The organism is Paraburkholderia caffeinilytica (genome assembly GCF_046030355.1).
Taxonomy (GTDB): Bacteria; Pseudomonadota; Gammaproteobacteria; order Burkholderiales; family Burkholderiaceae; genus Paraburkholderia; species Paraburkholderia caffeinilytica_B.
On record NZ_JAQQCQ010000005.1, the window covers coordinates 1 to 56,981 of the forward strand.

The following is a 56,981-nucleotide window of genomic DNA, read 5'->3' on the forward strand; positions in this document are numbered from 1 at the left end:
CCTGCTCGCGACCCAGTTCATCTACTCGTTCTAACACTTTGCGTCGAAGTGAGGTGCCTCTCGACAGCGTCGTCGGGTGCCTGACGCAATGCTCTGCGCTCAGCGCTTTGCGTGCTGCTTTTTTATCTGCGCTTCACAGAACGCCGTGAAATGCCGGACAACCTGTCTCGGCTTCATGTTACGCGACTGTGCAATGCCCAACGTGGCGGCTGTCACATCGTCCTTGAACCGTTTGACGACGAAATCCTCGCCGTCCACGGTATGGGTCGATTTGAGCGGAAAGTTCAGGATGCTGTATCCGAGACCATTCGCCACCATGCCGCGTACCACTTCGGGTTGTGCGGACTTGAACGCCGGGACCGGACGCTCGCCCACCGCGTCGAATAGCGCCGCAAAGTATTCCCGGCTATGGGGCAGGTCCAGCATCACGTAGGGCTCTCCCACCAGATTCGCAAGCGCGATCGAACGATGCTGCGCGAGGTGGTGGGTCTTCGGCAAGATGACGTACGGAGGCAGCGTCAGCATCGGCAGGAATTCGATGTCGTCGGTCAGATCGATGCTGTAGGTCAGTGCGAGGTCGAGCGATCCATCATGCAGGCCCGTGAACAGATCTTCCTGATGCGCTTCCAGCGTCTGGAATACGACACCGGCATGCTGGGAGATAAATTGGCTGATCAGGCCCGGCAGCAACGGCGGGGCAAGCGAAACCAGACAACCGAGCGCGATACCGCCTGATATGCCGGTGTCCATCCCGCGCGCAGCGACTTGCAACTCCTCCGCATTCTTCAGAAGGTCACGCGTCTTGCCGAGCATCTCGCGCCCCGCCTGGGTCAGGGAAAGCCCGGAGGCGTGGTGACGGATGAACAGTTGCACGCCAAAAGACTCCTCCAGCTCGGCAATCGCCGTAGAAATGGAGGGCTGCGAAATGTGCAGGACCTTTGATGCACCGGTAAAAGACAGCGCTTCTGCCGTCACGACAAAGTATCGCAGTTGGCGCAGCGAATACCGAAGCAGTGGGCTTTCCATTGACCTGTTCCCTTGAGAAAAATCATCCCGGAGGCGCCGGGCACGGCGCTCGGCTTCGTGCTGATTATCGCGCGCTTTGCATAGCTAAAACAGATGATTTGCATTTTTTAAATGTGTTTTTCAGATGACATGTTTCCACGTAGATTTCTTTCATCGGTAGATCCTGGAAGGAGATAGGCATGACAGTTGAAAGGACGTTAATAGACACGCTGGTCGTCGGCGCAGGCCAGGCCGGCGTGGCCATGAGTGAACACCTGAGCAAACTCGGGGTGCCCCACCTCGTTCTCGAGCGCGATCGTATCGCTGAACGCTGGCGCACGGGACGGTGGGATTCGCTGGTTGCCAATGGCCCGGCCTGGCACGATCGTTTTCCAGGAATGGAGTTCGACGATCTCGACCCCGACGCCTTCGCTCCGAAAGAGCGGGTTGCGGACTATTTTGAAGCCTACGCCAGGAAGTTCAACGCCCCCATTCGCACGGGCGTGGAAGCGACGAAAGTTGTACGCAATACGGGCCGGCCGGGGTTCACAATCGAAACGACCAAGGGCGTGATCGAGGCCAACCGCGTGGTTGTCACAACCGGACCTTTTCAGCGCCCGGTTATCCCGCCGATCGCGCCTGAAACCGGCAAGCTCACCCAGATCCATTCAGCCGACTACCGCAACCCTGGGCAACTTCCTGCGGGGGCGGTTCTGGTAGTGGGTGCCGGGTCGTCGGGCGTGCAGATCGCGGATGAACTGCAGCGCGCGGGCAAGAAAGTTTACCTCTCGGTTGGACCGCACGATCGTCCTCCACGCGCTTATCGCGGCCGCGACTTTTGCTGGTGGTTGGGCGTTCTCGGCGAATGGGACGCGGAGGTCATGAGACCGGGCAAGGAACATGTGACCATTGCCGTAAGCGGTGCGCGTGGCGGCCACACGGTCGACTTCCGGCGTCTTGCGAATCAGGGCATCACGCTCGTGGGTTTGACGAAATCGTTCGACGACGGCGTAGTGACCTTCGAATCGGATCTTGCCGACAATCTTGCTCGCGGTGACGAGAACTATCTGTCGCTGCTGAATGCCGCTGATGCCTATATTGCCCGCAATGGTCTTGACCTTCCGGAAGAACCTGAAGCCCGCAACATGCTCCCGGATCCGGAATGCGTGACGCATCCCCTTCCTGAACTCGACCTGGCCGCGGCCGGCGTTACCTCGATCGTTTGGGCAACGGGCTACGCAGTCGATTACAGCTGGCTGTATGTCAACGCTTTCGACGCAAACGGTAAGCCGCGGCATCAGCGCGGGGTGTCGACCGAGCCTGGCGTTTATTTCCTGGGGCTGCCGTGGCTGTCGCGTCGTGGCTCCGCTTTCATCTGGGGCGTCTGGCACGACGCCAGGCATATTGCCGACCATATCGTCACGCAGCGCAAATATCTCTCCTACCGTGATGCCTCGGAACGCCAGGCAGAAGACGGTTGCGAGATCTGCAAGGCGGATTTTCTTTCTGAGTATTGAGGTGAACTGATGAGCAAACCGACCCACACCCGTATCCGCATGTTCAACACCAAGGATACCTACCCGAACCAGACGCTGGATAACGATCTCTGTCAGGCCGTGCGCGCCGGCAATACCGTCTATGTGCGCGGCCAGGTGGGCACCGATTTCGACGGCCGTCTGGTCGGGCTCGGCGACCCGGGCGCGCAGGCCGCGCAGGCAATGAAGAACGTCAAGCAACTGCTGGAAGAGGCGGGCAGCGATCTATCCCATATCGTCAAGACTACAACCTACCTGATCGACCCGCGATATCGCGAGCCGGTGTACCAGGAGGTCGGCAAGTGGCTTAAGGGCGTGTTCCCCATTTCCACCGGGCTGGTTGTGACCGCGTTGGGTCAGCCGCAGTGGCTGATGGAGATCGACGTGATCGCGGTGATTCCGGATGACTGGAAGCCGAACCAGGCCTAAGGATCAGGACATGACCTTCTCTATCATCGGACGTTGCCCGGAAACCGGGCAGCTTGGAATCGCCATCAGCTCCTCCAGTATCGCGGTGGGCGCTCGATGCCCCTGGGTACGCGCAGGGGTGGGTGCGGTGGCGACCCAGAACGTCACCCTGCCTGCACTCGGTCCACAGATCCTCGACTTCCTCGAAAGTCAGCGGATCGAGCCTGCGGCGGCGCTGGACCGCGCGCTTGGCGCCAACGCGTGGAGCCAGTATCGACAGGTGACGGTGATCGATGGCCAGGGCCGGACCGCGTTCTTCAGCGGTCAGGAAGCACTGGGTTTGCATAACGCTGTGGCGGGTGAACAGTGCGTCGCCGCTGGCAACCTATTGGCGAGTGTTCAGGTCATCGAGGCGATGGTTCAGGCGTTCGAGAATGCGCCAGGGATGCTTGCCGATCGGCTGCTGGCGGCGATGCATGCCGCGATGACGGCAGGGGGTGAGGCCGGGCCCGTGCACTCGGCGGCGCTCAAGGTAGCCGGCGAAGTGACATGGCCGATCATCGATCTGCGGGTCGACTGGGCGGACGAAGATCCAATCGGTCAACTGGATGGTCTCTGGCAAGCCTACCGGCCGCAGATGCAAGACTACCTGGCGCGGGCCTTGAATCCGACCGCTGCGCCGAGCTACGGGGTGCCGGGCAATGAGTGAAATGTCCAGCCGTGCGCTGCTCGAACGGCTGATCGGGTTCGCTACGGTCAGTCGGGACTCCAACCTGGAACTGATCGCTTTCATCCAGCATTACCTGGCGGAGCTTGGTGTGGAGAGCGAGCTTTTCTACAACCCGGAGCGCACCAAGGCCAACCTGTTTGCCACCATCGGTCCTCGTGACCAAGGTGGCATTGTGCTTTCCGGCCATACCGATGTGGTGCCGGTGGATGGCCAGGCCTGGACGGTGGAGCCGTTCCGTCTCACCGAGAGAGACGGGCGGTTGTATGGTCGCGGCGCGGCTGATATGAAGGGCTTCATCGCCTCGGTGCTAGCGGCGGTGCCGGTTTTTCTCAAGCGGCCGCTGAAGCTGCCGGTACACCTTGCCTTCTCCTATGACGAGGAAGTGGGATGCCTCGGTGTGCGGCCGATGCTGGCGGAATTGGAAAAGCGTCCGCACAAGCCGCGCCTGTGCCTGATCGGCGAACCTACCGAGTTGAAACCGGTGCTGGGTCACAAGGGCAAGCTGGCAATGCGCTGTCAGGTGAAAGGGGCTGCCTGTCACTCGGCCTACGCACCCTATGGCGTCAACGCAATCGAATACGCGGCGCGGCTGATCGGCCGGCTGGTAGAGATCGGTGCGCAACTGGCAAGGCCCGAACATCACGATCAGCGTTTTGATCCGCCGTTCTCAACGGTGCAGACCGGCGTAATCAAAGGGGGACGTGCGCTGAATATCGTCCCGGCTGAATGCGAATTCGATTTCGAGGTACGCGCCCTGCCAGGTTTCAGTGCCCATGAGGTGGCCGATGAGCTGCAGACCTTTGCCGAGGCCGAGCTGCTGCCGAAGATGCGTTCAGTGCAGCCCGATACCGACATTCGCTTGCAGCCGCTGAGTGCCTACCCGGCATTGGCCACCTCGCCGGACAGCGAAGCGGCACGCCTGCTGGCAGTGCTGAGCGGCTCCACCGAGTTCGGTACGGTGGCCTTCGGCACGGAGGGGGGACTGTTCGACCAGGTGGGCATTCCCACCGTGGTCTGCGGACCGGGAAGCATGGATCAAGGACACAAGCCGGACGAATTTATTACCCTCGATCAGCTGACCCGCTGCGATGCAATGTTGGCACGCCTCGCCGAATACCTTTGGCGCCCCGTCTGATATTCAGACGAGGTTCGCCATGAACCGGATGCGCATTCACCGTCGCATAGGATGGGTGCGGCGCCTCGTCGGAGTTCTGACGCTTCTCATGTTCGCCATGCATCATGAACGCGCTATTGAAACGGATTCTGCACGACGCCCGGTTTCGCATCCGGCTCATCCTTCACCTTTGCCGGCAAACTGGTCTGCGCCTGCAACGCAGCCACCACCGCGTCGATTGCGTCCTTCAGCGCCAACGCAGCCTTTAATCCGCGTTGGTCCTGAGTCAACGCCAGCGTTCCGTTCAGGACCACGCGCGTGGTGCTGTTGCTGACGGTGAACGCATCGCCCTGGATGTTGAGCACGTCGTCATCGTTTGAATAGGGTTTAAACACCTTTCAGTCCTCCCGGTCGCTGATCTTTGAGATTCTCCGGAATGCCCGGAAAACGGATGCCCGATGCCGTCTCGAGTTCGTGAATCGTCCTGATGTCGTAGTGGTTGGTCGAGACATTGTCGACTACCACCGCGAATGCCATCTGCCGGGACGGCACGTAGACCACCTTGAACAATTGTGTCGGCACGAAGACGCGCGTCGGTCCGATGGTCTGCAATTGCTGGCCGTTGAAAATCGGCCCGGTGACGACATAAGTATCGTCGTATGACATGGCGATTTTACGCACCGACGTTTCGATACGGGCCCACAAACGCTGATTGTTCTCGCGATTTTGCGGGACGACGTTCGCCAGCGAGAACGATTGTGCCATCGCCTCCTGATTCCAGCGATTGCCTGCCGGGCTCATATGACCGCGATCGAAGCCGCTGCGTTTATAGTCCGCGAGCGTTGCGCCTTCACCGTCGGGCAAACGCGCGTCTTCGAAGAATTTGTTGGTACGCACCATGTCTCTGGCGGCTTCGATATGGTCGCGCGTCAGATGCTCGGCGGACCACAACGGACCGTGCGTGATACCTGAATGCAGCACCGCGAAATCGTTATAGCAGAGCATGCGCGTTCTCGGCGCCATCTTCTGATTGATCAGAACCGGCCATTGCGCATTCGGGGTGAACTGGGTACAGGAAGGTGCTGCGCTCGCGTGAGCGGCAACAGCGAACAACAGGCAGGCAAACCACTTCTTCATGTGTCGGTCAGTTGAAGGATCGGGGGCGCAAGTATAGCGTCGCGAGCCTGTATCGAGCGACGTGGAACGCGGAAGAATGCGGGGAAGGAGGTGGCTTTTACACGACGCCGGCGCAGATGAAAATGCTGCGAGTGATAGAAGCGCGCGGCGCACGGTAAAAACCGTTGCACCAAAAAAAACGGGCCGCTTTGCAGCGACCCTAATGCGTGGAATTCAAACTCTACGCACGCAAACTTAAGACCGACTTAAACCCGCGGCAAGCAGAAAGCAGAAAGCAGAAAGCAGAACGGGAAACGTATGCCAACAGTCGAACGCGCAAACAATCCCACCCACGCACGCGCATAGGCGGCACAGTTGGGACAGGCGGAAATTTCGACCGACGAAAAAAAGCGCCGAAACCTAATTGCCGAATACGCTGTGCTCGGCGTGCACATTCTGCCGATCGACAGCTTGCAAGCGCCAGAAGCCGCTGGTTGGCGCGCGTGCCGGTAAGGCTGTCCACGCTGCGGCACCTTGCGCCGCGCTGACGCCTTGTTTGCGATCGACATGCAAGCCGCGCAACGTGCATAGCGGCGCGTCCGTGCTCGGCGCACAGAGCGTGGTTACGCCGTTGTCGTCATGTAACTCGCCCCATGGGGGCAAATCGATCCCTTGATGCGCTTCCCTCGACCACCGATGTTCGTCGGTGTCGAGCCACAACACAGCGTAGTCGTGATTGACGGTGGGATCGGAACCGTTGATGAGGATGGTCAGGCGCATGGCAGTTCCGTACAAAGTGCGAAGTAATGCTTAACCAGTCTATGTCGCGACGCGTGTTATGCAAGGCAAAATGGCACGACGATCGGGCACGAAAAACATTCGCACCGATGTCGTGCGGTAGCCTCTGGACGGCGCGATCTGCTACCGCGCTCTCTATCAGGCCAGATCCAGCGTAGCCGTCAAATCGCCAAGTGGCGCCAGGCCATTCTGCGCAAACGCCCGATCGCGTGCGATAACGCCATCGAGCGGCGCCAGCCCGTGCACCCGGCTAATCAGGCGAAGAATCGAATTAGTGTCGTACACCGTATGATCGACGTACCCCTTCTTTGCCAACGGCGAAATCACCAATGCGGGAATCCGCGACCCCGGCCCCCAGCGGTCGCCCTTCGGCGGTGAGACCGGATCCCACCAGCCGCCGTTTTCATCCACCGTGACGATCACGACCGTATGGGCCCACTGCGGGCCGCGCTGAAGATGCTCGATCACATTCGCGATGTGACGATCCCCCGACGCGACGTCCGCGTAGCCCGCGTGCATGTTCAAGTCGCCCTGCGGTTTGTAGAACGTGACCGCCGGCAAGCGTCCCGCATCGATATCGGCAATCAGCCGATTGGTGGCGGCGTCGTCGCCGAGACCCGCGTCGCGCAGATACTTGCGTCGCGCGGCCGTGCCCGGCGCGTAATTGGTGAAGTAATTGAACGGCTGATGGTGATACTGGAAGTCAGGCACGGCGCCCGTGTCCTGATGCTCCAGTGCGTATTGCCACGCACCGCTGTACCAGGCCCAGTCGACGCCCTTGTCCGTCAGACGGTCGCCAATCGTCGCGAAGTTTTGCGGCGGCAGCACGCGCGGATTCGACAGGTCGGCGAAGGCGGGATTGCCGCCTTCAGCAGGACGCACATTGCTCGGCTGGTAGGGCGGCGCCATCGTGTTGACGGCGTAGCCGTCGGCGGTAAACGCGCCGTCGTTGATGAATTTCGGCGGACCGTCGAGCGCGGACGCGGGCGAGTCGGCCGCCAGTTTTAGCCGCGTGCCGGTCGGATCGTCGCCTTCGACGACCGAGACCATCTTCTTCGCCGGACTGTTCTGGATGTCCGGATAAAAGGGGGCCTGCGCCGAGATCAGAAAGATGTGGTTCAGCCACGAACCGCCGAAGGCCGCCATGAAGAAGTTGTCGCACAGCGTGTATTGCTGCGCGAGATTCCACAGACGCAGCGTGTCGGCGGAGCTGCGGTAGTGCCCCATCACCAGGCCGCCGGAGTCGCCCCATGCGGCGAACTGGTTGTTGCGCCCGGCGTTGATCTGCATCTGGTTCTGATAGAAGCGATGCACCAGATCGCGCGTGATCACGCCGTTCGGCAGCGGCGCGCCCTGCGCGTCGGTGATATGGAATGGGCCGTTGCGCAGATTGCCGATATCTTTCTGACCGATCATGTAGCGCTTACCGTCTACCTCCTGCGCTTGCGGCACGAGGCCGCCCCAGATTGCCGGCAGGCGCGGCAGCGGTGTCTTGCCGTCGCGGTCGAGTTGCAGATAACGCTCGGCGCTCACTGTGTCGAGTGGATGCTGGACGCCGGGAAAGTTGCCGTAAAGATTCGCGAAGCTGCGGTTTTCGGCGTAGATCACCACGATCTGCTTGACCTGGTCGCGTAGTGCCGCGTCGAGCCGCAAGTCCGCGGCACTGCGCGGCGCCGTGTCGCCCGCGGTACTTTGCTCGGTCTTGCAACCGGTCAGCGCGAGTCCGATGCCGACCGCCGCGAGCCCGGTCAGGACACGGCGGCGCTCGGGATCGTCGGGGGCATCGTTGGGGTTCGGCGGCAGGGTCGAGTCGTTGTCTGTCATCGGTATCTCGCGAAGTTTGCGTGACGGGCGCTTTACAGCCAGATAGCTGCCCCTCGGGGCGGCGTGCGCGCGGCACCGGGTTCAAATACGGAGTGGCCGGAAGGGTCCGGCACTGCTAAGGCAATCGCCGCTTCACACGCCAACTGCTATGCGTCGAGTCGACGGCGAGCAGAAGCCAATGTCTGGCGTCCACGGGATGACGCTTCTGCGTAGCGTAACCGTCAACGGTCAATTCGAGTTCGTCGAAAGTCCGCCGATGGCAGGTGGCATGCGCACCGGAGCCGTCCGCGAATTCGACTATCGCCGCGGCCGCGCGGGCCGGCTCGGGCAGGTGGGCGATATGCACTGCGCAGCCCGGATAAAGATGTGAATCGGCAACCTGGATCTGAACGGAATCGGACATGAGCGTAGTCTCCGGACGCCTGGCGGCAGCCAAAGCGCGCCAGTGAAACCTCGCGCGATGGACCGCTTCAAAAGGATAGCACCGCGCGAAACGAAAATGCCCGCCGTTTGCTTCGCGCTATCATGTTGATCTGTATCCGATGAACAGCAGAGACAACGGCAAAAGACGGCAGCCAAGATGGCAAAAGAAGAGCAGACAGGAGCGGGACGCAAGCACGCGAAGCCACGCGGCGCGACAGGGGCGACTCCGCAAAACGAGGCGGCCCGGTCCCAGGCGGACGGCGCCGATTTCCCCGATTCCACCGATGAAGAGAGCACCGGCGGATCGACTTATCTCGTGCCAGGGTTAGAGCGCGGCCTGCGCATCCTGGCCGAATTCAGTGCGCGCGAGCCGATTCTGGGCGCGCCCGAATTGTCGAAGCGCATCGGCATTCCGCGCACCACGACATTTCGTTTACTGCAAACGCTCGAAGCTTTAGGTTTTCTCGAGCGCGTCAATGGCGACCGCTATTTCCGCTTGAGTGTCGCCGTGCTGCGACTCGGTTTCGAATACTTGAGTTCGCTCGAGCTGACCGACGTCGGTACGCCGATTCTCGAACGTTTGCGCGACGCGACCGGCCTCAGTACGCATCTGCTGATCCGCGATCAGCGTGACGTGGTGTTCGTCGCCAAGGCCCAAACCCATGAGCCGATGTTCAGTTCGGTGAAGGTCCATGTCGGGACGCGTCTGCCCGCGCATGCCACGGTGCATGGCCAGGTGCTGATGGGCGATTTGAGTTTCGAAGAATTGCGGCAGTTGTACCCCGAGCCGCAACTCGAACGTTTCACGGAACGCACGCCCGCGACTGTCGAAGAACTGTATGGAAGAGTGCGCGAAAGTGCGGCGCTCGGCTATGCGCTGAGTGAAGCGTCTTTTGAAAGAGGGATTTCGGTCGTGAGCGCGCCGGTACGCGATCAAAGCGGCAAGATCACGGCGGCGTTGACGGTCACCATTCCGCGTTCCGATATCGGCGAAGCGGAAGAACGCGAACCGCTCGTCATCGCGGTTTGCCAGGCGGCGCTCGAATTGTCCGAGCGTCTCAGCTATCGTCCGCGACCGGATGATCCGACCGCGGCGCAGGCGCGTCGCAGACCGGTTGCGGCGAACTGATCCGGTTTTTCCTGCTGCTTCTGCTTATGCTCATGGCAAACGGCCCGGATGCGAAAGCATCCGGGCCGTTTGCATTACATCATTCGCATCGCAGGCATCACTTACATCAGAACGAATGGTGGATGCCCGTCAGGAAAATCGTCTGATTCCGACCGCTCGACACGCCCGCCGTAAAGAACGCGGCGTCCGTATTCGAACCCGCGCGCTCATACAGCGCATTCACGTACAACTGCGTCGACTTCGACAGCGCGTAGATATCGCCGATCTCGAACTGCGTCCAGCGATGGCCCGCCATCGTCGTGGTTGCGGCACCGCCGGCGACGCTGTTGAACGGCGTGAACTGATAATTCGCGCCCGCGTCGTAGCTCTGATACGTGTCCGAATGGCCGGCCGATTCCAGCTTCACACGCGTGTACAAAGCGTGCACCAGCAGCTTGCCGAACTGGTATGACGCGCCCGCGCCCATGTTCTCGACCTTGTCCGCCGTGTAGTTCGCCGCGGCGACGCCCTGGAAGGTGTTGATGCCTGTCGTCACGATCGACGGCGTACGATCGTGCTCATTCGCGTAAGTCGCGCCGGCCTTGAACGGACCGTTCGCATAGGTCAGCGCAAAGCTCAGCGTCTTGCCGGTCGAGAAGTTGGTCGTGTTGCCGAGACCCATCATCGCGCCAACCGAAAAGCCGGCGAAACTTGCCGAGCGAAACTTCACTGAGTTGTCGAACGGCACTACGCCCGTGTCGGCGAGTTCGTCGATGTTGCCGGGGTGAAACGCGTACCAGCTCGCAGCCAGAAAAGCCGTGCTAAAGGGATCCAGCACGTCGAAGCTGAACGGCGTCTGATGGCCGAGCGTCACCGTGCCGAACTGGTCCGAACTCAGTCCAACAAAAGCCTGACGGTTGAACAGCGTGCCGGCCTTGGCGAATGCCCCCGTGTTCGTATAGAAGCCGTTTTCCAACTGGAAAACCGTCTTCAGACCACCGCCCAGATCCTCGACGCCCTTCAGGCCCCAGCGATCAGGCTGCATGTTGCCCTGTTCCTCGATCCACTTCGAATGGCCACCCGCATTGCTGATGTACGCAATACCGGCATCCAGGCTGCCGTATAGCGTCACGCTGCTTTGCGCCCAGGCGCCGGTCGTTGCGCAGATTGCCGTCAAGCCGGCCGCCGCAATGATGTGCTTCACCGTTGGTTCTCCTGATCACACGACGAACAGCTCACGCCGATTTCGTCATCCCTGATCCTTGCTTTGGGTTGAATGCAGCTTCGGGTTTATGCGCCAAAACTGCTCCGCTATTTGTTCCACCTATGGGCGTTTGTGTCGCCTATGGAAAAGTATAGTGAGTCTGGCGGTGGTCAAAATAAATTTTCGGACCCCGTACAAACCCGCATGAGGGCTTCTGCATTTGTCTGAAAATTATCAGGAAAACCAAGCCCATAAAGGCTCTTGAGCCGTCAAGGCCATTTATTCCCGTTCACGCAAAGCTGTGTTGTGAACGCCACAGTCGGTGTTTTCCCCTACCAACCCAGATTTTTATTTTCTCAAGCCAAAGCCGCTCCTATAATTATCCATACACGAACTGATGTTCCTTGTATGGAACATAAGGCTTCAGGAGAAGGCGAGAAATGACTGAACAATGGCGCTGCGCCGGCCATGCCGGCGACCTGTCCGAAGACGCGCCGCTCGAGTTCAAACTCGACGGCACGGAAATCGGCATCTACAAGGTGGGCGATGCGCTGTACGCGCTGGAAAACGTCTGCCCCCATGCGTACGCGTTGCTGACGCAGGGCTTTGTCGACGGCGATACCGTCGAATGCCCGTTGCACGAAGCCGTGTTCCATATCCCGACCGGCAAATGCTTGAAAGAGCCCGGTGGCCGCGACCTGAAGATGTACTCGGTGCGCCTCGCCGGCGAAGAAATCCAGATCAAGGTGGAATGACATGCGAGAGCAAATCGTGAACTTCAATCCCTTCCTGAAGCCGTGGCTCGCGCCGCAGCCGAACAACGTCGCCGGCAAGGGCGTGATCGAAAAGCCGGGCGAGACCGAAAACTTCATCTGGCAAACGCGTAAGGCGGAGCCGACCCAATACGAAAACGACTTCGGCGATGCGCTCGAACAGGTTTTCGAAGCCGGCGCGACTGAGTTGCAGGAAGTCGTCGACGGTTTGAACCGCGTGGGCTTCCGCACGCCGGAAGGCAATGCGTGGGACGCCGACCGCCTTGCCGCCGAATTCCGCCTGCTCGCCGAATAAGCGCGCTTTTCCGCATACGTCTTATCGCTTTCGTCTCCGGAGTCTCTTCATGACGTCCCCCAATACAACGACTCAAGGCGCGGCCGACCCGATCCAGTCCTATCTGAACCGTGGCCTGCGCAATTACTGGTATCCCGTTGCACCGAGCTGGCAAGTCGGCGACGCGCCGGTCGGCATCACGCGCCTCGGCGACCAGATCGTGCTGTGGCGCGACAAGGAAGGCCAGGTCCGCGCGCTCGAAGACCGCTGCCCGCACCGCGGCGCGCGTCTGTCGCTCGGCTGGAACCTCGGCGGCAGCGTCGCGTGCTGGTATCACGGCATTGAAGTGGACGGCGGCGGCACGGTCGTCAAGGTGCCGGCGGTGTCGGCCTGTCCGCTGGAAGGCCAGAAGTGCGTGAAGTCGTATCCGGTCGAAGAGCATGCCGGCGCGATCTTCCTGTGGTTCGGCGACGACGCTCACAAAGAACCCACGCCGCTCGTGCTGCCGGAAGAACTGGTCGGTGAGGAATACGCGAACTTCCTGTGCATGTCGCACTGGAAGTGCAATTACCAGTACGCGATCGACAACGTGATGGACCCGATGCACGGCGCGTATCTGCACGCAACGTCGCACTCGATGGCCGAAGGCGACAAGCAGGCCGACATGCGCGTGCGCAAGACCGAAACCGGTCTGATGTTCGAGAAGGTCGGCCAGCGCGACGTGAATTTCGACTGGGTCGAGCTGGGCGAAACCGGCACGCTGTGGATGCGTCTCGCGATTCCGTACAAGAAGAAGTTCGGCCCGGGCGGCAGCTTCGGGATCATCGGCTTTGCCACGCCGGTCGACGAAAACAACTGCCAGGTTTACTTCTGGCGCACGCGCAAGGTGTCGGGCTGGCAGCGCGACGCATGGCGCTTCATGTATCGCAACCGTCTGGAAGGTTTGCACTGGGCCGTGCTGGAACAGGATCGCTATGTTCTCGAAAGCATGGCGCCGAATGCACGCGAGCACGAATTCCTCTATCAGCACGACGTCGGCATGACGCGGGTGCGCCGCATGTTCCGTCAGCGCGCTCAACAGCATTTCGCCGACCTGGACGCGTATCGCGCCCAAGCCGCGCAAGTTGCTCAAGCCGGTACCGCTGAAACCGAAGCAGGCCACAGCCATGCATAACGAAGCGCCCTCCGCATCGGCTGTGCTCAAAGGCCGGCGCGTTCTCGTGACGGGCGGCGCGCGCGGTCTCGGCGCGGCGTTCGTTCGCTCGCTGACGCAAGCCGGTGCGCAAGTCGTGTTCGGCGACGTGCTGCATGACGAAGGCCGTGCGCTCGCGGGGTCGCTGGTCGAGCAGGGCCATGCGGTGACGTATCTGCCGCTCGATCTTGCCGATCCCGCCAGCATCAAGCAGTTCGCGGACCAGGCTGCGGCTCAGCTCGGCGGCCTCGACGCACTGATCAATAACGCGGCAATCACTAACTCGGGTGGCAAGTTTGCCGACGAGTTGTCGGTCGACACGTGGGACGCCGTGATGAACGTCAACGTGCGCGGCACGTGGCTGATGAGTACCGCCGCGCTGCCGCATTTGCGCGATTCGGGGCGCGGCAGCATTGTCAACATCGCGTCGGATACCGCGATGTGGGGCGCGCCGAAACTGCTGGCGTACGTAGCGAGCAAGGGCGCCGTGATCTCGATGACCCGCTCGCTGGCGCGCGAATTCGGCGCGCATCAAGTGACGGTCAACGCGATCGCGCCCGGCCTCACCGAAGTCGAGGCCACCGCCTACGTGCCCGCCGAGCGTCACCAGTATTACCTGCAAGGCCGCGCGCTCACGCGCGCACAAGTGCCCGACGACGTCACCGGGCCGGTGCTGTTTCTGTTGTCCGATGCCGCGCGCTTCGTGACTGGCCAGTTGTTGCCGGTCAACGGCGGCTTCGTGATGAATTGATCTTGTCGAATCGAAAGGAGAAAGAGATGGCGGACGCCGAACTCGAACGCAAATCGTGGGAACAACCCGCGGACGCGAGCTTTGCACAATGGTTGGACTCCCGCGTGGCCCGTCTGGAAACGCGTCGTTATGACTGGGACGCGCTGAAGTTCCAGGCCGACTACGACCCGAAATATCGCCGTGCGCAAATGCGCTATGTCGGCACGGGCGGCACGGGTGTCGCGAAGGACATGAACACGGTGCCCGCAGGCGGCTTCACGTTTTCGACGATGGTGATCCCGGCCGGCAACATTGGCCCGAGCCATATTCATATGGATGTCGAAGAAATTTTCTTCGTGCTGCGCGGCAAGATGAAAGTGATCTGCGAGAAAGACGGCGAAACGTGGGAAGCCGTGCTCGGCGAACGCGATCTGATTTCGGTGCCGCCGGGCGTGTATCGCACGGAAGTGAACATCGGTGAAGAAGACGCGTTGATGTGCGTGATGCTCGGTTCACCCAAGCCGATCACACCGACGTATCCGCCGGATTCGCCTCTGGCCAAGCTGAAGCGCTAAGCCTTCCGTTATCCGCGCAGTTTTGAAAACACCCACGAAGGAAATCATGTCCGCCGTCCCGTCCGCTACCGTCGATCAGAACGCCACGCTCGAAGCGCGTCTTGCGCGCTTCCCGGCGCAGCAGATCTGGCTGGCATCGCAACGCGCGGTGAGCTATCGCGACGTGGATAGCGCCGAGGGCAATGTGCTGCCTCTGGTGCTGCTTCACGGTATCGGGTCGGGCGCGGCTTCGTGGGTGCAGCAGTTTGAAGTATTGGGTCAGACGCGCCGTGTGCTGGCTTGGGATGCGCCGGGGTATGGCGCGTCGACACCCGTAGACGCGGATTCGCCCGTTGCAAGCGACTACGCAACGGTATTGAAGGAATGGCTCGACGCGCTCGGCATCGAACGTTGCGTGCTGCTGGGTCATTCGCTTGGCGCGATCGTTGCCGGCGCGTTTGCCGTGACGAATCCGCAGCGCGTGGCCGGCTTGCTGTTGTTGTCGCCGGCTGGCGGCTATGGCGCTTCCGCAGCGGAAGTGCGCGAGACGAAACGTGATCAGCGCCTCGCCATGATTAACGAACTCGGCCCGCAAGGTCTCGCCGAGAAGCGCAGCACCAATATGGTGTCCATTCACGCGAGCGACGAAGCGCGCGCATGGGTGCGCTGGAACATGTCGCGCGTGATCTCGCATGGCTACGCGCAGGCGACGCATCTGCTCGCCAATGCCGATCTCGCCAGTGATCTCTCGCGCTGCAAAGGCCGCATCAACGTCGCGGTCGGCGCTGAAGACGCCATTACAACGCCTGAGGCCTGCGAGCGACTCGCTTTGGCCGCCGGCACCCAATTGCAGGTCGTGCCACGCGCGGGGCACGCCGGCTATATCGAAGCACCCGCCGCGTACACCGCGATCATCGACACGTTCTGCCGCGTGAGCGACGGACAACGGAGCCAATGAATGACGCCCGACACGATTAACGCCGAGCGCGACGCGGACAACGCCCGCAACGACGCAGACGCAAACAGCGAGATCAACTATCGCGTGCCAGGTCTGGAACGCGGTCTGAAGATTCTGACGGAGTTCTCGCCACGCGAGCCGGTCCTCGGCGCACCGGAATTATCCCGGCGCCTGAAGATTCCCCGCACGACGGTGTTCCGTCTGCTGCAAACACTCGAATCGCTCGGTTTTCTCGAGCGCGCCGATAAGGACCGCAACTATCGCCTCGGCGTCGCGGTGCTGCGGCTCGGTTTTGAATACCTGAGCTCGCTCGAATTGACCGACCTCGGTTTGCCGATCATCGAAGCGCTGCGCGACGACACCGGCTTGACGAGCCACATCGTGATTCGCGACGGCCGTGACGTCGTGTTCGTCGCCAAAGCGCAAAGCCACGCGCCGATTTTCAGCTCGGTGAAGGTGAATGTCGGCACGCGTCTGCCGGCTTACGCGACGACGCATGGCCAGGTATTGATGGGCGACATGACGCTCGACGACTTGAAGAAGCTCTATCCCGAGCCGGAACTCGAGCGCTTCACGAAGCAAACGCCCGCCACCATCGACGATCTGTACGAACGCATTCGCGACGACGCCAAGCGCGGTTTCGCGATCAGCGAGTCGTCGTTCGAGCGCGGCATTTCGGTGGTCAGCGCGCCGGTGCGCAACGACACGGGCCGCATCGTCGCCGTAATCACGACGACAATTCCGCGCCACGAGATCGATGCGTCGCTGCTCGATAGCGGCCTGATCGACAAGGTTCGCCGCGCGGCCGACGAACTCTCGCAGCGGCTCAACTATCGGCCGGCGCGTAGTCCGAACGCGGGCGCGAAATACTTTAAGGCACTGGGGCTCAAATGATTCAAATCGACTTGACCGGACAGGTAGCGGTGGTGACGGGCGGTTCGTCCGGCATCGGCCTTGCGACTGCCGAACTGTTTCTGCGAGCAGGCACTTCGGTCGCGATCTGCGGACGCGACAGCGAACGTCTCGCGCAAGCGGAAGCCGCGCTGAAGGCGCAGTTTCCCGATGCGCAACTGCTGGCGCAAACCTGCGACGTGCTCGACGCAGGCGAAGTGAGCGCCTTCGCGCAAGCGGTGCAAACACGCTTCGGCCGTACCGACATGCTGGTGAACAACGCCGGCCAGGGCCGCGTGTCGACGTTCGCCGACACCACCGACGACGCCTGGCGCGAAGAACTCGACCTGAAGTACTTCAGCGTGATCCGTCCGACCCGCGCGTTTCTGCCCATGCTGCGCGACGCAACGAACCCCGCAGTGGTCTGCGTGAACTCGTTGCTCGCACTGCAACCCGAGCCGCACATGGTCGCGACTTCGTCGGCCCGTGCCGGCGTGCTGAGCCTGATCAAGTCGCTCGCGGTCGAACTCGCACCGCAGCGCATTCGCGTGAATTCGATTCTGATCGGCATCGTCGAATCGGGTCAATGGCGTCGCCGTTACGCGAAAGAAGCCCAGCCGGGCCAGAGCTGGGAAGACTGGACCGCCGAACTGGCACGCAAGAAAAACATTCCGCTGGGCCGCTTCGGTCAACCCGAAGAAGCCGCCCAAGCGCTCTTTTATCTGGCTACTACGCTGTCGTCCTATACGACGGGCAGTCACATCGATGTTTCTGGAGGCGTTGCACGACATGTCTAACACAACCACCGTTGGCGAACTGATCGCCGCCTTTCTCGAGCAATGCGGCGTTCAAACCGCATTTGGCGTGATCTCGATCCACAACATGCCGATCCTCGACGCGATCCACAACCGCGGCAAGATTCGCTACGTCGGCGCACGTGGCGAAGCGGGCGCGGTGAACATGGCCGATGGCCTGGCGCGCGTCTCCGGCGGCCTGGGTGTTGCCTTCACCAGCACGGGCACGGCGGCGGGTAATGCTGCCGGCGCGATGGTCGAAGCACTGACCGCGGGCACCGCGTTGCTGCACGTGACCGGCCAGATCGAAACCGAATATCTCGATCAGGACCTCGCGTATATCCACGAAGCACCGGATCAATTGTCGATGCTGTCGTCGATCTCGAAGGCCGCGTTCCGCGTGCGCTCGGTCGAAACCGCATTGCCGACGATCCGCGAAGCCGTCCGTGTGGCGCAAACCGCGCCGAGCGGTCCGGTCAGCGTTGAAATTCCGATCGACATTCAAGCTGCCGAAATCGAATGGCCCGCCGATCTGGCCGCGCCGCACGTCACGACACTCACGCATAGCAGCAAGCGCGTCGAGCAGCTCGCCGATCAACTGGCGAATGCGAAGCGCCCGCTGTTGTGGCTCGGCGGTGGCTCACGTCACGCAAGCGCGGCGGTTGAACGTCTCGTGGCGTTGGGTTTCGGCGTCGTCACCAGCGTGCAAGGCCGTGGCGTGCTGCCGGAAGATCATCCGGCGACGCTCGGCGCATTCAACGTGCATGCCGCTGTCGAAAGCTTCTACAAGACGTGCGATGCGCTGGTGGTGGTCGGTTCGCGTCTGCGTGGCAATGAAACGCTGAAGTACAAGCTGGCGCTGCCGCAACCGCTGTATCGCATCGACGCCGACGCGCTCGCCGATAACCGCGGTTATCGCAACGACATGTTCGTGCACGGCGATGCATCCGCCGTTCTCGAAGAACTCGCGACGCTGCTCGAAGGCCGCCTGAAGGTCGATCCGGCCTTCGCACAAGATCTGGCAGCCGCGCGCGAAAGCGCCGTTGCCGATGTGGGCAAGGGCCTCGGCCCGTACAAGCGCCTCGTCGACGCGCTGCAGCAGGCCGTGGGCCGCGACTACAACTGGGTGCGCGACGTCACGATCTCGAACAGCACGTGGGGTAACCGCTTGCTGAAGATCTTCTCGCCGCGTGCGGGCGTTCATGCGCTCGGCGGCGGTATCGGGCAGGGCATGCAAATGGGCATCGGTGCGGCACTGGCCGGCAATGCCGCGAAGACCGTGTGCCTGGTGGGCGACGGTGGCCTGATGGTCAATGTCGGCGAACTCGCGACGGCCGTGCAGGAAAACGCCAACGTGATGATCGTGCTGATGAACGATCAGTGCTACGGCGTGATCCGCAACATTCAGGACGCGCAATACGGCGGCCGCCGCTGCTACGTCGATCTGCACCAGCCGGATTTCGCGCAGTTCTGCGAGAGCCTGAAGCTCACGCACTACCGCATCAAGTCGCTCGACCAGGCCGACGAAATCATCCGTGCCGGGTTCGAAAAAACTGGTCCGGTACTGGTCGAAGTGGACATGCTGTCGGTCGGCTCGTTCGCCACCGCGTTCGCAGGCCCGCCGGTCAAGGAACAGGAGCCGGAACATGCGTGAGACCGGCTACGCGGGGCATCACGCACCCGTCGACGTCGCAATGATCGGCTTCGGCGCGATCGGCCAGGCGGTGTATCGCTCGGTCGAGTCGGATCCGACGGTGCGCGTGTCGCACGTGATCGTGCCGGAACGTCATATGGCGTCGGTGCGTGAAGTGGTGGGCGCGTCGGTCGATGTGGTGGCGTCGGTGTCCGCGTTGAGCAGCCAGCCACATTTCGCCCTGGAGTGCGCGGGGCACAGCGCACTGGTCGATCACGTGGTGCCGTTGCTGAAAGCCGGTACGGATTGCGCGGTCGCATCGATCGGCGCGCTGTCCGACATGATGTTGCTGGACGCGCTCTCCGCTGCGGCCGATGAAGGCGACGCGACGTTGACGCTGCTGTCGGGCGCCATCGGCGGCGTGGATGCGTTGTCTGCCGCCAAGCTCGGCGGCCTCGACGAAGTGCTGTACACGGGTCGCAAACCACCTTCGGGCTGGCTCGGCACGCCCGCGGAACAGCGCTGCGATCTGCACACGCTGAGCGAAGAGACCGTGATTTTCGAAGGCAGTGCACGCGAAGCCGCGCGCCTCTATCCGAAGAACGCCAACGTCGCCGCGACGATCGCGCTGGCGGGTCTTGGTCTGGACCACACGATGGTTCGCCTGATCGCCGACCCGAACGTATCGCGCAACGTGCACCGCATCGTGGCGCGCGGAGCGTTCGGCGAGATGTCGCTGGAAATGTGCGGCAAACCGCTGCCGGACAACCCGAAGACATCGGCATTGACCGCGTACAGCGCGATCCGTGCGCTACGTAATCGCGCGGCCCGCTGCGTGATTTAAGACATTAGCTGATTAGCTGAAGCAAACCGGAACGACCGACATGACTCACTTCGATACCAGCCTCGTCCCCACCGGCGATATTTTCATCGGCGGCGAATGGCGGCAAGGGCGTGGCAACCCGTACAAAAGCCTGTATCCGGCGGATCAGTCGGTCAACATGGAAATTTCGACGGCGAATGCCGACGACGCCCGCGAAGCCGTGGAAGCCGCGGATATCGCGTGGCGCCGCGCGGATTGGTCGGGTCTGAAACCGCATCAACGCGCACTGATTCTGTATCGCATCGCCGATCTGATCATGGCGCGTCACGAAGCGCTCGCGCAATTGCAACGTCGCGACAACGGCAAGCCGATCAACGAAACGCGCGTACTGGTAGCGAGCGCCGCGAATACGTTCCGCTATTTCGCCGCCTGCCTCGAAACGCTCGATGAAGAAGTCACGCCTTCGCGCGGCGACTATCTGACGATGAGCATTTACGAGCCGATCGGTGTGATCGCCGCGATTACGCCGTGGAATTCGCCGATTGCATCGGATGCGCAGAAGCTCGCACCGGCACTCGCCGGCGGTAACGCAGTGGTATTGAAGCCGGCTGAGGTCACGCCATTGGTGTCGCTTGCGTTGGCCCGTATCTGCGAAGAAGCCGGCGTGCCGAAGGGTGTCCTCAGCGTGGTGCCGGGCAAGGGCTCTGTGATCGGTGACGTGCTGGTGCGCCATCCGTTGGTGAAGAAAGTGTCGTTCACGGGCGGCACCGAAGTGGGCCGCGGAATCGCGCGCATCGCAGCGGACAAGCTGATGCCGGTCTCGCTCGAACTGGGCGGCAAGTCGCCGACCATCGTATTCGACGACGCCGATCTCGACCATGCCGTGAACGGCGTGCTGTACGGCATTTTCAGTTCGTCGGGCGAAGCGTGCATCGCCGGCTCGCGCCTGTTCGTGCAGCGTTCGATCTACGACGCGTTCATGACGCGTCTCACGGAAGGCGCGCGCAAGCTGCGTGTCGGCGATCCGTCGCGCACTGAAACGCAGATGGGTCCGCTCATTACCGCCGCGCATCGCGAAACCGTCGAACGTTACGTCGCATTGGGTCTGGAAGAAGGCGGCCGCCTGCTGTGCGGCGGCGAACGTCCGGTCGGCGATGGCCGCGAGCAGGGCACCTATTTCCAGCCGACGATTCTCGAAGGCCTCACGAACGACGCTCGCATCTGCCAGGAAGAAATCTTTGGCCCGGTGCTGGTTGCCATGCCGTTCGACGACGAAGCCTCGCTGCTGAAAGAAGCCAATAACAGTGTGTTCGGCCTCGCAGCCGGCATCTGGACGCGCGATTACAAGCGCGCCTACCGGATCGCCCGCGCGCTCGAAACCGGCACCGTGTGGATCAACACCTACAAGCTGTTCTCGATCTCGACGCCGTTCAGCGGCTGGAAAGAGAGCGGCATGGGACGCGAGAAGGGCCGTCTCGGCATCCGCGAATACATGCAGCAGAAGAGCCTCTACTGGGGCTTGAACGACGCGCCGCTGGCGTGGGCGAACTAATACGCGAAATACGCAAGAGGCACGTTATGACGATTCTCGGCATTGAACAGATTATTTACGGTGTGACGGATCTCGCCACCTGTCGCCGCTTTTTCGCGGACTGGGGCTTGAAAGAAGTCGCGCACGACGAAACCCATGCACGCTTCGAAACGCTGAACGGCTGCACGATTCTCCTGACCGATGCGAACGACCCGTCGCTGCCGCCCGCGTTCGAAGAAGGTCCGACGCTGCGTGAGGTGACCTGGGGCGTGGCCACCAAAGCCGAACTCGACGAACTGCGTGGCCGCTTTGCCGGTCAGCCGGGCCACTTCGAAACGGAAGATGCTGTAGGTTGTATCGATCCGAACGGCATGGCGATTCGCGTTGAAGTGACCCGCAAACGCGCGCTCGATATCCACGGTTCGCCGTCGAACGTGTGGGGCCAGACGTTGCGCGTCGACCAACCGTCGCCGATTTATGAGCGTGCTGAACCGGTCGAAGTGGGCCATGTCGTGTTCTTCACGAACCAACTCGCGGCTCAGGAAAAGTTCTACCAGGAACTGCTCGGCTTCGAAATGTCGGATCGTTATCCGGGCCGCGGTGCGTTCATGCGCTGCGCGCCGCATGGCGGCCATCACGACATCTTCCTGCTGGCCTTGCCTGGCGGTAAGCGCGGCCTGAATCACGTCGCGTTCACCGTGCGCGATATCCATGAAGTGTTCGGTGGCGGCATGCATATCAGCCGCTGCGGATGGGACACGCAACTTGGCCCGGGACGTCATCCGGTCTCGTCGGCTTACTTCTGGTACTTCCAGAATCCGGCCGGCGGTCTGATCGAGTACTACGCCGACGAAGATCAACTCACGCCTGAATGGCAGCCACGCGATTTCGAACCGGGTCCGACCGTGTTCGCCGAATGGGCGATCGACGGCGGCATCGACGGCAATACGCGTCGCCAGAAAAATGCGAAGGCGCCGGAAGGCAAGTTCATGACGGAGCGGAAAAATGACTGACGCTGCTGCTGAAAAGGCGCAAGCCGCGCATGCCGGACTTGAAGCACCGCGCACGATCGTCGTGATCGGCGGTGGTCAAGCAGCGGGTTGGGTCGTGAAGACGTTGCGCAAGGAAGGTTTCGACGGCCGCCTCGTGATGATCGCCGACGAAATCCATCTGCCGTACGAGCGGCCGCCGCTGTCCAAGGCGGTGCTGGCCGGCGAAGCGGATATCGAAACCGTGCGCCTCGTGAAACCGGACGATTTCGACGCGCTGAATGTCGAAGCATGGCAACCGGAATGCGCGGCCTCGATCGATCGCGAACAACGTATCGTGCGGACACAGTCGGGACGTGAAGTGCACTACGACCGGCTCGTGATCGCAACCGGCGGCGCGGCGCGCCGTTTGCCGGACGCGCTGGTGAAGACCTCGCACATCGCCTATCTGCGCACGCTCGACGAAGCCGTCGCGCTGGGTGAACGGCTGCGCGGAAGCAAGCGCGTGCTCGTCGTAGGCGGTGGCTGGATCGGTCTCGAAGTCGCCGCTACCGCGCGCAAGCTCGGCGTGGAGGCGGCGGTGGTGGAAGGCGCGCCGCGTCTGTGCGCGCGCTCGCTGCCGCCGATGGTGTCGGATTTCCTGCTGCAACTGCATCGTGCGAATGGCGTAGACGTGCGTTTGAGCGCATCGCTCGTGTCGATTGCGGATCATCCGAACGACGCCACCCGTATTCGCGCAACGTTCGCCGATGGTTCCACATTGGACACCGACTTCGCTGTCGCCGGCATCGGCCTCACGCCGCACACGGCGCTGGCGGAAGCCGCAGGTATCAAGGTGGAAGACGGCATCGTCGTCGATCATTTCGGCGCGACCGACGACCCGCGCATCTTTGCATGCGGCGATGTGGCGAACCATCCGAGTGCCTGGTTGAAGCGCCGCGTGCGGCTCGAATCGTGGGCCAACGCGCAGAACCAGGCGATCTCGGCGGCCAAAGCATTGCTCGGCAAATTCGAACCGTACGCGGACATTCCGTGGTTCTGGTCCGATCAATACGACGTCAATCTGCAAATCCTCGGCGACATTCCGGGCGATGCGCAACTCGCCGTACGCGGTGATCTGCCCGGCAAACGCGCCACGCTGTTCCATCTGGAAGACGGCGCGATTCGCGGTGTGATCGCCATCAACACGCCGCGCGAACTGAAACTGTCGCGCAAATGGATGAACCAGGGCCGGACGTTCGACCTTGCCACCCTGACCGACGCCTCAACGGCGCTTGCCTAACCACATCTACGGACGGCACCACGGCATGAGAACCATCGACAACACCATGGGGGACCGCAGCAGCGCCGGTGTCTCAGGCCCCGTGACCCGGGGTTCGATCATCGCGCGTCTCGAGCGTTTGCCGAAGAATGCGATGCAGGTGCGCGCGCGCATACTGATCGGTCTCGCGACCTTCTTCGACGGCTTCGACGTGATCGCGATTGCGGCCACGCTGCCGATCCTGATTGCGAAGTGGCATCTGACGCCGTGGGAAATCGGCTTTCTGATCGGCTCCGGCTCGGTTGGTCAGTTGATCGGCGCGTTCGTGTTCCCGTGGTACGCGGAGCGCAAGGGCCGGGTGAAAGCGATTGCGTTGAGCTCGGGGATCATCGGCATTACCAGTATTGCGTGCGGCTTTGCGCCGACCTTCGCGGCGTTTGTCGTATTGCGTGTGATTCAGGGGCTTGGACTCGGCGGTGAATTGCCCGTGGCCGCGACCTATATCAACGAGATCAGCCGTGCGCATGGCCGTGGCCGCTTCGTGCTCCTGTATGAAATCGTTTTTCCGGTCGGCCTGCTTGCGTCGAACGCGTTGGGTGCATGGATCGTGCCGCGTTTCGGTTGGCAGGCGATGTATTTCATCGGCGGCATGCCGTTGATCCTGTTCTTCGTGCTGCGCAAGCTGGTGCCGGAATCACCGCGCTGGCTCGCCGAACGTGAACGGATGGCGGATGCCGATACTGCAGTGCATGTGTTCGAGCGCGCCGTCAAAGGTCCGCTTCCACCGGTTGCCAATGCGGCCGAGTTCGATGCGCTGGCCAACCGGCATCCGAAGCGCCGTATGGCCGATCTGTTCGGACCGGCCTATCTGAAGCGTACGATGGCTGTGGCAATGTTGTGGATTACGTGCGGCTTCATTCAGTACGGTCTGTCCACCTGGTTGCCGACGATCTATCGCACGGTTTATCACGCGCCGCTGCAACTGGCGCTGAATCTGGCGGTGGCAGCTTCGGTGCTGGGCGTGGTGGGTTCGCTGACCTGTGCGTTGCTGGTCGACAAGGTGGGGCGTAAGCCGATCATCAACTTTTCATTCGCGTTGTGCGCGCTGTCGCTGTTGCTGGCTGGCGTGTTCCACAATTCGTCTGTGTATGTGGTGGCGACGTGTTGTGCGTTCTCGCTGGGGTTCCTCGCTTGCGGTTTCATCACGGCTTATGTTTACACGCCGGAACTGTATCCGACCAGCATCCGTGCAATGGGCTGCGGCGTGGGCGGCGCGTGGCTGAAGGTGGCGGCGATCTTCGCACCGGCCATCGTGTCGAAGACGATGATCGGCGGTAATCTGGACGTGGCGTTTTATATTCTCGCGGCGGTGCCGTTCATTGCGGCGATCGCAGTGCACTTTCTTGGAATCGAGACCAAGGGGAAGGTACTGGAGCAGCTCGAGGCTTGATGCCTTTTAGCGTGTGATGGGTTTGGTGGGCGGTTGATGTTGTAGTACCGCAATGGCAGGGAGGCCGAGGGCGCACTGGGTGGTGCGCCCTTTGCTTTTGGTGCGGCCAACGGGGCATGACTGTTGCGACGGCCGGCGCGCTTCATCCACGAATGGAGGGGGCATGTTAGGCATAGATGGTCAGGCGCGCCGCTATCGTGCCGTGCTCTGCGATAAACGCCGTTCCTTGAATCCCTCAATAATCCAGACGCTCATCAACCCCACGCTCACGCAAGCGGTGATATCGGGTTTGGAGAGTGCAAGCGCCAACCAGACGAGATGCACATAGCCGCGGAAAAACCCCGGCACAGCCCGGCGCAGATCATTCCAACGTGTCGTCGTCAACACGCCGCCCGCTGCGGCCATGACTGTAAAGAGCGCCCACGCGAATTGCGTCGAACGCTCATCCCGCTGCAGCAACAAAACGATCAACGCGATAAAGCCCGCGAACCACATCGTCACCCCGAACCACGCAAGGCGGGGTCGGCGTGCGAGCCAGCCGCGACACGCCGGTTGCGCAAAAGAGAAGAAGAAAGCGAACAGCACGCCATGCGCGAACGGCATCTGCCACGCGCGAGGATCGGTGGAGAGCCAATGCCCGGCAAAGCCGAATCCGATCGTCCCGACAGCCGCCAGGATCGCGAGTTGTTTGATGCGCGGCCATCCATGGATCAACGCGGCCCACATCGTGCAGACCCCGAGCGTGTCCATTGCGATCGAGGTCAAGCGCCCGCTGCCGTCGTCGCATAGCGCGGCGGCAGTCGCGCCAAGCCACACCGGAATCCATCCGTAACGTAGCCAGCCGATCGAACGCAGTGTCCGCAGCCGCTGTTGCTGTGGTTCGGACAACAGCACCGTCGCCGCTGCGCTGACGACCAGCGTCACCATGAGCGTGCCGAGAAGCACGGCCACCTGGACGGGCGTCCATTGATCGAACCACCGATCGCTATTCAGTTTCATCGACGCGTTGGCGAACAGCAAGCCGCACCAGGCGCTCAGCGCAAGTGCTGGACCGAACAGGCGGCCCACGCCAATCCGGAAACTCAGGCAACGGGTCCAGAATTCCACCTTCTCGCTATCGAGCCGCAGGCGCACGACATTCGGATGATACCGGCCGAGCGCAATCAGCAACTGTTCCATTTCAGTGCGCACGCCTGCGCGAAGCAATGCTTGTGCACCCGCCGCTAACGGAAGCTGCGGTCCTTCTATCAGCGCCATTGCATGTGTGAAGCGCAGGCGCAGCGTGTTGTAGTCTTCGTCGGCGAACACACGGTCTAGCGCGAGCGTCGCGATGGCGGCGTTGCGCCGCCGCAGGTGTGCGGCGTTGTCCCGCCATCCCAGGATCGCACTCAGGTTCATGCGCAGCGTGGCCGGTGCGTCCTCGTTCAGGCAATGAACCAGCGCTTGCCATTCGAGTTCGTCGCGCATCTGAAGGTTGACGACGGCGGCGAACAGATCCTCCAGCGAACGACGCGACTCGAGCTGGTCCCGTTGCGAGACGAAGTGCTGCCACAACTGCACAGCGCTTTCGAAGGCGTCGTGTTCGCGAAAGCGTACTTCAGGGGGCGCCTGCGTGAAGCTGGACGGTTGTGGCGTCTGCTGCGCTGAGGGTGTCTTTTCCGTCGCGCCGCCGCTCGTCATCTGCAACGCCGATTCATAGGCGTAGCGAAGCCGCTGAAACGCCTCAGCGTCCTCATCCGGGCGTTGCTGTTTCAAAAGACGCGCGTAAGCGCGGCGCACGGTGCGCTCGTCGGCGTTCGCGGCAATGCCGAGCACGTCCCATGGCCAGTGATGGGCAGAAGTATCCATAGCCGATCAGTACGTCACGTGCACGTCGAAGCGATCCAGCAGCGCGCCCAGTTCGCTGCGCGCATGAGCGATCTCATCGGCGTTCTGGCGTTCGAGCAGCGACTGGAAGCGTGCGATATGCGCGGCGAGATATTGCCGATGCTCGCCGAGGGTTTCCTCATAAACCCGATCCGCACGCGTGAGCAGTGTGCGATTCTCCATCTGATCGCGCGGATGGATCTTCAATGCCGCCAATGCCGCGAGTCGTTCGCTGATTTCCTCCGGTGTCAGCACGCCGGGGTTTTCTTCGATCACCATCGCGCGCTTCACGCCGTCCGGAAAGGCGGTGGCCTCCACTTCCAGCACGCCGTTTATGTCGTAGGTGAAGCGCACATCCGCACCGGCCTGGCCAGCCGGCCTCTGCGGCACATCGAGCGTGAATTCGCCGAGCGCCACGTTGTCAGCGGTCAAGCGCGCCTCACCCTGGAATACCTTGATGCTCAACACCTGCTGGCGGTCGCTGACCGTAAAAATACGCTGCATGCGGCTGACCGGCACGATCGTGTTGCGCTCGATAATCGGCAGAAAATGCCCCGGCACATATTGATTGGCGCTGACCTGCATCGCCGTATCGATGCCGAGGCTATACGGCGCGACATCGGTCAACACCATTTCGTCGAGTCCGGCGTCGCGTGTGACGAGTCCGGCCTGCACGGCGGCGCCGAGCGCGACGACTTCGTCCGGGTTCAGATTGGCGGCGGGCAAACGGCCGAACATCTTCGACACCAGCTTGCGCACCATCGGCATGCGCGAGGCGCCGCCGACGAGGATGATCTCGTCGAGTGCATCCACGGCGATCTTCGAATCGCGCAACGCTCGCTCGACCGGTTTGCGCAGCCGTTGGAGCAGATGCTCGCAGGTCCGCTCCGCGGCCGCCGCATCGAGTTCGAGGCTGTGCTCGTCCTCTCCAGCCGTGAGCTTGAGCGTGACGCTATCCGTAGCGTTCTGCGTGAGCAGGCGTTTCGCACGTTCGGCCTGCTGGTGCAGACGTTGTGCGGCAATCGGTGTAAGCGATTTGACTCGAAGGTTATTGCGCTGGCAGAACAACTCGACGAGCGCTTCGGTGAAATCCTCGCCGCCCAGAAAGTTGTCGCCCGTGCTGGCGCGCACTTCCATCACGCCTTCGAAGAAGTCGAGCACTGAGACGTCGAACGTGCCGCCGCCCAGATCGAAGATCAGGAACTTGCGTTCGCTGTCGCGCTGGTGCACGCCGTACGCGAGCGCGGCCGCGGTCGGTTCATTGACGAGGCGCAGCACAGTGAGGCCGGCCAGCTCGCCGGCGATGCGCGTGGCTTTGCGTTGCGCGTCGCTGAAGTAGGCGGGCACGGCGATCACGGCGTCGCGTACCGTTTCGCCGAGAAACGCTTCGGCATCGGCTTTCAACGATTTGAGCACCAGCGACGACAGTTCTTCCGGACGCAGTGTCTGCACGCCGAGCGACACGCTGCGATTGGTGCCCATGTAGCGTTTGAAGTTGGCAGCGGTGCGTTCGGGATGCGTATGCAACCGGTTATGGGCGGGGCGGCCCACGAGAATCGAGCCGTCTTCATCGATGGAAACGCACGACGGCGTCAGCACCTCGCCCAGTGCGTTCGGGATGAGAACAGCCTCGTTATTGCGCCAGACAGCCGCAAGACTATGCGTGGTTCCAAGATCGATGCCGATGATCGAAGGCATGTACAGTTTCCGATTCGTTTTGCGCCCCTCCGTGAGGAGATCGCCCAAGGTCGCGTGGGAGCCAGATGGCGCTCCGTCCAATGGCGATAACGGCACGCTGCATGCAAACTTGAGCGGCGAGGGGAAGGGCTGCGGTGAGAGTCGGTGCGGGCGATGCTGTGGGCATGGCGCCTGGTTGGACCGCAAGGCCTGCGAATGCGGTACCTGCCCGCGCAAAGGATGGCGGCGCGAAGAGGGGATGAAAAGCCCGCTAGGCGGGCCGTCTGCGCTGTATCACAACGCTTTGCGGTACACCACGAAGCCGGAGTGGTCCGCGACCTTGTCGTACAGCTTCATAGCGGTGTGATTCGTCTCATGGGTCTGCCAGTAGACGCGCTGCAAGCCGTCTGCTGTGGCCCGCGCATATACCGCTTCGATGAGCGCACGGCCGACTCCCTTGCCGCGTTCCGCCTCCACCGTGTAGAGATCCTGCAGATAGCAGGTCGGCGCCACCATGGTGGTATGACGGTGGTACAGGAAGTGCACGAGGCCGAGCAGCTGGCCGTTGTGTTCGGCGACCATCGCATGCATCGGCTCGTAGGCGTCGAAGAAACGCCCCCATGTGACCTGTGTGATTTCGCGCGGCAGTGCTGTTTCGCCCGAGCGGCCATAGAACGCGTTGTAGGCGTCCCATAGCGGCAGCCAGGCGTCGAAGTCGGCGGGCGTGACGGGACGGATCTGAAGCGCTTCGGACATGGATATGGCTCCTTGTATGGTTATGTTTGCAGGCGCGTGAGAGACTTCGAAACCATCAGCATAAGAAATTTGTGGCACCATTGTTAGTGCCACAATTCGACTGGAATTTGGAGCCACGAATTTGGACTACAGCCTGTTGATGTCGAACGTCGAGCGCGCACTGGGTGGGCGCAGGCTCACGCAGCAGGACTTGCTCTACGAGAGTCTGCGCCGCGCGATTCTCGATGGCGATATTCGCCACGGTAGCCGTCTTCTTGCCACGCGCGCGCTTGCCGAGCAATTAGGCATTGCACGCAACTCGGTGCTCTACGCCTATGAACGGCTTACCGAAGAGGGCTTCATCACGGCGAGCCGGCATGGTTCGATTGTCAGCATGGTGAGCAGCTCAGGTGCTTCGATTTCCGCAGTGAGCGGTAGCGTCCAGTCGCCTGAAAACCACCTGTCACGCCGCGTCGCCGATCTGCCGCGCGAGCGCACGAAACCCGACGACCCCACACCGTTTCGTCCCGGCGTGCCCGCGCTCGATGAATTTCCGCTCGCGCAATGGCGTGCCTCGATGGAGCGCGCATGGCGCGCGGTCGAACCGCGCGAACTGGGCTATGGCAACAACGCCGGGCACCCCGCATTGCGCCGCGCGATTGCGGAATACGTGCGTGTGTCGCGCGGCGTGCGGTGTTCGGCGGAGCAAGTGTTCATTACCTCGGGCACGCAGGCGAGTCTCGATCTATGCGCCTGCCTGCTGGCCGACCCCGGCGACAGCGTCTGGGTCGAGGATCCCGGTTATCACGGCGCAAAGGCTGCGTTTCAGGCGGCAGGCTTGCAACTCGTGCCGATTCCCGTCGACGCGGCCGGCATGGCGCCCACACCCGATCACTGGGAGCAGACGCCACCGCGCCTGATGTACATCACGCCTTCGCATCAATATCCGCTCGGCAGCGTATTGAGCCTCGAGCGGCGCTGGTCGATCATCGAGAACGCGATGGCGCGCGGCGCATGGATTATCGAAGACGACTACGACAGCGAACTGCGCCACAGCGGTCCGCCGTTGCCGTCGATCCAGGGCCTGGCGGCCGACACGCCTGTGATTTACCTCGGCACCTTCAGTAAGACGATGTTTCCGGCATTGCGGATGGGCTTCATGATCGTGCCGGCGCATCTCGTCGGCGATATCGACGAGACGCTCAGCGAGATCGCGCGGCAAGGGCGCGTGGCTGAACAGATCGCGTTGGCGGATTTTATCGACAGTGGGAAATATGCACGGCATCTGCGGCGCATGCGGCGACTGTATCAGCAACGCCGTGCGGCACTCGTGAGCGCGATTGAGCGGCATATGGGCGATCTGGTGACGGTTTCGTCCGACGGCGGTGGCATGCATCTGACGATGCGGCTCGACGTGCCGCTGCGCGACCAGGACGTGAGCGCGGTGACGCGCGAACACGGTTTGCATATCGCCGCGCTCAGTGCGTTTTGTCAGCCCCATGCTAAAGACGCCGCCCGTTACAACGGTTTCATGCTCGGCTATGCAGGCATCAAACCGCACGAAGCGGACGCGCTGGTGGCGCGACTTGCCGCCGTGCTGCGTGGACTCAGTCAGACCGCGAATGTCGAATTGTTATGATGAAAGAGTGCTAGGTCGCTTCTGCCCTGAGCCAGCGCGCGAGCCCGGCGTCGTCATCGGCATCCAGCGCTTGCGCGACCCGGCGCCCGACTGCCGCGCCGAATTTATAGCCGTGCCCCGAGCATGCCGACACCACGAGCGCATTGCCGATGCGCTTCGAAAAGAAGCGGGTGTCCGCAGTGAACGTGTAGGCGCAGGTTTTTACTTCGGTAACCGTATATTCGTCGATGCGGCTGAACGGCGGTGAAAACAGCCGGCGCAGACTGTCGCCCTCGCCCGGCGCCGCGACGCGATTGGCGTCAGGATCGGGCGCACGCGATTTGTGCACACCGGCGCCGAACTTCAGGCCGACACCGTCGATTGGCGGCAGCACGTAACCGCCGCTCTCACCGCCGATATCGACGATAGCGGGCGCATTCGACCATGCGTCGGCCAGATCCGCGGGCGGTTCCATATAAGCAACCGCGTTGCGATAAGTCATCAGGTTTTCGGCGAGGGCGGGGAACAGTTGCAGCGTCCACGCGCCGGCGGTAACTACGAGCCGGTCGGCGCGAATGATCGTGTCGTCTTCCACCCGCACGGAGGCCGCGTACGCATCGACTGCGAGCACCTTGGCATGGGTGCGAATCTCGGCGCCGCGCATCTTGAGCCACGCTTTCATGTCGCGCGCGATGCGTTCACTAAACAGCGCGCCGCCATCCTGATCGAGGTAGGCGTAACGAAACGTGGCGGGGTCGAGAAACGGATAACGCTCGGCCGCTTCGCGCGGGTCGAGCTGTTCATAATCGAATCTCATCCGGTCGAGGCCGGCGCGGAATCGCTCGGCGCCGTCACCTGCGTGTTGCGAAATGCCGAGCACGCCGCAGTTCGCATAGTGCGATACGCCCAGGTCATTCCACAGCAGATCCCAGCTATCGAACGCCTCGGCGATGGTACGCGCGTAACCGTCAGCGTCACCATAGGCGCGGCGGATCATGCGATGCCGGTCGCCCGAGGCGGCGAGTGGATTCGGAATCGAGCCCTGCTCGATCAGCGTGATGTCGTGTCCCAGTTTCACGAGCGACCACGCCGTGCTCAAACCGGCAATGCCCGCGCCTACGATCGTCACCCGCATGCCATCTTCCCCCGAGTCGATGTTTCCGGGTCAGAGTCTAGCAGCGGGAAAAATAAATCGGTGCGCGATTCTGGTGAATCGCCGCGCAAGTCAGCGGGGTCGATTCAGTCTATTAAAAGCAGGCGGTGGTCTCCGCGCGCCGCCGTGTCAGTGCTTGTGCTTCTGTTTCGACGTATGGCGCAGCTTGTCGCGCACTTTCTTCGCGGCGAACAGCGGCACGTAATCGAACACACTCGCGTCGTGCCGGTAGTCGGCCAGTGTGTCTGCATACATCTTCGAGACCGTTTCCGTGGGGGTATCGGTTTCTTCTGCAATGCTTTTCACCACTTCGTCGACGTTGGGCTCGGGTTGGGACATGGAACTCTCCGGGGCAAGCGGGGTGGACCGGCGGGGTTGCCGGGAACGGGCGCACGACAGGAGTTTCATTAGAGGATGTGATTGGTCACGATGCCAATTGAATCGGCCTATCGCAGGAATCGTTCCACAGAGATTTTTGTCTTGCACTGCAGCAAGCGCCCACGCCACGTGGTGCGGCGAGAAATCAATGTGTAGGCGGTGATGAATAGCCGGGCAATGCGTGGGCGCATCCGATTGCGCCCCCTGAGCGTATAACCCGCATCGCTATCGAATGAGGCCCCCATGCCGCCACTTGCCGCCGCCGTGAGTGCCCTGATCGGGCTCAGCGTCATTTTCAGCGCCGTCTGGGCGTGGCAGCTGAAGACCCGGAACGCCGGCATGGTCGACCCGGTTTGGGCCTATTCGCTCGGTCTGGTCGCGGTGTTCTACGCCGTGTTTGGCAACGGCGATCCGGTGTCGCGTGCACTGATTGCGCTGGGTGGCCTGGTTTGGGGCGTGCGGCTTGGCACGCATCTGTGGAAACGCAATGTCAACAAGCCCGAAGACGCGCGTTATCGCCGTTTCCGTGAAGAATGGGGTGACAAGGCGGCCAGCAAGATGTTCTGGTTTTTCCAGCTGCAAGTTGTGATTTCGATGCTGCTGTCGATCGCGTTTCTGGTGCCGTGTTACCGGCGCAGTCCGCCGGCTATTGGCTGGATCGTCCTGGCGGTCGTGTTGTGGATCGTGTCGGTTGTCGGCGAAGGCGTTGCGGACCGTCAACTCAAGCGCTTCGCGCAGGATCCGGCCAATCACGACACCGTGTGCCGCGTCGGCTTGTGGCGTTATTCGAGGCATCCAAACTACTTCTTTGAATGCGTGCATTGGCTCGCTTACATCGCGCTGTCGATCGGCTCGCCTTGGGGTTGGTTCACGTTGTTGCCGCCGGTGCTGATGGCGTTTCTGCTGCTGAAGCTCTCCGGCATTCCGCTGCTGGAAGAAAGCATGGCGAAAAGGCGCGCCGGTTACGCCGAGTACATGCGTACCACCAGCGCGCTGATTCCGTGGCCGCCGCGGCATTGAGTCGAGGCCGCCATGACACGCGTGCGTGTTGATGTGCATGTTCACGTTCAGGAAAGTCCAGAAAACGCCAGGGAGTCCGTCTCATGAATATTTCCACTGCTGACCCTACGATGCCGCCGTCATCGCCCGCAGAACCGGGCGACGGCTGGCTGATCCAGCGTTGTGAACGCGGCTGGCTACCCGACAGCCTGATCCGTTTCGGTATGCGTCGGCTGATGCGCCAGCGTTTGCGCGACGAGGCGATCGACAACGGCGAGCTACGCGCGCAACGGTTCAATCGTCTGCTGGACGACTTGCGCGCGAGTCCGATCGCCATCGAAGCGCAGGCCGCCAACGCCCAGCATTACGAGGTGCCGGCGTCGTTCTTCCACGCGCATCTCGGACCGCATCTGAAGTATTCGTGCTGTTTGTACCCCACCGGCAACGAGACGCTTGCGCAGGCCGAAACGGCGATGCTCGAGCGTTACGCCGAGCGCGCGGAACTGGCCGACGGCCAGCGGATTCTCGATCTTGGTTGCGGATGGGGTTCGCTGTCGTTGTGGCTGGCGGCGCATTATCCGCGCGCGCAGATCGTCGCGCTGTCGAATTCGCACGGGCAACGCGCGTTCATTGAAGCGCGTGCGGCGGAGTCCGGTTTGCATAACTTATCGGTGGTCACGGGTAACGTCGTCGATTTCGAATTCGACGAGGCGCAGCTTGGCGGCGGTTTCGATCGCGTGGTATCGATTGAGATGTTCGAGCACATGAAGAACTACGGGCTGCTGCTCGCCAAGATTTCACGCTGGATGCGCGACGACGCGAAGCTGTTCGTGCATATCTTCGTGCATCGCACGCTTGCGTATCACTTTCAGGTGCAGGACGGCAGTGACTGGATGTCGAAGTATTTTTTTACCGGCGGCACGATGCCGTCCGAAGCGCTCCTGCTGAACTTCCAGGACGATTTGCGGATGGAGCGCCAGTGGTGGGTGAGCGGCACGCACTACGAGCGCACGGCGAATCATTGGCTCGCCGCGCTCGATGCGGCGCGTGGCAGCGTGATGCCGGTGCTGGTCGATACTTATGGCGCGCGCGACGCCGCTGTGTGGTTTCAGCGGTGGCGGATGTTTTATATGGCCGTGGCCGAGTTGTTCGGCTACGCGAACGGGAATGCGTGGGGCGTGGGACACTATCGATTTGTGAAGCGCTAAACTGAATCGTGACCCACGCCCTGGTATGACCGTAAGGAAACCCATTTCGCTGAACACGCTGTTGCAAGACATTCGCGCCTGTACGGTGTGCGCGCCGGTGCTGCCGCATGCGCCGCGGCCGGTTGTTGTGGCCTCGGCCGATTCACGCATTCTGATCATCGGGCAGGCGCCCGGTGCGCGCGTGCATGCGTCGGGTATTCCATGGAGCGATGCGAGCGGGGCGCGTTTGCGCAACTGGCTCGAGGTCTCCGACGAGACCTTCTACGACCCCTCCCAATTCGCGATTGTGCCGATGGGTTTCTGTTTCCCGGGCAAAGGCGCGAGTGGCGATTTACCCCCGCGGCCCGAGTGCGCCGCGCATTGGTATCGGGCCTTGCTTGCCCAGTTGCGCGAAGTGCGGCTCACATTGCTGATCGGCCAATACGCGCAGCGTTTTGGCCTCGGTGACGCGTTCGGGCCGACGCTTACCGATACGCTGCTGCGCTGGCGCGATTACGGTCCCCACGTGATACCGCTTCCGCATCCCTCGCCGCGCAATATCGCCTGGTTCAAGCGCAATCCGTGGTTCGAAGCGGAGGTGTTGCCGACCTTGCGGACGCGGGTTGGGGTGGCGCTCCAGGCGTGATTCGCCTCGCGCCATCGAAATAATCTGAAACACACAATTAAGCACCTGACGGAATAAACCGGCAAACTAAGGCGTTTGCTTGATACCGGCGGCGTGATCAGACCTGCTGCGGCACGGCCGAATTTTCAAACAGCTTTCGCTCGAAAACCATTTGCAGACGGAACGACCGATGAACACTCACGCCGACTCCCTGACCGATTCGACCGGCACGCCGCTACCGTCGCGTTATACCCGTACAGCGATGACGCTGCACTGGCTGATCGCGTTGCTGATGATCGGCAATGTCGTACTCGGCCTGACCGCCGAATCATGGCCTGATGACTGGGTGCGTCCGGTGGTCAATACCCATAAGTCGATCGGTATTACGGTGCTGGGCCTCGCGCTGATGCGCATCTTGTGGCGCGTGACGCACAAGCCGCCGCCGTTGCCGCGCGAGTTTCCGTCGTGGGAAAAGATTGCCGCGCACGTTGCCCATTTCTTGCTGTATTTGCTGATGATTGCGCTGCCGCTCTCCGGCTGGCTGCACGATTCCGCGTGGAAAGATGCCGCCACGCATCCAATGCGCCTGTTCAATCTGTTTCCCTGGCCGCGCATCGGCTATGTGATGAATCTCGATCCGGCGCTCAAGGAGACGCTGCATGACCGCTTCGGCGCCTTGCATACGTGGCTCGGCTACGCGCTGTATGCGTTGCTGGCCATGCATATCGGCGGCGCGTTGAAGCATCAATGGATCGATCGCAAGTCGGTTCTGAAACGCATGGTGCCGTGAGCACCGCAGCGCTGCGTTCTAACTCGCTGTCTACCTGATAACCGCATCAACGACGGACTCAGCAGTCATTTTGAAGAAAACTCTGGAACAGGCGCTCGCCCTTACATCGCCGCGCATTCTGCCGCGCCCCACTACGCTGCTGAGCACGCTGATTCATTTCAGCGTCGTCGTGGTGTGGTTGCTGCTGTTCGCTCGCGCCTTCTTTCTGCAAGGCGTGGTGGCGTGGTCGACCGGCATTGCGTACGTCGTGTACGACACGTTGCTGCTTGCGTTCGTCACGTGGAAAACACTGCCGCTGATGCGGCCCACACCGCCGCTCGAGCCGGACTTCGATACGCGCAACTTGCCGGACATGGGTGTGATCGTCGCGTCGCATAACGAAGCGGCGGTATTGCCGGTGACGCTCGCCGCGCTGCTGCGGCAGACGCATGGCCCGGCGCAAATTGTAATTGCCGACGACGGTTCCACCGATGCCACTCACGCGCTGCTCACCGGGCGCTTTGGCCTTGCTGCCGCAGCGGACGGCGTGCTGAGCGCGCCGAGTTCGCTTTACCCGAATCTTTACTGGCTGCGCGTGCCGCACGGTGGCAAGGCGCGTGCGCTGAACGCCGCTATCGCGGTCATGACTACCGACACCGTCATGACCGTCGACGCCGACACGCTGCTCGACGACGATGCCACCTACGCGATGCGCGCCGCCTTCGCGAGTGAGTCGAAGCTGGTCGCGGCGGCCGGCATTCTGGTGCCGGTGTGCGGCAAATCGGTTTCTGGCCGCGTGTTCCAGTGGTTTCAGACCTACGAATACATGCGCAACTTCATCGCCCGTTTTGCGTGGATGCGTGCCGACAGTTTGCTGCTGATTTCCGGCGCCTTTGCGTCGTTCAAGCGCGACGCGCTGGTCGATGTGGGCGGCTTCGATCCGCAGTGCCTAGTCGAAGACTACGAACTGATTCACCGGCTGCGCCGCTATTCGGTCGATCACGGTCTCGGCTGGGACGTGCGGGTGGTCGGTGACGCCCATGCGCGCACCGATGCGCCGGACAATCTCGCCAGTTTCCTGCGGCAGCGCCGTCGCTGGTTTGCGGGTTTTCTGCAAACGCAATACTGGAACCGCGACATGACCGGCAACCCGCGTTACGGCACGATGGGCATGCTGATGCTGCCCGTCAAGGCGATCGATACGATGCAGCCGATCTACGGGCTGACCGCCTTCGCGCTGCTGCTCGGCTTTCTGTTCGGCGGGCATGGCGCGATCGTCGTGTCGATTTTCAGCGTGATCGGCCTCAAAACGGCGATCGACCTCGCGTTTTATCTCTGGTGTATTCACCTGTATCGCCGCTGGACCGGCGAGCGCACCGGTTCCAGTTTGTGGATGGCGGTGCTTGCGGCGATTGCCGAGCCGTTCACCTTCCAACTGGTGCGGCACGTCGGCGCACTGCTCGGCTGGCTGCATTTCTTGCGCGGCGGCCGTTCGTGGGGCGTGCAACGCCGCTCCGGACTCGTAGCGCACGACGAAAGTTAGCCTCCAATCGCCTGATTTGACGACTGTAGAGTCGTCGCTAAGCGCAATTGCGCCCATGGGCCGCGAGCCGGACATGGGCATGCAGGCGGGGGAACCATGCCGCTTCAGGTTTCGAGTAGACTGTAAGGCGATGTCGGCCCGCGAATTGCAGGGCGGCAACCTTCCATCCGCTCGTGCACGGAGGCTCCACATATGCATGCTGTTCCCCCGCTCGAACAAGACACCGTCGATGCGCCGGTCGATGCGTCGCCTGCTCATGCAGCCACGCAGACTCACAACGCTCCAACAGCCGCTCATGCACACGCGCCGGATCAGGCCGTCAACGATGCCCCGGTGCGCGATCTGCGCCGCGTCGGTATTCACCCTGATTACTGGTATCCGCTTGCGTGGTCGCATGAGGTGAAGCGGGGCAAGACGCATGGTGTGACGTTCGCGGGCGAGCCAATCGTGCTGGCGCGTACGGAGTCCGGCAAAGTGTTCGCGCTCGAAGATCGTTGCGCGCATCGTCAGGTGCCGTTGCATCAGGGTGTGGTGGACGGCGAATCGATCCGTTGCGGTTATCACGGCTGGACTTACGACTGTTCGGGCACATGTATCGATGTGCCCTATCTGGGCCGCGAACGGTTGCCGAACGGCGTGCGTTCTTATCCATGCCGCGAAGTCGAAGGCCTGATTTTCGTGTTTCCCGGCGATGCCGCGTTGGCCGAAGAACGGCCGCTACCCGCGTTTGGCTCCGTATCGGACAAGAAGTACAAGACGCGCCGTTTTGGCCGTCCGGTGAATTGCCACTATTCGTTCATGCACGAGAACCTGATGGATATGAACCATCAGTTCCTGCATCGCCGCCAGATGGGGCAGATGCGTGCGCGTTCGCTCGGGCGGCGGCGTGGTGAAGGCTGGGTCGAAGTCGATTACACGTTTGCGCGCATGGCTGGCCAGCAACCGATCGGCGAAGCGATCGTGTTCGGCCAGAGCCGCAAGACCGGTGGCGACAACGACAAGGACGTGATGACGATCCGCACCGAGTATCCGTATCAGACGCTGCAGATTCGCACGTCCGATCAGACGCTGGTGATGGATTTGTGGATTGTCTACGTGCCGCTCGATCGCGAGCAGCGCACGAACCGCACCTTTGGTCTGCTGTCGATTCGCAAACCGGGGATTCCCGGCGTGCTGAATCTCGCGTGGCCGCTGCTTGTGTGGTTCACCGAGCGCATTTTCAAGGAAGACCGCGAGATCGTCGAAGCCGAGCAGCGTGCCCACGATTCGCAAGGCGCGGACTGGAATCACGAAGTGTTTCCGGTCATCAATGAGTTGCGCGCCTTGCTGCGTGAGAGTGGTGCGCCGGATCAGGTAGTGGGCGCGGGTACGGGTGGTGCTGCGGTGATCCGGTTCTGGGATTCGCGTCACGGTAACCCGTTGTCGAATACATGACCTGATATTCGAGTTTTTGGCGCCGCGCGGGGCCACCCAATCGTCGGCGACGATGAGTGGCAGCCCAGACCGCGCGCGCTGGCTGCCTTTCCCCCCGGTGAAGAATGAATCCATCTCCACCCGGTAGGGAATCCAGGCCGATCGAGCAGCGATAATGGCATCTGACACACCGAAGTTTGCGCCAATCGAGATGCGCCCGCCTCGGACCCGTGTACCATTTCGCTTTTTCCGATCCTTAAGAACGCCTCGTGACTACGCAACACATCCCCACCGCATCCCGTAAATCCCTCACGCTGCTGCAACTGCTGGCCCTCATCGGCGCAGCCGGACTGATCGCAGCAATCGTGCTGAACCAGTTCGTCTAACCCCGCCACGAAGCCTTCGCTTCAAGCATCCGACCCTATGCCGGCGCTCGCCGCTGGCTTCATCGATATCCGCATTGGCCATGTACAAGAAGGGCGTAGCCGTAGAAATCCAGTTTTCCCCCGAACGGCTCAATGACGGCGCCGGCGATCCGTACTGGATCGATTTGACGCAAGTTGAAGCACAACGGCTGCTGGAAAGCCTGCAGGCACGTCTCGCTGAAAGCAGCGTCGGTACGGCTGCGCCGTTGGTGGTCAGTCTTGATGAGACCGTGGCGGCGCATGCGGTCGCTGCGCCGCATGCGGCCCTGGAAAGCGCGGCGCCTGCGGACGACTTCAAACAATGGGTCTGCGTGATCTGCGGCTGGATCTACGACGAAGCCGCCGGCTTGCCGGAAGAAGGCATCGCGCCGGGCACCCGCTGGGCAGCGGTCCCGGCCGACTGGCGCTGCCCACTGTGCGACGTGGGCAAGGAAGATTTTGCGTTGGTCGAGTTTTAAGCCGGAAAATCTGCGCCGACCGTTGTGGCCTCCCACGCATCGAAATCGCCGCGCATGAAGTCCAGCTTCTTGCGCGCCAGTTCTAGCGCGGTCTTGCCGAGCAGCAAACGCAGCGGCGGCGTGTCCGACAGCGCTGCGTCGATGATCGCCTGGGCGGCGCGCACGGGGTCCCCCGCCTGCTTGCCGCTGCGCGCCTCGGTTTGTTTGCGGCGCTCGCCGGCCGTGGCCGCGTAGTCGTCGATTGCCGTCGCCGATTGCTTGATCGACGGACCTGCCCAGTTCGTGCGGAACGGGCCGGGTTCGACGATCAATACGTCGATGCCGAGCGGCTTGACTTCCGTCGCGAGCGATTCCGATAAACCCTCCACCGCGTATTTGGTGGCGTGGTAATAACCGGTCGCGGCGAAACTCGTGATGCCGCCAATCGACGACACATTCACAATCAAGCCACTGCGCTGCTCACGCATGATCGGCAACACGGCCTTCGTGATGTCGACCAGACCGAACACATTGGTCTCGAACATGGCGCGGACTTCGTCGTCCTCGCCTTCTTCAATCGCTGCCAGATAGCCGTAACCCGCGTTATTGACGAGCGCATCGATGCGCCCGAAATGCTGCCTGGCTTGCGCGACCACGTCTTCAATCTGTTTGCGGTTCGTCACGTCGAGCGGCAGAACCAGCGCGCGATCGCCGTGTGCTTCGGCGATATCTTTCACTTTCGACGGATCGCGTGCCGTGACCACCGCGCGCCAGCCGCGCTCCAGCACCAGTTTCGCCAACTCGCGACCGAAGCCGGTCGAACAGCCTGTAATCAGCCAGACGGGATTATCTCGATTCATCATTTGGGAAACTCCTGTTAATGGGTCAACGTAGCGCGGTTTGTTCGTCGAACAGCGCCTTATTGCTGCTTGCGTTTTGAGTGGCTTCTTAATTGTAGGCGTAACGCGGCGGCCTCGCTTTGCAGCGCTTCGACGAACACACCAGCCAGCGGATGGCTCGGACGATGCTCCGGATGAACCACGCTCACGCGAAACGGCAGCGACACGGCAAGCGGCCGGATATGCAGATTGCGGCCCGTGAAATCCAACGCCGTAAGCGGGTTGACGATGGCCACGCCGAGGCCTTGCCGCACGAAACTGCAAACGGAGACGGCGGTGGGCGTCTCGATCATCTGGCGGCGCGCAATGGCCGCCTGCGTGAAGGCTTCGTCGATCTGAATCCGGTACGGATCGTTTGACGACAGACTGATGAACGGCTGATTCGCGAAGTCCTTCAACTCGATCACACGCTTTGCAAGCAATGGATGCGCATCGGGCAGCACGCAGACTTCGTCTACTTCCAGCAAGGGCGTCAGGCGTGTTCCGGCGGGCGGCGCGCCGTGCTCGGTCAGACCCAGGTCATAACGCTGCGCGGTCAGCCATTCTTCGAGAAACGGTGATTCCTGCGTCGCGATCGAGAGGCTGACGCCCGGCTGTGCATCGTGAAAACGTTTTGCCGCGCCGGGCAGGATCGAGTGCGAGAACGCGGGCAAGGCGATGATGGAAAGCTGGCCGCCCTGAAATTCGCGCAGGCTTGCCGCCGTGGACGCCACCCGTTCGAGCCCGATATACGCGCGCTTGATTTCATCGAACAGTGTCAACGCGGACATGGTCGGACGCAGCCGCCCATGCACGCGTTCGAACAAGGCGAAGCCGATGCTCTGTTCCATGCGTGCAAGCTCACGGCTGACCGTGGGCTGCGAGGTGAAGAGCATATCGGCCGCTCGGGTGACGCTGCCTGCCGTCATCAACGCGCGGAAGACTTCGATATGTCGATGAGTGAGCGCCATAGTGTCTATATCAGGAATGAATGGGCTATAGAAGAATAGGTATTTTACTGAATGAGTGGTTTTCAGCATCATGTTGCTCATTCATGCTTCGATATAGAGCGCAGCCAACCGTGACCTCATTCAATTCACCGCAACTCGTCGAACTCGCGCGTCAGCACGGCACGCCCCTTTGGGTCTACGACGCCGACGTGATCCGCCAACGTATCGCCGAATTACGCAGCTTCGACGTGATCCGCTATGCGCAGAAGGCCTGTTCGAACGTGCACATCCTGAAACTGATGCGCGACGAAGGAGCGATGGTCGATGCAGTGTCTTTGGGCGAAATCGCGCGCAGTCTCGCGGCGGGCTTTACGCCGGATGGCGATCCCGAAGGTGTGGTTTTTACGGCGGATCTCGTCGATCACGCGACGCTGGCCGCCGTGCTCGAGCATCGCATCACGGTCAACGCCGGATCGCTCGATATGCTGGAACGTATTGGACAGCATGCACCCGAAGGTCATCGTGTACGGCTGCGAATCAACCCCGGTTTCGGGCATGGACACAGCAACAAGACCAACACGGGTGGCGAGCACAGCAAGCACGGTATCTGGCTCGACGATGTGCCGCTCGCAATCGCCATGGTGCGGCGTTATGGCTTGAAGTTGGTCGGGTTGCACATGCATATCGGCTCCGGCGTCGACTACGCGCATCTATCGCGCGTGTGCGATGCGATGGTCGAAACCGTGCAAGGCTTGGGCCACGATATCGAAGCGATTTCGGCTGGCGGCGGTTTATCGGTGCCTTATAGCGAAGGCGAGCCGCGGATCGACGTCGAGCATTATTTCCGCCTTTGGGACGCGGCGCGCAAGCAGATCGAGGCGCATCTTGGACATCGCGTGAGACTCGAAATCGAGCCGGGGCGCTTTCTGGTTGCGGAAGCGGGTGTGCTGGTTGCCGAGGTGCACGCGCTGAACCGGCGGCCGAACCGGCAGTTCGCCTTGGTGGATGCGGGTTTCAATGATCTGGTGAGGCCGTCGTTTTACGGCAGCCATCATGAGATGACGGTGGTGAAAAGCAATGGCATGCCGAGCGAAGCGCCGGATGGCGCTTTCGCGGTAGCCGGGCCGTTGTGCGAGGCGGGCGATGTGTTCACGCAGGCGGCGGGCGGCGTCGTCATGAGTCGCGCGATGCCGGCGCCGGAAGTGGGGGACTTCATCGTGTTTCACGACGCGGGGGCGTATGGGGCGTCGATGTCATCGAACTACAACAGCCGGCCGCTGGCGCCTGAGGTGTTGCTCGAGAACGGCAGGCCGAGGTTGATCCGGCGTCGGCAAACCATTGCTGAGTTGATCGCGCTCGAAACGCTAAATTGATTCTGCCGAGCGTGGCCGCTGCGAACCCTCGGCGGTGCGCCCAACCGGCAATACCGGCAACGCATACCCGCCGCAAGCGTTGTGCATTGTGAATGCATGTTCGACGCTAAAGGAGCCCTCGTTGGGCTCCTTGTGCCCCTTCCGGCGCTTACCGCGCTCGCACCGTGCGCGTGTACGACGCGATCATCGTCGCGAGTTCCTGCGCGGCCGGTGTGACGGGAATGGCCGCGCGTTGCAGCAGGCACACGTTCTGTTCGATCGCGCGCTCGCGCACATTGATCGACGTAAGCGTGCTCGCAAACGGCCCGCGCTTCACGACGATCGACGACTCCAGCGACAGACAATCCGTCGCGCTAACCAGATGCAGCGTTTCGTACAGGCCTTCCACCGTCGCGAGGATTTTCGGCGGGGGCCGGCCATGGCTCTCCAACAGATGACTCAGGCGGTTGATTTGCGGGTCGTCGGTGAGATTCGGCGAGCGCGTGGCCACCCACGTGCAATCAGCAAGCTCGGCCAGCGAGGTCGCACCGGCTTTCGGATGACCCCGACGGCAGACAATCACGGGATCGGACGGATAGAGCGGCGTGACGGACAGATCGGCCGTGTCGGTGTGCTTCGACACGAGTGCGACCGCGAAATCGAGCGTGCCTTCGCGAATCCACGAAATCATCATGCGCGAGGTGCCGGTGCGCAAATGCACCGCGACCCGTTCGAAGCGCGCGCGAAATTCCATCAGCACCGGCGCGAAAGCGTCGATGAGCGGTTCGGTGGTCATGCCGAACGTGACCTCGCCCGCGTAGTCGCCGCGCAGTTGCTGCACCTCCTGTTCGGCGCGCTCGCATTCGCCGAGAATCGCGCCGGCGCGCTGCAGGAGCCGCTGGCCGAGCGCGGTCAGCGCGATGCCGCGGTTCGTGCGGGTGAATAACGTCGCGCCCAGCATCGACTCGAGGTTCTGCAACTGCTGCGTGATGCCGCTCTGGGCGATGCCGAGCGCCCGCGACGCCGCGCGGATGCTGCCGTGCTCGGCCACAGCGGTGAACGCGCGCAGCTGGGAGATCGTCAGCGCCATGAAGAATCTCTGTGATCGGTAAAAGTGATCATGATATTACTTTCGGGACTTCTTTGAGGCGCGACAACGGCATAGGATGGCCCTGTACCCTGTAGCAATCCGCCCAACTCACACCCGCCTCCCATGAAAATTTCGCTGATGATCTTGAGTGCCGCGCTGGCTTTCAGCAGCAGTGCGTTTGCCGCCGACCCCGCCACGCTGCGCCTCGGTATCGATCCGACCTATCCGCCAATGGACTCCAAAGCGCCTGACGGCAGCTTCAAAGGTTTCGACGTCGACCTCGGCAACGAAATCTGCCGGCGCATCCATGCGCATTGCCAGTGGGTCGAACTCGAGTTCTCGGGGATGATTCCCGCGCTGCAGGCGCGTAAGATCGACGCGATCCTGTCGTCGATGGCGATCACCGAGAAGCGCGAGCAACAGATCCTGTTTTCGTCGAAGCTGTTTCAGTTCAAATCGCGGCTGATCGCGCGGCAAGGTTCGGCGCTCGCGGGCGGCACGAATGCGTTGGCCGGCAAGCAGATCGGCGTTCAGTCAGGGACGCAGTTCGAGGGATACGCGCTGAAGAATTGGGCGCCGCTTGGCGTGCATGTGGTCGCGTACAAGAGTCAGGACGAGGTGTTCGCCGACTTGCAGAACGGCCGTCTTGACGGCGCGTTGCTCGGCTCCGTCGAAGCCGACTACGGTTTCTTGCGGACGCCGGCAGGGAAGGGATTTGCGTTTGTCGGCGAGCCGCTTTCGATGGGTGACCGTGGCGTGGGCATCGGTTTGCGCAAGGATGAGACCGCGGTACAGGCATCCATTAACGAGGCGATTGCTTCGATGCGCAAGGACGGTACGTACGCGCAGATCGCGAAGAAGTACTTCGACTTTGATCCGTACGGTAACTGATTTTCCTATTTCCTATTCTTCTCCAGACTTCTTGCCCCCATGAACAAGCAATCGATTCCGCTTCTGTCGCCGGCTATCGGCACGCACCGCGAACTGGTGTCGTTCCATTTTGGTCCTGCGGATAGCGGACAGAAGATTTACATCCAGTCTTCCTTGCACGCTGATGAAACGCCGGCGATGTTGACGACGGTTTTGCTCAAACGTCGATTGATCGAACTGGAGAAGCAGGGCGCGCTGAACGCGGAGATTGTGCTGGTGCCGGTGGCGAATCCGGTTGGGCTTGGGCAGTATGTGCTCGGTCAGTTTATTGGGCGCTTCGATTTGGGCAGTGGCAAGAACTTCAACCGACACTTCCTGCAGTTTCCGAAGCTGGTGGCGCGGGCTAAGGAGGCGTTGGGTTCTGATGCTTCGGAGAATCGCCGGATTGTTCGTGAGCTGATCGCTGCGGAGTTGGCGGAACAGAAGCCGTTGACTGAGTTCGAGTCGCTGCAATTGGCTATGCTGAAGCTTTCCTTTGACGCGGATGTGGTGATCGATCTGCATTGCTCGCTGGAGGCGGCGATGCATCTCTACACCAGTGAGGCGGCGTGGCCGGAGTTTGAACCTTTGTCACGGTATTTGGGCGCGCAGGCTTCGTTGCTTGCTACTAACTCGGGCGGCGAGGCGTTTGACGAGACGCATAGCTTGTTGTGGTGGAAGCTGCAGCAGGAAATGCCTGCGGATAAGCCGGTACCCAATGGGGCGATTGCTGTGACGGTGGAGTGCCGTGGGCAGCGGGATGTTTCTTATGAAGTCGCGCAGGAGGATGCTGACGCGTTGATTGATTACCTGGTCTGGCGCAAGGCGATCAAACTCGATGTGAAGCCTTTGCCCGAGTTGCTGACGCCCGCGACGCCGCTTGCCGGGAGCGAGCAGTTTTATGCACCTGTTAGCGGGATTCTGATTCATCGGGCGAAGATCGGGGATTTGATTCGAGTCGGGCAGGCTTTGTTCGATATCGTCGATCCGTTGACTGATGAGACTACGACGCTTGTTAGCAATACCGAGGGCGTGTTTTATATGCGCCGGGCGATTCGGTTTGTGACGGCTGGGGCGCCGTTGGGGCGGGTGACGGGCGCCCGAGCGTTTCGGACTGGGGTTTTGTTGGGGGCTTGAGTTTTTCTGCTTTTGACGGGGGCGTAGCGCTAACGCTAAGCAGGCGCGTTGCCCCCTACTTCCTTCCCACCAGATACGTCACACCGTTCGGACCGTAACGCTCCGCATGCGGTTTGTTCGCGGGCAAGTGGAAGACGTCGCCGACTTTATATGCCTGCTCGGTGTCGCCCACGCGGATGTGCAACTCCCCTTCCAGAATCAATGCTTTCGCTTCGAATGAATGTTCATGGACATCCATCTCGACGTTTGCTTCCCGCGTCACAACGACGGCCTCAGGGAAACCGTCTTTCGTCAGGCTTTCAGTGAATGTTTCGCGTTCCATGGCATTTCCATCGGCAAGCAGTTGCGGAGATTCACTGTAACCCTATTCGCCAATCCGTGCAGAGCGCAGCCGTGTGTTATGCCGACGCTGTCACGCCAGTGTCGACCTTCCTGCGCATTCTCGTGCGCGGCGCCACTGATTCACCCATCCCTTTCCTGCGCCGCATCGCGTTCGATTCTGCTTCCTTCGCATCGGCCATCACGACGGACATCTTTCCTCGCTCGATGTTCGCTTCGGTTTCGTACTGATGCGCCGTACGTTCCAGCAACTCCGCAAGCAACATCTGGTCGCGACGGTCGCAATGGTTCATTTCGATACCTCTGCGCAGTGTCCTCGCCAGCATAGCCAGCGATGAGAGCCGTTCCACATACGTGCGGGTTGCTTCCAGCACCTCGCCTGCCAGACGCTTATATTCAGCGGGCCTCACCGACAGGCGCGGGTTCATTAATGCTGCTTCAGCAGGTTTGCTCATGGCGCGATTTCCGGTTGATTCTCGAAATCGCCCGGCACTCGCTGCAAACGGGTGGGCGGGCACGTAACGAGGTTGAGAGACCGGTGTCCCAGCAGACCGGCGAGTCTTGCGACTCCCTCGCCACCCCCGCCCATTGAACAATGATGCGGTAAGCAATCGCACACACCCGTGCAGCAGGGCAGTGCGATTGGGACACACGGGCTCTCAAACCCGATCGCCTTTGTTTTGACGACCGTGGAAGTATAAGCGCGCCGCTTTCTTAAAATTCACTTTGCTAAGCTAACTATCCAGCTTTAGCCATTCGGCCTAAGACCGTTCTAATTTTTCTTCGCCGCGATAGCGTCAAGCGGCCGAGCTTCGATCAAGCGCTTCGTTAGCTTGGTCACCCAATCGAAGCCCAGCCCCTGCCACGCGCCATCCATGCCTAGCAACAGCCCCACAACCAGCCTCGGTCAAGCGCCGCAAAAAACCGGCCACCCAACCGAAGCCAATCCACAACCACCAATCCTTAATTCACCACCAACACCGGCGCCACAGCCGCCGGATCACTAATACTCGGCCGCCCATTCTCAACGTGTCCAGCCAAACGACGCGAGAAGCTAGCATCGTCATTGCTCGTCACCGTCAAGTCATACCAGCGATGGCTCGATGCCAGCACCCAAGCCTCTTCGATATGCGCGTCTGCCGGCACCAGCACCGGACGCGTCCGTGCCCCATACGCGTTGTCGGTCACCGTCAACCGCGCAATCCCTCCGCCCTTGTTGCTGAACTTCAAAAACACATTGCCGTTCGCCACATCGTATTGCACCTTGATTTCCGGCTGTGCGGGCTTGCCGTTGCCATGTCCGCCCGACACTGCCTGCGCCGTTTGCACCGTCGCCTGCTGCGTATTCCCTGCAAACTTGCGCACGAAACCATTCGGCCCAAACACTTCGAACGCATACACCCCGTTCGTCGACGTCAGATCGAACGTCTCACGAAGCGACTTACCCGCCTCGACGGTATAACGCCACGGACCATCCGTGCGATTCGTCGAATACACGTAGAAATGCGCGCCCTGGTCGCCGCTATTGGCGATCTCGATCTCGAACGTGTTCTTTTTCACATCCGCGTGACCGTTCACGTGCAACTCATAGGGCAACGCGCGTGCGAAACGAATGCCGCGTTCCTGCGGATCGATCGCACCCGGCGTTGTGGGCACAGTCGGCTTTGGCTGCGTCGCGCATTGGTTGTCGGCGATGCTCTTGTAGTTGCTCGTGTCCGGCAGCGGCGGCACCTTCGAGTCCGGCGTGCGGAAATCGAACGCCGTCGTCAGGTCGCCGCATACCGCACGGCGCCATTGCGTGATATTCGGCTCATACACACCAAAGCGCGTCTCGATGAAACGAATCACCGACGTGTGATCGAACACCTGTGAGCACACGAAACCGCCCTTGCTCCATGGCGACACGATCGTCATCGGCACGCGCGGACCGAGGCCGTACGGCAAGCCGTCCGCGGTGTAGCTGCCGCCGCGCGCCGGATTCACCACGTTGTGAATCTCGCCATCGGTGCTGACCGTCGACTGCCCTTGTGCCGGCGTCGTCGCCGGTTGCGGCGGCACGACGTGATCGAAGAAGCCGTCGTTCTCGTCGTACATGATGAACAGTACGGTCTTGCTCCACACCTCGGGATTCGATGTCAACGCATCGAGGATCTGCGACGTGTATTCCGCGCCGTATGCGGGCGTATAGCTCGGGTGCTCGGAGTACGCGGCCGGCGGGCACAACCACGACACTTGCGGCAGCTTGTTGGCCAGCACGTCGGCCTTCAGGTCGTCGATCGTCCGCACGGTTTGCGCACGCTCATACAACGGCGAACCCGGCTGCGCGTTGATGAAGTTCGTGAAGTTCTGCAGGATGTTGGTGCCGTAGTTGCCGTTCAACGGATCGGCGCCGGTCAGACCCTGCTGATACACCTGCCACGAAATACCCGCGGCTTGCAGGCGTTCCGGGTACGTGGTCCACGAGAGCAACTGGTAGTTCGGCGGACCGTCGCCATCCACGAAATCGTTGTTGTCGAGCAGCGGGCCGCCCAGCGTGCCGGTCGGATCGACCATGCCGGTCATCAGATACGAACGGTTCGGGTGCGTCGGTCCCGGCAGCGAGCAGAAGTAGGCGTCGCACACGGTGAACGCATCGGCCAGCGCGTAGTGAAACGGAATGTCGCTGCGCAGGTGATAGCCCATCGTCATGTCGGTCTTGTTCGCGGGCCACTGGTCGTAGCGGCCGCCGTCGATCGCGGCATGCGTCTTGTACCAGCTATGGTCAAGATCGCCGACGCATTGCGCGCTGGTCGTCGCCGTGTTCAGATGGAACGGCAGCACGGGTTGGGTCGCGTCTGCCTTCGACGGTTGATACCACACGGGCTTGCCGCCCGGCAGCGGAATCGGGAAGCGGTCGTTGTAGCCACGTACGCCGCGCAGATGGCCGAGGTAGTGGTCGAACGAACGGTTCTCCTGCATGAACACGACGATGTGCTCGACATCGCGGATCGTGCCGGTGCGCGAAAATGCGGGCACGGCAAGTGCATTGCGAATGGACTCGGGCAGCGCGGTCAGCGCGGCAGCAGCGCCGGCGGATGAAGCAACGGTCTGCAGGAAACGGCGACGGCTATTTGATGTCATCGAATATCACCTTCTGCGGGTGGGGAAAAATAGCACGTCTCGCGCGTGCCGGTGGAAGCGGATCAATTGCTATTGGCGGTGTCGCCCGGTGCGTAATGCATCACGGGCGTGACTTGCTGGTTGTCGGCAGCGAGGCTGGCCTGCATGTTCTGGATGACGATGTCGGACGCGGCGGTAGGGACGGCTGCGAGTGGCGCTGATGCGTTGAGCATTGCAGCCGCGGGGGCTAGCGTGCCGCTTTGCGCGGCAGTGTTATTAGCGGCGGTTGGCGATGAAGATGCTGAGGCCGAGGTGGAGTCATCGGCGCCGCAACCGTTCAACGCGAAAGTTGTGAGTGCAACAAAAACGACGCTGGCGAGGCGGGTGTCTGTTCTCATGTTTGCAGTCCGTGGGTGGCGGCGGATGCAGTCTCCATTCCTTTCGAGAAATAATTGTGAAACGTTTGCGAGTGGACGAAACTTAACAATTCGCGTGAGTCAATCGAAAGGGAATGGAAAGCGATAAGCCGGAGAATGGTCACGCTAACGCCACGCGCCTGAAGTCCAGGCACACCGAAAGATTTGCGGTTTGCATAACATCGGCAAGTGCATGACACACATCGACAGACCTTTCGACATGACGCGTCTCGAAGACGAATGGCTCGAGGCTGACGGCTTCGGCGGTTTCGCGTCGGGCACCGTCGGCACGCTGCGCACGCGCCGCTATCACGCGTTGCTGCTTACCGCCACGCGCGCGCCGGGCGGCCGCGTGGTGCTGGTCAACGGCATCGAAGCGTGGCTTGAAGCGGAGGGTCAGCGTTATCCATTGAGCATGCAGCGGTATGTGCCGGATGTGATCTATCCGGACCTGACGTCGAGTCTTCTCGCGTTCGACACCGACCCGTGGCCGACATGGCGTTTGCAACTCAATCCGCATGTAACGCTGATCGCGGAAGCGTTCGTCAGCAAGGCGACGCGCGAAACGGTTTTATGTTGGCGGTTGGAGGGGCGAGGAGCAGCTTCTGGTACGGGCGCGTTCGATCTGAAAGTCAGGCCCTTGCTGTCCGGCCGCGACTATCACGCGTTGCACCACGAAAACCCTGCGTTCAACTTCAACGCGCGGATAAGCGATGACCAGGCCTGCGTGAGCTGGCAACCCTACGGCGATCTACCGGTTATCAATGCGGCGACCAATGGCGTCTACACGCATGCGCCCGATTGGTATCGAAATTTCTGCTACGTTCGCGAGCGGGAGCGCGGCCTCGATTTCAGCGAAGACCTCGCCACGCCGGGCGTGTTCAGCTTCAACCTCGCTGAGGGCGAAGCGGTAATGATCCTTAGCGCGTCGAGCGTATCCGCGGCGTCTTCAGCGTCCTCAGAGCCTGCAGAATCAGTATCTTCGGCATCGGCGCAGGCAGGCACACAGCCAGTCGCAGCCTATGCCACCGAGCCGCCTGGCATCGCCGTCCACGCAACAGCATCGGCAGACACGCAGACAGCCGCCGCCCACGCAACCGAACTCGCGCGCATCGAACAGCAGCGCCGCAGCGCACTCGGCTCACGCCTGCAACGTTCCGCCGACGCCTACGTCGTCGCGCGTAACGAAGGCCGCACGATCCTCGCCGGTTTTCCATGGTTCACCGATTGGGGCCGCGACACGTTCATCGCCATGCGTGGCTTGCTGATCGCAACGGGCCGCCTCGCCGAAGCCGAAGCAATCCTGCTCGAATGGTCGGGCACCTTGTCCGAAGGCATGCTGCCGAATCGCTTCCCCGATTACGGCGACACCCCGGAATACAACTCCGTCGACGCATCGTTATGGTTCGTCATCGCCGTCCACGACTATCTGGCGACGAACCATGCGAACGCCGACACGCGAACGCGTCTGCAGCAGGCCGTCGAAATCATCCTCACGGGCTACACGAACGGCACGCGCTTCAACATCAAAGCTTCCGCGGACGATGGCCTCCTCAGCGCCGGCGTCCCCGGCGTACAACTCACGTGGATGGATGCAAAAGTAGGCGACTGGGTGGTGACGCCACGCATGGGCAAACCGGTGGAAGTGCAGGCACTCTGGATCAACGCATTGCGCATTGCAGCAACATGGAATCGGCAATGGGAACCATCCGCGGAGCGTGCGCTGCAAGCGTTTCATGAACGTTTTACCGATCCATCGACACAAGCGCTCGTCGATAACGTCGACGTGGATTTTGTAAAGGACGCAGTGGACCGCTCGATCCGCCCCAATCAGATCTTCGCGGTAGGCGGCCTGCCGTTTCCGCTACTCGAAGGCGCGGCGGCGCGCGCGGTGGTCGATCAGGTCGAAGCGCACTTGCTCACGCCGCTTGGCCTCAGAACGCTCGCGCCGTCCGATCCAGCCTACCGCGGTCACTACGGCGGCACGCCGCTGGAGCGCGATGGCGCCTATCATCAAGGGACGGTCTGGCCATGGCTGCTAGGCCCATTCGTCGAAGCATGGCTGCGGGTTCACGGCGCCGAGCCGAATGCCCGCGCACAAGCCAAAGCGCGCTTTCTCGACCCGCTGTACGCGCATCTCGATCACGCCGGCCTCGACCATCTCTCCGAAATCGCCGACGGCGACGCGCCGCACACACCCGCCGGCACGCCGTTTCAGGCGTGGTCGCTGGGAGAGTTGCTGCGCATCGAGAACCTGCTTGCCCGGCTGGAGCCCACCGCCGCTTAAACCGCGCTACGATGTGAGTCCCACTGCCAGGCCCGACGCAAGGACGTAGTCATGCCACCGCTGCGCGCTGCCAATCTGCTCGACACGATCGAAGGTTCCCGCCTGCACTCCGCCGACTGCGCGCATTGGCAGCGCTGGGGGCCGTATCTCAGCGAGCGTCAGTGGGGCACGGTGCGCGAGGATTACAGCGCGGACGGCACCGCCTGGGACAATTTCCCCCACGACCATGCACGCAGCCGCGCTTACCGTTGGGGCGAAGACGGCATCGCCGGTTTCGGCGACGACAAACTCAGCTGGTGCGTGTCGCTCGCGCTATGGAACCGCAAAGATCCGATCCTGAAGGAACGTCTGTTCGGCCTCACCAATGCGCAGGGCAATCACGGCGAGGACGTGAAGGAGCTGTACTTCTACGTCGACGGCACGCCAACGCATTCGTACATGCGGATGCTCTACAAGTATCCGCATGCCGCCTTTCCGTACGACGACCTGGTACAGGAAAACGCGCGGCGTGGCGGCGACATGCCGGAATACGAGATCCTCGACACCGGCGTGTTCGACGATCTGCGCTACTTCGACGTGCAGGTCGAATACGCGAAACATGCGCCCGACGACATCCTGATGCGCGTAACCATCGAGAATCGCGCGGACCAGGCTGCCTCGCTCGATGTGCTGCCGCAGATCTGGGCGCGCAATTCGTGGTCGTGGAAGGAGAACAAGGACAAGCCCTCGCTGGTCGCCGGTCTGGACCACGACGGCGAAGTGCATGTGGTCGGCCGTCAGCATGGTCAGGAGCCGATCGTCGTGACAGCGTGGTCGAAAGACGTGCCGAAGATGGCGTGGCTGTTTTGCGAAAACGACACCAACGTCAAGCGCCTGTTCAACATGGACGGCGCGGGGCCGTTCAAGGACGGCTTCAACGACTACCTCGTCCACGGCGACGAACAGGCGGTTCGCCGTAACGCCGGCACCAAGGCGGGCGCGCATGCGTCGATTGATCTTGGCCCGCACGGGCGTGCCGTGGTGTATATGCGCTGGCGTCCGCAGTCGAGTCCCGATGGCGCGCCGCTCGACGCCGATGCGGTGTTCGCTCGTCGTATCGCCGAGGCCGATGAATTCTATGGCGCGCTGCAGCACGAGATCGCCGACCCCGATGCGCGCCTCGTGCAGCGTCAGGCACTGGCCGGCATGCTGTGGTCCAAGCAGTACTACCAGTACGACGTGCAACGTTGGCTCGAAGGCGATCCGCTGCAACCCAAGCCGCCGGAGTCCCGCAAACGCGGCCGCAATGCGGACTGGCGGCATCTGTGCAACGCGGACATCGTGTCGATGCCCGACAAGTGGGAATATCCGTGGTACGCGTCGTGGGATCTGGCGTTTCATGCAGCCGCGTTCGCGTTGATCGATCCGGCGTTCGCCAAACGTCAATTGCTGCTACTGGTGAAGGACCGTTATCAGCATCCGAACGGCCAACTGCCCGCCTACGAATGGGCGCTCGGCGATGCGAATCCGCCCGTGCATGCGTGGGCCGCGTGGCGCGTCTATGAGATCGACCGCGCGCTGACCGGCAAGGCGGATCGCGATTTTCTGGAACTCGTATTTCACAAGCTCCTCCTGAATTTCACGTGGTGGGTGAACCGCAAGGATGCGGACGGCCACAATATTTTTCAGGGCGGTTTTCTCGGACTGGACAACGTCGGTATCTTTGACCGTTCGTCGCCGCTGCCGACCGGCGGTCACATCGATCAGGCCGACGGCACCGCGTGGATGGCCGCGTACGCGCTCGACCTGATGCGCATCGCGCTCGAACTGGCGTATGCGAATCACGTGTTCGTCGATATCGGTGTGAAGTTTTTCGAACACTTCCTGTATATCGCCGAGGCGGTGAGTTGCGACGACGGTTGCGATACCGGTCTATGGGACAGCGAAGACGAATTCTTCTACGACAAACTGCGCCTGCCCGACGGCAGCAATATTCCGATGCGCCTGCGCTCGATCGTCGGCCTGATTCCGCTTTTCGCGGTGCATGTGCTCGAAGAACGTTTGCATGGTCATTTACCGGGTCTGCGCGAGCGGCTCGTCTGGTTCCTCGAACATCGCCCCGATCTGGCGAAACTGGTTTCACGCTGGAACGAGCCCGGCAAGGGCAATGCTTTGCTGCTGTCGCTGCTGCGCGGGCATCGGATGAAAGCATTGCTGCGCCGGGCGCTCGACGAAAGCGAATTCCTCTCCGATCACGGCGTGCGAGCGCTGTCGCGATTCCATCGCGAGCATCCGTTCGAGTTCAACTACAACGGCACCAGCGTCACCGTCAAATACCTGCCGGCCGAATCCGACACACGCGTGTTCGGCGGAAATTCGAACTGGCGCGGGCCCATATGGATGCCGGTGAACTATTTGCTGATCGAATCGCTATACGAATTTCATCGTTACTACGGTGACAGTTTCCGCGTCGAATATCCGACCGGCTCGGGGCAGCAGTTTTCGCTCAGCGAGATTGGTGACGAACTCTCGCGCCGGGCAACCACCTTGTTCCTGAAGGACAAGAACGGCGAACGTCCGGTGATGGGTGCTTATCCGCTTTTGCAGGCCGACCCGCGTTCGCGTGATCTCGTGCTGTTCCATGAGTACTTCCATGGCGACAACGGGCGCGGTGTGGGTGCGTCGCATCAAACCGGCTGGAGCGGGCTGGTGGCGCTCCTGCTGCAACCGAGGGCGATGGGCGCATCCGGCAATGTGCCGCTGGCAGGCGAGCCGGACCGGACGCCGATGCCAACGTCGACTTCGGCGCCTGCGTCCGCATCATCGCCCGAGGCCGCCCCCGAACCTGCGCCGGCGCTGGTAACGGCGGTGACCAAGTAGCAGCGGCGGCCGGCAACCGAGCCGCGCGCGAGGTTACATAACCCATACAGCGTGCGTATCGGGCAGGTTGCGTCGTTGTTTTTGAACTGTGTGGGTTCAAGCGTGGTCTTTCATGTACCGCCACGTCCGTTTCATTGGCTTCCTTAAGCGAATCCCATGTCGACTACTCCGAACACCCCAACTCCCGCCAGTCACGAACCCAGTTGCAAAGTCAGCGCGGGGCCGCATGCGGCGCCCTCGTCGCCGGCCGGTAAACGGCCTGCGCCGCCTTGCACGCTGGTGATCTTCGGCGCGGGCGGGGACCTGACCAAACGGCTGCTGATGCCCGCGCTGTACAACCTCGCAGTGGACGGCCTGCTCGACGACGGCATGAAGATCATCGGCGTGAATCACGGCGAGCGCGAGACGAGCGAATGGCGCGAAGACTTGCACACGTCGCTGCAACAGTTCGCCGCCGACAAAGCCAGTACCTTCCACGCCGGCAAGCTCGACGACAAAGCGTGGGACTGGGTCGCGCAACGGCTCGAATACATGAGCGGCGAGTTCGAAGCCGACGACACGTTCGCAAAGCTCAAGCAAAAGCTCGATCAATCGCCGGGTGGCAACGTGATTTTTTACCTGGCGGTCAGCGCGCGCTTTTTCAAACCGATCGTCGAGCATCTCGGCAAAGCCGGCTTGCTGAAGGAAGGCGAGGGCGGCTTCCGCCGCATCGTCATCGAGAAACCATTCGGCACCGATCTCGCCTCGGCGCGCGATCTGAATGCGCACATTCTGTCGTACGCAGACGAGTCGCAGGTGTATCGCATCGATCACTTTCTCGGTAAGGACACCGTGCAGAGCATTCTCGCGGTGCGCTTCGCGAACGCCTTGTTCGAACCGATCTGGCGGCGCGAATATATCGACAGCGTGCAGATTACCGCGGCCGAAACGATCGGCGTGGAGGGGCGCGGTAAATTCTACGAGCAGACGGGCGCGTTCCGCGACATGCTGCCGAATCACCTGTTCCAGTTGCTCGGCATGGTCGCGATGGAACCGCCCAATTCGTTCGATGCCGAAGCCGTGCGCGACAAGAAAGCTGACCTCTCCGACGCGATCCAGCCGCTGACCGTCGACGACGTCGTCTTCGGTCAATACGAAAAGGGGCCAGCGGGTGTCGGCTATCGCGAGGAACCGGACGTCGCACCGGACAGCACGACCGAAACCTACGCTGCCGCGCGCGTATACGTGGAGAACTGGCGCTGGGCGGGCGTGCCGTTCTATCTGCGCACCGGCAAGCGGCTGGCCGCGCGCCGCACGGAGATCTCGGTGCAACTGAAGCCGGTGCCGTTCCGTCTGTTCCGCGACACGCCAGTCGACGCGCTGACGCCGAACGTGCTGACCTTGCGCATCGATCCCGCCCACGGCACGAGTTTCGATTTCAACGTGAAGACGCCGGGGCCGGTGATGCAGATCGGCGCGGTCCAGTCGTCGTTCGATTACGCAGACTTCTTCACCGAACGCGCGAATGTTGGCTACGAGACTTTGCTGTACGACTGCATGCTGGGCGACGAGACGCTGTTCCAGCGTGCCGACAGCATTGAAACGAGCTGGGCCGCGGTGGACGACGTGCTGCACCCGAAAACCGGTGGCGCAATGCCCGTGCACGGTTATGCGGCGGGCAGCGAAGGACCTGCTGAAGCAGACGCGCTGCTCGCGCGCAATGGCCATGCATGGCGGCCTTTG

The 56,981-nt window shown here is 61.7% G+C and carries 52 protein-coding genes (1 of these 52 running past the window's edge); 33 read left to right on the forward strand and 19 right to left on the reverse strand.

The features are described 5' to 3' along the window. Positions 1-99 precede the first annotated feature (99 nt). Positions 100-1,026 carry a LysR family transcriptional regulator gene (locus PQQ95_RS09145; RefSeq protein WP_408437011.1) on the reverse strand — a complete coding sequence of 309 codons (927 nt, stop codon included), beginning with the start codon at positions 1,024-1,026 and terminating at the stop codon, positions 100-102. 179 nt (positions 1,027-1,205) lie between these two features. Between PQQ95_RS09145 and PQQ95_RS09150 the strand changes: the two genes are divergently transcribed. The 4 genes from PQQ95_RS09150 to argE are packed head-to-tail and all read left to right on the forward strand — an operon-like array spanning position 1,206 to position 4,813. Further along, positions 1,206-2,522, forward strand: coding sequence for a flavin-containing monooxygenase (locus tag PQQ95_RS09150; RefSeq protein WP_408437013.1), 1,317 nt, complete (start codon positions 1,206-1,208; stop codon positions 2,520-2,522). Positions 2,523-2,531: 9 nt separating this feature from the next. Beyond that, the gene (locus PQQ95_RS09155) at positions 2,532-2,969 is read left to right on the forward strand and encodes a RidA family protein (protein ID WP_408437014.1); all 438 of its coding nucleotides are present in this window, start codon (positions 2,532-2,534) and stop codon (positions 2,967-2,969) included. Between the two features lie 10 nt (positions 2,970-2,979). Beyond that, positions 2,980-3,657 (forward strand): DUF1028 domain-containing protein, encoded by a 678-nt coding sequence (locus PQQ95_RS09160; RefSeq protein ID WP_408437015.1) that lies wholly within the window; start codon positions 2,980-2,982, stop codon positions 3,655-3,657. After that, positions 3,650-4,813, forward strand: coding sequence for an acetylornithine deacetylase (gene argE / locus PQQ95_RS09165; RefSeq protein WP_408437017.1), 1,164 nt, complete (start codon positions 3,650-3,652; stop codon positions 4,811-4,813). Before PQQ95_RS09160 ends, argE begins: the two co-directional genes overlap by 8 nt. A gap of 113 nt (positions 4,814-4,926) precedes the next feature. On the opposite strand, the gene PQQ95_RS09170 is transcribed toward argE, so the two are convergent. From PQQ95_RS09170 to PQQ95_RS09190, 5 genes are all read right to left on the reverse strand, one after another. Continuing rightward, entirely contained in the window at positions 4,927-5,187 is a 261-nt protein-coding gene (locus PQQ95_RS09170; protein ID WP_408437018.1) for a hypothetical protein, read from the reverse strand. Continuing rightward, complete coding sequence (locus tag PQQ95_RS09175; RefSeq protein WP_408437020.1) at positions 5,180-5,929, reverse strand: DNA/RNA non-specific endonuclease; 750 nt, start codon at positions 5,927-5,929, stop codon at positions 5,180-5,182. The genes PQQ95_RS09170 and PQQ95_RS09175 overlap by 8 nt, the downstream gene beginning before the upstream one ends. A gap of 399 nt (positions 5,930-6,328) precedes the next feature. Next, positions 6,329-6,688, reverse strand: coding sequence for a DUF3564 domain-containing protein (locus PQQ95_RS09180; protein WP_408437021.1), 360 nt, complete (start codon positions 6,686-6,688; stop codon positions 6,329-6,331). A gap of 156 nt (positions 6,689-6,844) precedes the next feature. After that, complete coding sequence (locus PQQ95_RS09185) at positions 6,845-8,530, reverse strand: acid phosphatase (protein WP_408437023.1); 1,686 nt, start codon at positions 8,528-8,530, stop codon at positions 6,845-6,847. A gap of 115 nt (positions 8,531-8,645) precedes the next feature. Continuing rightward, entirely contained in the window at positions 8,646-8,933 is a 288-nt protein-coding gene (locus tag PQQ95_RS09190; RefSeq protein WP_408437025.1) for a hypothetical protein, read from the reverse strand. Positions 8,934-9,110: 177 nt separating this feature from the next. Between PQQ95_RS09190 and PQQ95_RS09195 the strand changes: the two genes are divergently transcribed. Next, entirely contained in the window at positions 9,111-10,082 is a 972-nt protein-coding gene (locus PQQ95_RS09195) for an IclR family transcriptional regulator (RefSeq protein ID WP_408437026.1), read from the forward strand. 106 nt (positions 10,083-10,188) lie between these two features. On the opposite strand, the gene PQQ95_RS09200 is transcribed toward PQQ95_RS09195, so the two are convergent. Next, complete coding sequence (locus PQQ95_RS09200) at positions 10,189-11,265, reverse strand: porin (RefSeq protein ID WP_408437027.1); 1,077 nt, start codon at positions 11,263-11,265, stop codon at positions 10,189-10,191. 440 nt (positions 11,266-11,705) lie between these two features. Here PQQ95_RS09200 and PQQ95_RS09205 point away from each other — a divergent pair, with 440 nt between their 5' ends. From PQQ95_RS09205 to PQQ95_RS09270, 14 genes are read left to right on the forward strand one after another with little or no spacing between them, the layout of a single operon-like run. Next, positions 11,706-12,020 (forward strand): non-heme iron oxygenase ferredoxin subunit, encoded by a 315-nt coding sequence (locus PQQ95_RS09205; protein WP_020068683.1) that lies wholly within the window; start codon positions 11,706-11,708, stop codon positions 12,018-12,020. A gap of 1 nt (position 12,021) precedes the next feature. Then, positions 12,022-12,333, forward strand: a complete 312-nt coding sequence (locus PQQ95_RS09210; protein ID WP_408437029.1) for a recombinase-like helix-turn-helix domain-containing protein — start codon at positions 12,022-12,024, stop codon at positions 12,331-12,333. A gap of 49 nt (positions 12,334-12,382) precedes the next feature. After that, on the forward strand, positions 12,383-13,486 hold the full coding sequence (locus PQQ95_RS09215; RefSeq protein WP_408437030.1) for an aromatic ring-hydroxylating dioxygenase subunit alpha: 1,104 nt from the start codon (positions 12,383-12,385) through the stop codon (positions 13,484-13,486). Then, a complete protein-coding gene (locus tag PQQ95_RS09220) occupies positions 13,479-14,255 on the forward strand; it encodes an SDR family oxidoreductase (protein WP_408437032.1) in 777 nt (258 codons plus the stop codon). Before PQQ95_RS09215 ends, PQQ95_RS09220 begins: the two co-directional genes overlap by 8 nt. Before the next feature lie 26 nt (positions 14,256-14,281). Next, positions 14,282-14,809, forward strand: coding sequence for a cupin domain-containing protein (locus PQQ95_RS09225; RefSeq protein ID WP_028195931.1), 528 nt, complete (start codon positions 14,282-14,284; stop codon positions 14,807-14,809). Between the two features lie 46 nt (positions 14,810-14,855). Next, positions 14,856-15,746: an alpha/beta fold hydrolase gene (locus PQQ95_RS09230; RefSeq protein ID WP_408437033.1), complete on the forward strand. Its 891-nt coding sequence runs from the start codon at positions 14,856-14,858 to the stop codon at positions 15,744-15,746. Next, positions 15,747-16,640, forward strand: coding sequence for an IclR family transcriptional regulator (locus tag PQQ95_RS09235; RefSeq protein ID WP_408437035.1), 894 nt, complete (start codon positions 15,747-15,749; stop codon positions 16,638-16,640). Further along, positions 16,637-17,434, forward strand: a complete 798-nt coding sequence (locus tag PQQ95_RS09240; RefSeq protein WP_408437036.1) for an SDR family oxidoreductase — start codon at positions 16,637-16,639, stop codon at positions 17,432-17,434. The genes PQQ95_RS09235 and PQQ95_RS09240 overlap by 4 nt, the downstream gene beginning before the upstream one ends. After that, positions 17,427-19,085, forward strand: coding sequence for a thiamine pyrophosphate-binding protein (locus tag PQQ95_RS09245; protein WP_408437038.1), 1,659 nt, complete (start codon positions 17,427-17,429; stop codon positions 19,083-19,085). The genes PQQ95_RS09240 and PQQ95_RS09245 overlap by 8 nt, the downstream gene beginning before the upstream one ends. Next, complete coding sequence (locus PQQ95_RS09250) at positions 19,078-19,908, forward strand: aspartate dehydrogenase (protein ID WP_408437040.1); 831 nt, start codon at positions 19,078-19,080, stop codon at positions 19,906-19,908. Before PQQ95_RS09245 ends, PQQ95_RS09250 begins: the two co-directional genes overlap by 8 nt. Positions 19,909-19,948: 40 nt before the next feature. Next, complete coding sequence (locus tag PQQ95_RS09255) at positions 19,949-21,439, forward strand: aldehyde dehydrogenase (RefSeq protein WP_408437042.1); 1,491 nt, start codon at positions 19,949-19,951, stop codon at positions 21,437-21,439. 26 nt (positions 21,440-21,465) lie between these two features. Beyond that, a complete protein-coding gene (locus tag PQQ95_RS09260) occupies positions 21,466-22,431 on the forward strand; it encodes a VOC family protein (protein WP_408437044.1) in 966 nt (321 codons plus the stop codon). Beyond that, positions 22,424-23,689 (forward strand): NAD(P)/FAD-dependent oxidoreductase, encoded by a 1,266-nt coding sequence (locus tag PQQ95_RS09265; protein WP_408437045.1) that lies wholly within the window; start codon positions 22,424-22,426, stop codon positions 23,687-23,689. Before PQQ95_RS09260 ends, PQQ95_RS09265 begins: the two co-directional genes overlap by 8 nt. A 25-nt stretch (positions 23,690-23,714) precedes the next feature. Then, a complete protein-coding gene (locus PQQ95_RS09270; RefSeq protein ID WP_408437047.1) occupies positions 23,715-25,118 on the forward strand; it encodes an MFS transporter in 1,404 nt (467 codons plus the stop codon). 192 nt (positions 25,119-25,310) lie between these two features. Here the strand turns inward: PQQ95_RS09270 and PQQ95_RS09275 are convergent, their stop codons facing one another. From PQQ95_RS09275 to PQQ95_RS09285, 3 genes are all read right to left on the reverse strand, one after another. Beyond that, complete coding sequence (locus PQQ95_RS09275; protein ID WP_408437049.1) at positions 25,311-26,966, reverse strand: J domain-containing protein; 1,656 nt, start codon at positions 26,964-26,966, stop codon at positions 25,311-25,313. 6 nt (positions 26,967-26,972) lie between these two features. Next, positions 26,973-28,682, reverse strand: a complete 1,710-nt coding sequence (locus PQQ95_RS09280) for a molecular chaperone HscC (RefSeq protein ID WP_408437051.1) — start codon at positions 28,680-28,682, stop codon at positions 26,973-26,975. Positions 28,683-28,955: 273 nt separating this feature from the next. After that, positions 28,956-29,417 (reverse strand): GNAT family N-acetyltransferase, encoded by a 462-nt coding sequence (locus PQQ95_RS09285; protein ID WP_408437052.1) that lies wholly within the window; start codon positions 29,415-29,417, stop codon positions 28,956-28,958. Between the two features lie 121 nt (positions 29,418-29,538). On the opposite strand from PQQ95_RS09285, the gene pdxR reads away from it, so the two are divergent. Continuing rightward, positions 29,539-31,035 (forward strand): MocR-like pyridoxine biosynthesis transcription factor PdxR, encoded by a 1,497-nt coding sequence (gene pdxR, locus PQQ95_RS09290; protein WP_408437053.1) that lies wholly within the window; start codon positions 29,539-29,541, stop codon positions 31,033-31,035. Between the two features lie 10 nt (positions 31,036-31,045). Here pdxR and PQQ95_RS09295 read toward each other — a convergent pair whose 3' ends face one another. Both PQQ95_RS09295 and PQQ95_RS09300 read right to left on the reverse strand, forming a co-directional pair. Next, positions 31,046-32,149: an NAD(P)/FAD-dependent oxidoreductase gene (locus tag PQQ95_RS09295; RefSeq protein WP_408437055.1), complete on the reverse strand. Its 1,104-nt coding sequence runs from the start codon at positions 32,147-32,149 to the stop codon at positions 31,046-31,048. A gap of 147 nt (positions 32,150-32,296) precedes the next feature. Continuing rightward, entirely contained in the window at positions 32,297-32,506 is a 210-nt protein-coding gene (locus PQQ95_RS09300) for a DUF3562 domain-containing protein (RefSeq protein ID WP_408437057.1), read from the reverse strand. A gap of 282 nt (positions 32,507-32,788) precedes the next feature. Here PQQ95_RS09300 and PQQ95_RS09305 point away from each other — a divergent pair, with 282 nt between their 5' ends. The 7 genes from PQQ95_RS09305 to PQQ95_RS09335 all read left to right on the forward strand — a co-directional run bounded on the left by PQQ95_RS09305 (position 32,789) and on the right by PQQ95_RS09335 (position 39,964). After that, complete coding sequence (locus tag PQQ95_RS09305; protein ID WP_408437059.1) at positions 32,789-33,565, forward strand: DUF1295 domain-containing protein; 777 nt, start codon at positions 32,789-32,791, stop codon at positions 33,563-33,565. 83 nt (positions 33,566-33,648) lie between these two features. Beyond that, entirely contained in the window at positions 33,649-34,752 is a 1,104-nt protein-coding gene (locus PQQ95_RS09310) for an SAM-dependent methyltransferase (RefSeq protein WP_408437061.1), read from the forward strand. Between the two features lie 25 nt (positions 34,753-34,777). Then, entirely contained in the window at positions 34,778-35,377 is a 600-nt protein-coding gene (locus PQQ95_RS09315; RefSeq protein ID WP_408437062.1) for a uracil-DNA glycosylase family protein, read from the forward strand. 169 nt (positions 35,378-35,546) lie between these two features. Further along, a complete protein-coding gene (locus PQQ95_RS09320; RefSeq protein ID WP_408437064.1) occupies positions 35,547-36,146 on the forward strand; it encodes a cytochrome b in 600 nt (199 codons plus the stop codon). A 70-nt stretch (positions 36,147-36,216) separates the two neighbouring features. Continuing rightward, positions 36,217-37,668 (forward strand): glycosyltransferase family 2 protein, encoded by a 1,452-nt coding sequence (locus PQQ95_RS09325; protein ID WP_408437065.1) that lies wholly within the window; start codon positions 36,217-36,219, stop codon positions 37,666-37,668. A 192-nt stretch (positions 37,669-37,860) separates the two neighbouring features. Further along, positions 37,861-39,102 (forward strand): Rieske 2Fe-2S domain-containing protein, encoded by a 1,242-nt coding sequence (locus tag PQQ95_RS09330; protein ID WP_408437067.1) that lies wholly within the window; start codon positions 37,861-37,863, stop codon positions 39,100-39,102. Between the two features lie 445 nt (positions 39,103-39,547). Further along, positions 39,548-39,964: a rubredoxin gene (locus PQQ95_RS09335; protein WP_408437068.1), complete on the forward strand. Its 417-nt coding sequence runs from the start codon at positions 39,548-39,550 to the stop codon at positions 39,962-39,964. Here PQQ95_RS09335 and PQQ95_RS09340 read toward each other — a convergent pair. Together PQQ95_RS09340 and PQQ95_RS09345 are read right to left on the reverse strand one after the other, a co-directional pair. Further along, positions 39,961-40,806, reverse strand: coding sequence for an oxidoreductase (locus tag PQQ95_RS09340; RefSeq protein WP_408437070.1), 846 nt, complete (start codon positions 40,804-40,806; stop codon positions 39,961-39,963). The genes PQQ95_RS09335 and PQQ95_RS09340 overlap by 4 nt on opposite strands. A gap of 56 nt (positions 40,807-40,862) precedes the next feature. Then, the gene (locus PQQ95_RS09345; protein WP_408437072.1) at positions 40,863-41,792 is read right to left on the reverse strand and encodes a LysR family transcriptional regulator; all 930 of its coding nucleotides are present in this window, start codon (positions 41,790-41,792) and stop codon (positions 40,863-40,865) included. A gap of 83 nt (positions 41,793-41,875) precedes the next feature. Between PQQ95_RS09345 and lysA the strand changes: the two genes are divergently transcribed. After that, positions 41,876-43,144: a diaminopimelate decarboxylase gene (lysA, locus tag PQQ95_RS09350; RefSeq protein ID WP_408437073.1), complete on the forward strand. Its 1,269-nt coding sequence runs from the start codon at positions 41,876-41,878 to the stop codon at positions 43,142-43,144. 148 nt (positions 43,145-43,292) lie between these two features. Here the strand turns inward: lysA and PQQ95_RS09355 are convergent, their stop codons facing one another. Next, positions 43,293-44,213 carry a LysR substrate-binding domain-containing protein gene (locus tag PQQ95_RS09355; protein WP_408437075.1) on the reverse strand — a complete coding sequence of 307 codons (921 nt, stop codon included), beginning with the start codon at positions 44,211-44,213 and terminating at the stop codon, positions 43,293-43,295. A 123-nt stretch (positions 44,214-44,336) separates the two neighbouring features. On the opposite strand from PQQ95_RS09355, the gene PQQ95_RS09360 reads away from it, so the two are divergent. Continuing rightward, positions 44,337-45,104 (forward strand): transporter substrate-binding domain-containing protein, encoded by a 768-nt coding sequence (locus PQQ95_RS09360; RefSeq protein WP_408437077.1) that lies wholly within the window; start codon positions 44,337-44,339, stop codon positions 45,102-45,104. Positions 45,105-45,143: 39 nt separating this feature from the next. Further along, entirely contained in the window at positions 45,144-46,259 is a 1,116-nt protein-coding gene (locus PQQ95_RS09365; protein WP_408437078.1) for a succinylglutamate desuccinylase/aspartoacylase family protein, read from the forward strand. Between the two features lie 55 nt (positions 46,260-46,314). Here the strand turns inward: PQQ95_RS09365 and PQQ95_RS09370 are convergent, their stop codons facing one another. The 4 genes from PQQ95_RS09370 to PQQ95_RS09385 all read right to left on the reverse strand — a co-directional run bounded on the left by PQQ95_RS09370 (position 46,315) and on the right by PQQ95_RS09385 (position 50,095). Next, the gene (locus PQQ95_RS09370) at positions 46,315-46,581 is read right to left on the reverse strand and encodes a cupin domain-containing protein (RefSeq protein ID WP_408437080.1); all 267 of its coding nucleotides are present in this window, start codon (positions 46,579-46,581) and stop codon (positions 46,315-46,317) included. 76 nt (positions 46,582-46,657) lie between these two features. After that, on the reverse strand, positions 46,658-47,053 hold the full coding sequence (locus PQQ95_RS09375) for a hypothetical protein (protein ID WP_408437081.1): 396 nt from the start codon (positions 47,051-47,053) through the stop codon (positions 46,658-46,660). A gap of 508 nt (positions 47,054-47,561) precedes the next feature. Continuing rightward, positions 47,562-49,718, reverse strand: a complete 2,157-nt coding sequence (locus PQQ95_RS09380; RefSeq protein WP_408437082.1) for a phosphocholine-specific phospholipase C — start codon at positions 49,716-49,718, stop codon at positions 47,562-47,564. Between the two features lie 62 nt (positions 49,719-49,780). Continuing rightward, complete coding sequence (locus PQQ95_RS09385; protein ID WP_408437084.1) at positions 49,781-50,095, reverse strand: hypothetical protein; 315 nt, start codon at positions 50,093-50,095, stop codon at positions 49,781-49,783. A gap of 211 nt (positions 50,096-50,306) precedes the next feature. Here PQQ95_RS09385 and PQQ95_RS09390 point away from each other — a divergent pair, with 211 nt between their 5' ends. From PQQ95_RS09390 to zwf, 3 genes are all read left to right on the forward strand, one after another. Further along, the gene (locus tag PQQ95_RS09390; protein ID WP_408437086.1) at positions 50,307-52,400 is read left to right on the forward strand and encodes an amylo-alpha-1,6-glucosidase; all 2,094 of its coding nucleotides are present in this window, start codon (positions 50,307-50,309) and stop codon (positions 52,398-52,400) included. 51 nt (positions 52,401-52,451) lie between these two features. After that, positions 52,452-55,259, forward strand: a complete 2,808-nt coding sequence (locus PQQ95_RS09395; RefSeq protein ID WP_408437088.1) for an MGH1-like glycoside hydrolase domain-containing protein — start codon at positions 52,452-52,454, stop codon at positions 55,257-55,259. Positions 55,260-55,415: 156 nt separating this feature from the next. Further along, positions 55,416-56,981: the 5' portion of a glucose-6-phosphate dehydrogenase gene (gene zwf / locus PQQ95_RS09400; RefSeq protein WP_408437090.1), read on the forward strand. The gene runs 27 nt beyond the window's last position; 1,566 of the gene's 1,593 nt are visible here — the first part of the coding sequence; its start codon is at positions 55,416-55,418; its stop codon lies beyond the right edge, outside the window.

What these genes read in the sequence shown, in the direction of transcription:
- PQQ95_RS09370 (WP_408437080.1), bottom strand. Translation starts at nt 46,581, where the DNA reads ATGGAACGCGAAACATTCACTGAAAGCCTGACGAAAGACGGTTTCCCT.
- lysA (WP_408437073.1), top strand. Translation starts at nt 41,876, where the DNA reads ATGCTTCGATATAGAGCGCAGCCAACCGTGACCTCATTCAATTCACCG.
- PQQ95_RS09205 (WP_020068683.1), top strand. Translation starts at nt 11,706, where the DNA reads ATGACTGAACAATGGCGCTGCGCCGGCCATGCCGGCGACCTGTCCGAA.
- PQQ95_RS09360 (WP_408437077.1), top strand. Translation starts at nt 44,337, where the DNA reads ATGAAAATTTCGCTGATGATCTTGAGTGCCGCGCTGGCTTTCAGCAGC.
- PQQ95_RS09310 (WP_408437061.1), top strand. Translation starts at nt 33,649, where the DNA reads ATGAATATTTCCACTGCTGACCCTACGATGCCGCCGTCATCGCCCGCA.
- PQQ95_RS09315 (WP_408437062.1), top strand. Translation starts at nt 34,778, where the DNA reads ATGACCGTAAGGAAACCCATTTCGCTGAACACGCTGTTGCAAGACATT.
- PQQ95_RS09305 (WP_408437059.1), top strand. Translation starts at nt 32,789, where the DNA reads ATGCCGCCACTTGCCGCCGCCGTGAGTGCCCTGATCGGGCTCAGCGTC.
- PQQ95_RS09230 (WP_408437033.1), top strand. Translation starts at nt 14,856, where the DNA reads ATGTCCGCCGTCCCGTCCGCTACCGTCGATCAGAACGCCACGCTCGAA.
- PQQ95_RS09260 (WP_408437044.1), top strand. Translation starts at nt 21,466, where the DNA reads ATGACGATTCTCGGCATTGAACAGATTATTTACGGTGTGACGGATCTC.
- PQQ95_RS09195 (WP_408437026.1), top strand. Translation starts at nt 9,111, where the DNA reads ATGGCAAAAGAAGAGCAGACAGGAGCGGGACGCAAGCACGCGAAGCCA.
- PQQ95_RS09300 (WP_408437057.1), bottom strand. Translation starts at nt 32,506, where the DNA reads ATGTCCCAACCCGAGCCCAACGTCGACGAAGTGGTGAAAAGCATTGCA.
- PQQ95_RS09250 (WP_408437040.1), top strand. Translation starts at nt 19,078, where the DNA reads ATGCGTGAGACCGGCTACGCGGGGCATCACGCACCCGTCGACGTCGCA.
- PQQ95_RS09335 (WP_408437068.1), top strand. Translation starts at nt 39,548, where the DNA reads ATGTACAAGAAGGGCGTAGCCGTAGAAATCCAGTTTTCCCCCGAACGG.
- argE (WP_408437017.1), top strand. Translation starts at nt 3,650, where the DNA reads ATGAGTGAAATGTCCAGCCGTGCGCTGCTCGAACGGCTGATCGGGTTC.
- PQQ95_RS09275 (WP_408437049.1), bottom strand. Translation starts at nt 26,966, where the DNA reads ATGGATACTTCTGCCCATCACTGGCCATGGGACGTGCTCGGCATTGCC.
- PQQ95_RS09365 (WP_408437078.1), top strand. Translation starts at nt 45,144, where the DNA reads ATGAACAAGCAATCGATTCCGCTTCTGTCGCCGGCTATCGGCACGCAC.
- PQQ95_RS09150 (WP_408437013.1), top strand. Translation starts at nt 1,206, where the DNA reads ATGACAGTTGAAAGGACGTTAATAGACACGCTGGTCGTCGGCGCAGGC.
- PQQ95_RS09215 (WP_408437030.1), top strand. Translation starts at nt 12,383, where the DNA reads ATGACGTCCCCCAATACAACGACTCAAGGCGCGGCCGACCCGATCCAG.
- PQQ95_RS09395 (WP_408437088.1), top strand. Translation starts at nt 52,452, where the DNA reads ATGCCACCGCTGCGCGCTGCCAATCTGCTCGACACGATCGAAGGTTCC.
- PQQ95_RS09265 (WP_408437045.1), top strand. Translation starts at nt 22,424, where the DNA reads ATGACTGACGCTGCTGCTGAAAAGGCGCAAGCCGCGCATGCCGGACTT.
- PQQ95_RS09220 (WP_408437032.1), top strand. Translation starts at nt 13,479, where the DNA reads ATGCATAACGAAGCGCCCTCCGCATCGGCTGTGCTCAAAGGCCGGCGC.
- PQQ95_RS09190 (WP_408437025.1), bottom strand. Translation starts at nt 8,933, where the DNA reads ATGTCCGATTCCGTTCAGATCCAGGTTGCCGATTCACATCTTTATCCG.
- PQQ95_RS09390 (WP_408437086.1), top strand. Translation starts at nt 50,307, where the DNA reads ATGACACACATCGACAGACCTTTCGACATGACGCGTCTCGAAGACGAA.
- PQQ95_RS09330 (WP_408437067.1), top strand. Translation starts at nt 37,861, where the DNA reads ATGCATGCTGTTCCCCCGCTCGAACAAGACACCGTCGATGCGCCGGTC.
- PQQ95_RS09280 (WP_408437051.1), bottom strand. Translation starts at nt 28,682, where the DNA reads ATGCCTTCGATCATCGGCATCGATCTTGGAACCACGCATAGTCTTGCG.
- PQQ95_RS09385 (WP_408437084.1), bottom strand. Translation starts at nt 50,095, where the DNA reads ATGAGAACAGACACCCGCCTCGCCAGCGTCGTTTTTGTTGCACTCACA.
- PQQ95_RS09320 (WP_408437064.1), top strand. Translation starts at nt 35,547, where the DNA reads ATGAACACTCACGCCGACTCCCTGACCGATTCGACCGGCACGCCGCTA.
- PQQ95_RS09295 (WP_408437055.1), bottom strand. Translation starts at nt 32,149, where the DNA reads ATGCGGGTGACGATCGTAGGCGCGGGCATTGCCGGTTTGAGCACGGCG.
- PQQ95_RS09355 (WP_408437075.1), bottom strand. Translation starts at nt 44,213, where the DNA reads ATGGCGCTGACGATCTCCCAGCTGCGCGCGTTCACCGCTGTGGCCGAG.
- PQQ95_RS09345 (WP_408437072.1), bottom strand. Translation starts at nt 41,792, where the DNA reads ATGGCGCTCACTCATCGACATATCGAAGTCTTCCGCGCGTTGATGACG.
- PQQ95_RS09270 (WP_408437047.1), top strand. Translation starts at nt 23,715, where the DNA reads ATGAGAACCATCGACAACACCATGGGGGACCGCAGCAGCGCCGGTGTC.
- PQQ95_RS09155 (WP_408437014.1), top strand. Translation starts at nt 2,532, where the DNA reads ATGAGCAAACCGACCCACACCCGTATCCGCATGTTCAACACCAAGGAT.
- PQQ95_RS09185 (WP_408437023.1), bottom strand. Translation starts at nt 8,530, where the DNA reads ATGACAGACAACGACTCGACCCTGCCGCCGAACCCCAACGATGCCCCC.
- PQQ95_RS09235 (WP_408437035.1), top strand. Translation starts at nt 15,747, where the DNA reads ATGACGCCCGACACGATTAACGCCGAGCGCGACGCGGACAACGCCCGC.
- PQQ95_RS09380 (WP_408437082.1), bottom strand. Translation starts at nt 49,718, where the DNA reads ATGACATCAAATAGCCGTCGCCGTTTCCTGCAGACCGTTGCTTCATCC.
- PQQ95_RS09255 (WP_408437042.1), top strand. Translation starts at nt 19,949, where the DNA reads ATGACTCACTTCGATACCAGCCTCGTCCCCACCGGCGATATTTTCATC.
- PQQ95_RS09285 (WP_408437052.1), bottom strand. Translation starts at nt 29,417, where the DNA reads ATGTCCGAAGCGCTTCAGATCCGTCCCGTCACGCCCGCCGACTTCGAC.
- PQQ95_RS09340 (WP_408437070.1), bottom strand. Translation starts at nt 40,806, where the DNA reads ATGATGAATCGAGATAATCCCGTCTGGCTGATTACAGGCTGTTCGACC.
- PQQ95_RS09225 (WP_028195931.1), top strand. Translation starts at nt 14,282, where the DNA reads ATGGCGGACGCCGAACTCGAACGCAAATCGTGGGAACAACCCGCGGAC.
- PQQ95_RS09145 (WP_408437011.1), bottom strand. Translation starts at nt 1,026, where the DNA reads ATGGAAAGCCCACTGCTTCGGTATTCGCTGCGCCAACTGCGATACTTT.
- PQQ95_RS09375 (WP_408437081.1), bottom strand. Translation starts at nt 47,053, where the DNA reads ATGAGCAAACCTGCTGAAGCAGCATTAATGAACCCGCGCCTGTCGGTG.
- PQQ95_RS09240 (WP_408437036.1), top strand. Translation starts at nt 16,637, where the DNA reads ATGATTCAAATCGACTTGACCGGACAGGTAGCGGTGGTGACGGGCGGT.
- PQQ95_RS09180 (WP_408437021.1), bottom strand. Translation starts at nt 6,688, where the DNA reads ATGCGCCTGACCATCCTCATCAACGGTTCCGATCCCACCGTCAATCAC.
- PQQ95_RS09210 (WP_408437029.1), top strand. Translation starts at nt 12,022, where the DNA reads ATGCGAGAGCAAATCGTGAACTTCAATCCCTTCCTGAAGCCGTGGCTC.
- PQQ95_RS09175 (WP_408437020.1), bottom strand. Translation starts at nt 5,929, where the DNA reads ATGAAGAAGTGGTTTGCCTGCCTGTTGTTCGCTGTTGCCGCTCACGCG.
- PQQ95_RS09245 (WP_408437038.1), top strand. Translation starts at nt 17,427, where the DNA reads ATGTCTAACACAACCACCGTTGGCGAACTGATCGCCGCCTTTCTCGAG.
- PQQ95_RS09160 (WP_408437015.1), top strand. Translation starts at nt 2,980, where the DNA reads ATGACCTTCTCTATCATCGGACGTTGCCCGGAAACCGGGCAGCTTGGA.